General features: G+C 57.8%; 43 protein-coding genes and 1 tRNA gene (1 of these 44 only partly in view). 14 read left to right on the top strand and 30 right to left on the bottom strand.

Going from position 1 to position 57,671, the window contains the following annotated elements; genetic code table 11:
* Window positions 1-402, bottom strand: the beginning of a protein-coding gene (locus OZX73_RS08540) for a hypothetical protein (protein ID WP_277149399.1). It extends 588 nt beyond the left edge of the window; 402 of the gene's 990 nt are visible here — the first part of the coding sequence; the start codon lies at window positions 400-402; the stop codon falls past the left edge of the window.
* Window positions 403-724: 322 nt separating this feature from the next.
* On the opposite strand from OZX73_RS08540, the gene OZX73_RS08545 reads away from it, so the two are divergent.
* The 3 genes from OZX73_RS08545 (at window position 725) to OZX73_RS08555 (ending at window position 3,338) form a co-directional block, all read left to right on the top strand.
* A complete protein-coding gene (locus OZX73_RS08545) occupies window positions 725-1,693 on the top strand; it encodes a sugar-binding domain-containing protein (protein ID WP_277149401.1) in 969 nt (322 codons plus the stop codon).
* 92 nt (window positions 1,694-1,785) lie between these two features.
* Window positions 1,786-1,858, top strand: a tRNA-Ala gene (locus OZX73_RS08550).
* Between the two features lie 109 nt (window positions 1,859-1,967).
* The gene (locus tag OZX73_RS08555) at window positions 1,968-3,338 is read left to right on the top strand and encodes a site-specific integrase (RefSeq protein WP_277149403.1); all 1,371 of its coding nucleotides are present in this window, start codon (window positions 1,968-1,970) and stop codon (window positions 3,336-3,338) included.
* 3 nt (window positions 3,339-3,341) lie between these two features.
* Here the strand turns inward: OZX73_RS08555 and OZX73_RS08560 are convergent, their stop codons facing one another.
* The 4 genes from OZX73_RS08560 to OZX73_RS08575 form a co-directional block, all read right to left on the bottom strand.
* Entirely contained in the window at window positions 3,342-3,908 is a 567-nt protein-coding gene (locus OZX73_RS08560) for a hypothetical protein (protein WP_277149405.1), read from the bottom strand.
* Between the two features lie 73 nt (window positions 3,909-3,981).
* Entirely contained in the window at window positions 3,982-5,022 is a 1,041-nt protein-coding gene (locus tag OZX73_RS08565) for a hypothetical protein (RefSeq protein WP_277149407.1), read from the bottom strand.
* A gap of 462 nt (window positions 5,023-5,484) precedes the next feature.
* Entirely contained in the window at window positions 5,485-6,312 is an 828-nt protein-coding gene (locus OZX73_RS08570) for a hypothetical protein (RefSeq protein WP_277149409.1), read from the bottom strand.
* Window positions 6,312-6,674, bottom strand: a complete 363-nt coding sequence (locus OZX73_RS08575; RefSeq protein WP_277149411.1) for a hypothetical protein — start codon at window positions 6,672-6,674, stop codon at window positions 6,312-6,314. The genes OZX73_RS08570 and OZX73_RS08575 overlap by 1 nt, the downstream gene beginning before the upstream one ends.
* A 499-nt stretch (window positions 6,675-7,173) precedes the next feature.
* Here OZX73_RS08575 and OZX73_RS08580 point away from each other — a divergent pair, with 499 nt between their 5' ends.
* Window positions 7,174-7,491, top strand: coding sequence for a hypothetical protein (locus OZX73_RS08580; protein WP_277149413.1), 318 nt, complete (start codon window positions 7,174-7,176; stop codon window positions 7,489-7,491).
* Window positions 7,491-8,369, top strand: a complete 879-nt coding sequence (locus OZX73_RS08585) for a zeta toxin family protein (RefSeq protein ID WP_277149415.1) — start codon at window positions 7,491-7,493, stop codon at window positions 8,367-8,369. The genes OZX73_RS08580 and OZX73_RS08585 overlap by 1 nt, the downstream gene beginning before the upstream one ends.
* 139 nt (window positions 8,370-8,508) lie before the next feature.
* Here OZX73_RS08585 and OZX73_RS08590 read toward each other — a convergent pair whose 3' ends face one another.
* The 8 genes from OZX73_RS08590 to OZX73_RS08625 all read right to left on the bottom strand — a co-directional run bounded on the left by OZX73_RS08590 (window position 8,509) and on the right by OZX73_RS08625 (window position 17,104).
* Window positions 8,509-9,342: an HAD family phosphatase gene (locus tag OZX73_RS08590; protein WP_277149417.1), complete on the bottom strand. Its 834-nt coding sequence runs from the start codon at window positions 9,340-9,342 to the stop codon at window positions 8,509-8,511.
* A gap of 465 nt (window positions 9,343-9,807) precedes the next feature.
* Window positions 9,808-11,382 (bottom strand): FGGY family carbohydrate kinase, encoded by a 1,575-nt coding sequence (locus OZX73_RS08595; protein WP_277149419.1) that lies wholly within the window; start codon window positions 11,380-11,382, stop codon window positions 9,808-9,810.
* Window positions 11,383-11,475: 93 nt separating this feature from the next.
* Window positions 11,476-12,033 carry a 6-phospho-3-hexuloisomerase gene (hxlB, locus tag OZX73_RS08600; protein ID WP_277149421.1) on the bottom strand — a complete coding sequence of 186 codons (558 nt, stop codon included), beginning with the start codon at window positions 12,031-12,033 and terminating at the stop codon, window positions 11,476-11,478.
* 2 nt (window positions 12,034-12,035) lie between these two features.
* Entirely contained in the window at window positions 12,036-12,683 is a 648-nt protein-coding gene (gene hxlA, locus OZX73_RS08605) for a 3-hexulose-6-phosphate synthase (RefSeq protein WP_277149423.1), read from the bottom strand.
* Window positions 12,684-12,725: 42 nt separating this feature from the next.
* Window positions 12,726-13,382 (bottom strand): hypothetical protein, encoded by a 657-nt coding sequence (locus OZX73_RS08610; protein WP_277149425.1) that lies wholly within the window; start codon window positions 13,380-13,382, stop codon window positions 12,726-12,728.
* 59 nt (window positions 13,383-13,441) lie between these two features.
* Window positions 13,442-14,971: a sugar ABC transporter ATP-binding protein gene (locus tag OZX73_RS08615; RefSeq protein WP_277149426.1), complete on the bottom strand. Its 1,530-nt coding sequence runs from the start codon at window positions 14,969-14,971 to the stop codon at window positions 13,442-13,444.
* Between the two features lie 40 nt (window positions 14,972-15,011).
* Window positions 15,012-16,019 (bottom strand): substrate-binding domain-containing protein, encoded by a 1,008-nt coding sequence (locus tag OZX73_RS08620; protein WP_277149427.1) that lies wholly within the window; start codon window positions 16,017-16,019, stop codon window positions 15,012-15,014.
* Between the two features lie 62 nt (window positions 16,020-16,081).
* Window positions 16,082-17,104: an ABC transporter permease gene (locus OZX73_RS08625; RefSeq protein ID WP_277149428.1), complete on the bottom strand. Its 1,023-nt coding sequence runs from the start codon at window positions 17,102-17,104 to the stop codon at window positions 16,082-16,084.
* A gap of 184 nt (window positions 17,105-17,288) precedes the next feature.
* Between OZX73_RS08625 and OZX73_RS08630 the strand changes: the two genes are divergently transcribed.
* Complete coding sequence (locus OZX73_RS08630) at window positions 17,289-18,260, top strand: sugar-binding domain-containing protein (RefSeq protein WP_277149429.1); 972 nt, start codon at window positions 17,289-17,291, stop codon at window positions 18,258-18,260.
* Window positions 18,261-18,272: 12 nt separating this feature from the next.
* Here OZX73_RS08630 and OZX73_RS08635 read toward each other — a convergent pair whose 3' ends face one another.
* The 5 genes from OZX73_RS08635 to OZX73_RS08655 all read right to left on the bottom strand — a co-directional run bounded on the left by OZX73_RS08635 (window position 18,273) and on the right by OZX73_RS08655 (window position 24,357).
* Complete coding sequence (locus OZX73_RS08635; protein ID WP_277150975.1) at window positions 18,273-18,950, bottom strand: helix-turn-helix transcriptional regulator; 678 nt, start codon at window positions 18,948-18,950, stop codon at window positions 18,273-18,275.
* A gap of 162 nt (window positions 18,951-19,112) precedes the next feature.
* Window positions 19,113-20,165, bottom strand: a complete 1,053-nt coding sequence (locus OZX73_RS08640; RefSeq protein ID WP_277149430.1) for a DnaJ C-terminal domain-containing protein — start codon at window positions 20,163-20,165, stop codon at window positions 19,113-19,115.
* A gap of 125 nt (window positions 20,166-20,290) precedes the next feature.
* The gene (gene grpE / locus OZX73_RS08645; protein WP_277150976.1) at window positions 20,291-21,004 is read right to left on the bottom strand and encodes a nucleotide exchange factor GrpE; all 714 of its coding nucleotides are present in this window, start codon (window positions 21,002-21,004) and stop codon (window positions 20,291-20,293) included.
* A gap of 185 nt (window positions 21,005-21,189) precedes the next feature.
* Window positions 21,190-23,082: a molecular chaperone DnaK gene (gene dnaK / locus OZX73_RS08650; RefSeq protein WP_277149431.1), complete on the bottom strand. Its 1,893-nt coding sequence runs from the start codon at window positions 23,080-23,082 to the stop codon at window positions 21,190-21,192.
* Window positions 23,083-23,787: 705 nt separating this feature from the next.
* A complete protein-coding gene (locus tag OZX73_RS08655; protein WP_277149432.1) occupies window positions 23,788-24,357 on the bottom strand; it encodes a helix-turn-helix transcriptional regulator in 570 nt (189 codons plus the stop codon).
* A gap of 1,510 nt (window positions 24,358-25,867) precedes the next feature.
* On the opposite strand from OZX73_RS08655, the gene OZX73_RS08660 reads away from it, so the two are divergent.
* Window positions 25,868-28,984, top strand: a complete 3,117-nt coding sequence (locus OZX73_RS08660; protein WP_277149433.1) for a BspA family leucine-rich repeat surface protein — start codon at window positions 25,868-25,870, stop codon at window positions 28,982-28,984.
* Window positions 28,985-29,188: 204 nt separating this feature from the next.
* Here the strand turns inward: OZX73_RS08660 and OZX73_RS08665 are convergent, their stop codons facing one another.
* The 5 genes from OZX73_RS08665 to OZX73_RS08685 form a co-directional block, all read right to left on the bottom strand.
* Window positions 29,189-30,310, bottom strand: a complete 1,122-nt coding sequence (locus OZX73_RS08665; RefSeq protein WP_277149434.1) for a hypothetical protein — start codon at window positions 30,308-30,310, stop codon at window positions 29,189-29,191.
* Entirely contained in the window at window positions 30,307-30,915 is a 609-nt protein-coding gene (locus tag OZX73_RS08670) for an ABC transporter ATP-binding protein (protein ID WP_277150977.1), read from the bottom strand. Before OZX73_RS08670 ends, OZX73_RS08665 begins: the two co-directional genes overlap by 4 nt.
* 170 nt (window positions 30,916-31,085) lie before the next feature.
* Entirely contained in the window at window positions 31,086-32,300 is a 1,215-nt protein-coding gene (locus OZX73_RS08675) for a peptidoglycan-binding domain-containing protein (protein WP_277149435.1), read from the bottom strand.
* A gap of 31 nt (window positions 32,301-32,331) precedes the next feature.
* The gene (locus tag OZX73_RS08680; RefSeq protein WP_277149436.1) at window positions 32,332-33,024 is read right to left on the bottom strand and encodes a hypothetical protein; all 693 of its coding nucleotides are present in this window, start codon (window positions 33,022-33,024) and stop codon (window positions 32,332-32,334) included.
* A 347-nt stretch (window positions 33,025-33,371) separates the two neighbouring features.
* On the bottom strand, window positions 33,372-35,180 hold the full coding sequence (locus tag OZX73_RS08685) for an MFS transporter (RefSeq protein ID WP_277149437.1): 1,809 nt from the start codon (window positions 35,178-35,180) through the stop codon (window positions 33,372-33,374).
* 256 nt (window positions 35,181-35,436) lie between these two features.
* Between OZX73_RS08685 and OZX73_RS08690 the strand changes: the two genes are divergently transcribed.
* From OZX73_RS08690 to nrdE, 4 genes are all read left to right on the top strand, one after another.
* The gene (locus OZX73_RS08690) at window positions 35,437-36,126 is read left to right on the top strand and encodes a TetR/AcrR family transcriptional regulator (RefSeq protein WP_277149438.1); all 690 of its coding nucleotides are present in this window, start codon (window positions 35,437-35,439) and stop codon (window positions 36,124-36,126) included.
* A gap of 304 nt (window positions 36,127-36,430) precedes the next feature.
* Window positions 36,431-36,727: a glutaredoxin domain-containing protein gene (locus OZX73_RS08695; protein WP_277149439.1), complete on the top strand. Its 297-nt coding sequence runs from the start codon at window positions 36,431-36,433 to the stop codon at window positions 36,725-36,727.
* A gap of 278 nt (window positions 36,728-37,005) precedes the next feature.
* Window positions 37,006-37,512, top strand: a complete 507-nt coding sequence (nrdI, locus tag OZX73_RS08700; RefSeq protein ID WP_277150978.1) for a class Ib ribonucleoside-diphosphate reductase assembly flavoprotein NrdI — start codon at window positions 37,006-37,008, stop codon at window positions 37,510-37,512.
* A 156-nt stretch (window positions 37,513-37,668) separates the two neighbouring features.
* A complete protein-coding gene (gene nrdE / locus OZX73_RS08705; protein ID WP_277150979.1) occupies window positions 37,669-39,828 on the top strand; it encodes a class 1b ribonucleoside-diphosphate reductase subunit alpha in 2,160 nt (719 codons plus the stop codon).
* 306 nt (window positions 39,829-40,134) lie between these two features.
* On the opposite strand, the gene OZX73_RS08710 is transcribed toward nrdE, so the two are convergent.
* A complete protein-coding gene (locus tag OZX73_RS08710) occupies window positions 40,135-41,481 on the bottom strand; it encodes a putative ABC transporter permease (protein ID WP_277149440.1) in 1,347 nt (448 codons plus the stop codon).
* A gap of 312 nt (window positions 41,482-41,793) precedes the next feature.
* Between OZX73_RS08710 and OZX73_RS08715 the strand changes: the two genes are divergently transcribed.
* The 3 genes from OZX73_RS08715 to OZX73_RS08725 all read left to right on the top strand — a co-directional run bounded on the left by OZX73_RS08715 (window position 41,794) and on the right by OZX73_RS08725 (window position 48,553).
* Window positions 41,794-43,338: a BspA family leucine-rich repeat surface protein gene (locus OZX73_RS08715; protein ID WP_277149441.1), complete on the top strand. Its 1,545-nt coding sequence runs from the start codon at window positions 41,794-41,796 to the stop codon at window positions 43,336-43,338.
* A gap of 269 nt (window positions 43,339-43,607) precedes the next feature.
* On the top strand, window positions 43,608-46,208 hold the full coding sequence (locus tag OZX73_RS08720) for a YhgE/Pip domain-containing protein (RefSeq protein ID WP_277149442.1): 2,601 nt from the start codon (window positions 43,608-43,610) through the stop codon (window positions 46,206-46,208).
* Complete coding sequence (locus tag OZX73_RS08725; RefSeq protein WP_277149443.1) at window positions 46,205-48,553, top strand: YhgE/Pip domain-containing protein; 2,349 nt, start codon at window positions 46,205-46,207, stop codon at window positions 48,551-48,553. The genes OZX73_RS08720 and OZX73_RS08725 overlap by 4 nt, the downstream gene beginning before the upstream one ends.
* Window positions 48,554-48,796: 243 nt before the next feature.
* On the opposite strand, the gene OZX73_RS08730 is transcribed toward OZX73_RS08725, so the two are convergent.
* From OZX73_RS08730 to OZX73_RS08755, 6 genes are all read right to left on the bottom strand, one after another.
* The gene (locus OZX73_RS08730; RefSeq protein WP_277149444.1) at window positions 48,797-49,588 is read right to left on the bottom strand and encodes an ABC transporter ATP-binding protein; all 792 of its coding nucleotides are present in this window, start codon (window positions 49,586-49,588) and stop codon (window positions 48,797-48,799) included.
* A 136-nt stretch (window positions 49,589-49,724) separates the two neighbouring features.
* A complete protein-coding gene (locus tag OZX73_RS08735; protein WP_277149445.1) occupies window positions 49,725-51,329 on the bottom strand; it encodes an FtsX-like permease family protein in 1,605 nt (534 codons plus the stop codon).
* Between the two features lie 7 nt (window positions 51,330-51,336).
* A complete protein-coding gene (locus tag OZX73_RS08740; protein ID WP_277149446.1) occupies window positions 51,337-52,701 on the bottom strand; it encodes an FtsX-like permease family protein in 1,365 nt (454 codons plus the stop codon).
* A 16-nt stretch (window positions 52,702-52,717) separates the two neighbouring features.
* Window positions 52,718-53,992 carry a Fe-S-containing protein gene (locus OZX73_RS08745; RefSeq protein WP_277149447.1) on the bottom strand — a complete coding sequence of 425 codons (1,275 nt, stop codon included), beginning with the start codon at window positions 53,990-53,992 and terminating at the stop codon, window positions 52,718-52,720.
* Window positions 53,993-54,469: 477 nt separating this feature from the next.
* Complete coding sequence (locus OZX73_RS08750) at window positions 54,470-55,111, bottom strand: iron transporter (RefSeq protein WP_277149448.1); 642 nt, start codon at window positions 55,109-55,111, stop codon at window positions 54,470-54,472.
* A gap of 88 nt (window positions 55,112-55,199) precedes the next feature.
* Window positions 55,200-56,879 carry an FTR1 family protein gene (locus tag OZX73_RS08755; RefSeq protein ID WP_277149449.1) on the bottom strand — a complete coding sequence of 560 codons (1,680 nt, stop codon included), beginning with the start codon at window positions 56,877-56,879 and terminating at the stop codon, window positions 55,200-55,202.
* Between the last annotated feature and the right edge of the window lie 792 nt (window positions 56,880-57,671).

A 57,671-nucleotide genomic window follows, 5' to 3' on the forward strand; every position in this document is an offset into this window, starting at 1 on the left:
GCCCTCGCGGATGTCGGCGATGACCAGCTCGGTGATCTGGTCGACTGAATAGCGGTTGACCCAATGGGACTGGGTCTCCAGATAGACATGCTCACGGTGGAAGCCGGTGGCGCCGATGACCTTCAGGTCCTTGACGTTCTTGGCGACCTCGGCGAGCTTGGCCGGGTCACGGCCGCAGTTGATGGGGCACATATCGACGATGGTGCCGCCATATTTGCTCCACTTCTTCGAGGCTTGGGCGAAGCGCGTGGCTTCCTCTTCGGCCTTCTCGACGGAATCAAGCTGATGGTCGCCATCGATGTAGACCTCACCGGCGCCAACGCGGATGAGATGGTCGTGGGCGTCGACCACGCCGAGGGTGCTCGGGTCGACATCGCCCAGAATTGTACGTGCAAACGACATTGCTGCTCCTTATTTGATTCACAACTGTTAATTTGTGGCGTGCCTTCCGCCAGTCGCCAATCATGGAGGCCGGCCGTCGGTACTCGCAAACCCTTCACGTAATGAACTTGTCCGGATCACAGATTTCGCGCGCCGAAATCAATTCACGCACTTTGTAATCTCGTCCACTGCGTTTCAATTGCTACAGTATGCGATTGCGGAGGGAATGACCCGTATGACGATGAACAGATGTTCACCATAATGTATTACATATATTTCGCTGTGTATTGAAATTCTTATATATAACAGGATAAAATCTCTCGAATCGAGTTAAGATGAACACATGTTCAGCGACGATTCATTGGCGACAAGCTCATCGCGGCATCATATCGAGCTGATGCTGCATGTGGCGCGCTCCTACTATCTCGACGACAAGACGCAGGCCCAGATCGCCCGCGACATCGGCTATTCGCGGCCCACGGTCTCCCGGCTGCTCAAGGAATCCAGGGATTCGGGCATGGTCCATATCTCCATCGGCCATGAATTGGAGCGCATCCGCGAGCTCGAGCAGCAACTGGAGCGCAAATACGGCCTCAAGCACGTACGCGTGGCGGCGGTGCACGACAACGAAAGCTCCGTGCAAGTCGTGCCGAGATACGCGGCAGCGCTGTTCAGCGAGCTGTGCAAGCCGGATTCGCTGATCACCGTCTCCAACGGACGGGCCGTCGCGGCGACGGTGCACGAGATGCCGATCTGCGAATGGCCGAAAACCAACGTCGCGCAGATGATCGGCGCGCTGAGCCCGGACAACCCGATGATCGACTCCCCCGACATCTGCCGCATGCTCGCCAGCAGGCTCGGTGGCACCTTCACCTCCCTACCCGCGCCGATGATCCTCTCGAACGCGAAGATCGCGAACAGCATGCGCAAGGAGCCGCAGATCGCCACGGCGCTGGCGCTGGGAGGCGGGGCCGATATCGCCATCGTGGGCGTCGGTGCCGCGACCGATGACAGACTGGGACACATCTTCGATGAATACGTGGACCCGGCGACCGCGCGCACCCTGCATCAGCGCGGGGTCATCGGCCACATCTGCGGCCATCTCATCGACGCGGAGGGCAACCTCGTCCACTCCGATCTTTACGAGCGCACGATCTCCATCGACCTTGAGCGGCTCAGGAAAATCCCCATGGTCATCGGGGTGGCGTGGGGGCCGGTGAAGGTCAATGCCATCCACGCCTGCCTGGTCGGGCACCTCATCTCCGCGCTCGTCACCGACCAGAAAACCGCCGAGGCGTTGCTGGCAATATGAAATCCATTTATCGTCCAACCCGCCGAATTGTGCTTGGGATTGGGTTGTACTAGAATATGTAACGTTGTCTTGAGCGATGAACTCAAGGACATGGGGCTGTAGCTCAGTTGGTAGAGCGCTTCGTTCGCATCGAAGAGGTCGTGGTTTCGATTACCATCAGCTCCACTTCTAGGCCGGAAACGTTGAAATCTCAACATTCCCGGCCACTTTTTTTACCCGAAAAAGGGTGTAGAAAGGGTGTAGTTCCGGCGGGCGTGCGTGCTATGATGGCGGCATGACGGACGACATGACGAAGGCGCTTTACGGGGGCGACGGCGGGAGCATCTTTTGGTCTCCCACATACCACACATACGTCGCGCGATGGCCGAAAGGTCAATACAAGCACCGCATCGAAGGACGCGGCAACACGCCAAAGAAGGCTCTCCAAAACCGTGCGAAACACCTCGCCGCGTATCTCGCCGACCCCGACAGCAAGGAACGGGACATGACGGTGAGGACGGCACTTGAACGCTACCTCGCCGAAAAACGGGAGGGCAACGCAAGGGCGAACACCATCACGCGCAAGACCGAACGGCTCGGACGGTACCTCGCCCCGTACATGGGCATGAAGCTCACGGACGTCAACCGTGGCACGTGCATGGCCGTCATCACGACGGCGAAACATAACGCGAAGACCGATAACAGCCGCATCGGCCAACAGATGTACTCCGAACTCAACCAATGGTTGGAATGGTGTCTTTCCAACGATTACATCACCGACAACCCGGTGAAACGCATAAAACTCGATGACCGGCCACGATACGTGTCGAAGGCGCGTGAGGCGACGGAGGAATACATCGAGCAACGTATCACGATGGGCAAGTGGCTATTACGACATACGGTCGAGCACATGGCCGACTACGGCACGACCTACGGCATGGTCCTCGCCGCGTCCATGGGTCTACGAGCGGGCGAGATACGCGGGCTATGTTGGGACGTCTTCGACCATCTTTTCGATGATGATTTCGACCACACTCGGATACATGTCCGACGTCAATATGACCGTGATGCGCAGACCGGCGAATGGATTCTCCGAGACTATACGAAAGGCCGGAAGCGCACCATACCGGTTCCGAAGACATGGGCGGAGGATTGGATATCATACTACACTTGGCAATGCGAGAGGTACCATCTCACGAACTACCAAGGGTATTGCTTCATCGACGAAAAACAGCGACCGCTCACCGGCGGCAAACAGCAAAAGCTATGGAACGAGGTCAAGGAGGCGTACATACGAGACGGCGGCGGAGACCCCAAAATCGACGGGTCGATGAGGCTCCATGATATGCGGCACGTGTCGGCGTCGTTGATGGTGATGGGAGGCGCGACCGTCGAACAAGTACAAGTCATCCTCGGGCACATGTCCCCGAACATGACGGAGTATTACACGCACCTCTCCGAATCCTTCGAACGGAGCGCCATCAACCATCTCCCCGAACTCATGGAGCACGGCGACGAATACGATGCCATCATGTCCGAATCCATCGCGGCGGACGTCAACACGAACCCGCACACCGAACCGTCATACGCCGATACGACGGCCGACGAAAAGGAAATCCGAGAGGAGAACGGACGGTTCGGACTCCCCCCGGAGTTCTTCAAATGACCGTCATCCCTTCGGATTCGTAATATGGACGAACCCTTCCGGCACGTCGCCCATGCGGGCGTATTGGCGGTCATAATACGCTTCCTCAGCGGCGTAGTACGCTTCCTCGGCGGCTTCCGCGTCGGCCTTCTCCTTCGCGGCGGCGTTCGCCTCGGCTTCCGCACGGCGACACGTTTCGGACCATTCGTCGTATGACTTCCAGCCCCTATCACGCCACCAATCCCGAGGATGCCGACGCAACGTGTCATCGTCCTCGTCATCGCCGATGATGTAGTGGTCGGTGTCGGGCGGTTGCACCCGTTCCAACCATTCATCATGCGTCTCGTTGTTCCGGCGCGAACCCGCATCGTCCGTATCGTCGGCGGACGTGAAGGCGTCCTTGCCGTCGAACAAGCACGCGATGACGTCAGCCACGAGGTCAAGCGAGATACGCCACGTCTCGGGCGGACCGGGGCGACCGTCGTCATTGTGCCACGCCACGTATTCGCAAGCATCGACCACATCATCGAGCGGCACCCCCAGATTCTCGGCAAGGTTGCCGAGGGTTTCGGCGGGCATTCCATCACGCATACGACACTCCATAATGATTCTCCTTCTCTTAACCGCCGGCACCTTGTCGGCGGAAACGTCTACATGTGTGGACTCACGAGGTGAGTTCGAAATCCGAGGGCGACGGTTCGTCGAACGTGATGGCCGCGAGGTCCTCACGCGTTTCGACGTGAATCGTATGGGCACGGACACGGCGCATCCACGTCTCGTGTTCGGTTTCATCACCGCAATAGAAGCCGTCCGGCGGCCAGTTCGAAATGATGATGACGCGCGTATACGCCGCACGTGCGTCGTGGTACCTTGCGGGCAAGGACAGCGGGTACGGGTCGGTCCATTGATTGAGGTCGGTGAGGTTGATGCCCGCCCGAAACTCGTCTATCACGACGGTGGATTGGTCGGTATAACCGTCCCATTTCACACGGCCGGATACGGGTCTCGGCAACACGTAGAGGTCATCGGCGGCGACGATATGGTGGACCCACCACGATTTGCCGATGCCGGACGGACCCCACACGTAATACACCTTTAGAGGGCGGTCGGATTCCGTGAGTTCTTTAAGTTTTTCGCGGCGTACGGTGGCCTCCAGGTCGCGCGCCCATACCATGACGTGCGCGAGTTTCGGCCCGAGTTCGGGGTCAAGAAGAATGTCATCGACCGTCCGACCGCCTCGGATTTCGTCGGAGATGTCGCGAAGGTCGTTGCGTTTCCCGGATTGGTCGGCGACGTCGAGCGCCGTCAACCCGTGCGTGTCGGGGATGGATTCGACGCGCGTCTCCGGCTTGTGCACGTATTGCCACGTTTGCCTTTTGTCTTTCGGAGTGGCGGGTATCGCTTCGAAGAACACGTCGTTGCCGCCATGCTTCTTCAGACGGTTCTTCATCGTCGTCCATGCGAGGGGTGAATCGGTGTGGACGAACACTTGGTAATGCGGGTATCCGGTCGGATTCTTCGCCGTTGACTTCGACCCCTTCTCGCGTTGCCCGGCCCACTTCATGTCCTCCAACATCGCTTCAAGGTCGGCGACCGTCCGTTCATGCCCATCACCATCGGTGAGCGGAACGGTGAGCAACCACCACCGGCTTTTCTCGTTCTTCTTCATCTTCATCGTTTTCGTCTTCCCGTTCCCATCGTTCATGCGGTCATGGTAGCCGCGCAAACACGAATCCCCGCGAATCCCCGCGAATCCCCGATTTGCACAGAGGTGGATTGGTTGCACAGAGGTGGGGTGTGCAAAATCGACCCCTCGAAAACGGCGGAATACCAACGTTTTCGGGACATGTTGCACATTGCACGGAGGTGGCTAATAACATTAAGGCCGCTTCGCGGCCTAGCCACCTCCCGGGCGCCTCCGGCGCCCCGGTACCGGCGCCGAGGTCATCGTACGAGGCGGCACCCTCCGCACCATGGCACCGGCGCCTCTCCGGTCGGGTCGGCTTACGCGCCTCGCCTCGTCGCCTCCGCTCACGCGTCGGCTCCTTGGGTCGGTGCGGCGCCTCCCCGCCGTCGGGCACCCGAACCACGGCACTTGCGGGCACCGGCACGCACTACACCCCGACACCGGTACCGATAGGGCACCGCGACACCCGTACGGTCGGCATCACGCCAAATGGTCGAAATCCATCCGGTAATGCAAGTAGTCCTCCAACGATTCGTCATCCCGGCGGTCGCGAGGGACGCGCATCTCGCCCCGGCGTTCGTGCCACTCGGCGCGGTGCGTCGGGTCAATCAGGCCGTCGGGCGACCACGGCTCCTTGCCGGGTTTCGCCCCGATGTCGCGGTAATCTTCGATATCCGAGGCGTCGGTGTCGGGGGTGGGGTCGGTCAGATGACGAGTTCGCGCGTCGGTTTCCCGGGCTTCGGCGACCGGGGTTTCGCGGATTCCGGCGTCGCGGGTTCCGGGGTGCGCTTGGGATGTTGATAGCCGCCCGTCGCCCTCGGACCGCAATGGTCCTCCATCTTGTCGAGCGCCGCCATCGCCTCCGAGGTCATGTCCAGCCGCGACGCGCCCGACGAATCCAGCTCGGCCGGATGGACGAACGTCAACACGTAATCGCACATTATCACCTCCGCTACATGGGACATCGTTTCGTCCCTCAGCACCGCGAGTTCCTTCAGCGCGGCCTTGGTTCTCCGGTCGATGTAGATTTTCGTCGGCACGAACCTTTCCCTTGTCATCGTTCTCTCCTTCTCCTTCTTCGTCGTCATACAAGACGGCTATCTTGTCCAACATTTCCAACGCGAGGTTGCCTTGCGAGACCGCATGGGCGTACATGTGCTCCGCCGTGTCGTATGACGGCTCCAGCACGCGCACCCATGTTGGTACATGGTCAACTCCTTCGACATACCACCCGTTGATGGCCGTGTGGCCGTGGCCGGTAGGGTCAGGCCACACGCGGTGCGGATGTTTGTAATCCGGCCACGTCATCACTTCGCCGCCTTCTCGCCGTCATCCACGGCATGAACCGAATCCGCGACCACGCTATAGGCGATGCGGTGGTTGTTCGCGACGAACACCGTAGCCACGGGGTTGACGAGTTCGATGCGCTTCGGGGCGAACGGCGTCGCGATGATGGGCGCCGTCGGCTTGTTGCGGAGCTTCACGTACACGTTCACGGCGTATCCCTTTTCATCAGCGGCGAACACGCCACGGACGGGGAACACGGGCTTCCCGTCCACGAGCTTGGTTTCGTCCGAGCCGTAAACCTTCGCGGGCTCCATCTTTCCGGGGTCCAAGGTGTCCGTGATGCCGAGTTCGACAACGGTTTCAATCTTCAACGTGGTAGCCATGATGTCATTCCTTCCATCGATGCGATGCCTTTCATCGCAATCACCCGTCATCTAACAAGTCCCGGGCCCGGTTCCGGGCCTATAGACCCGTAATGTGATGCAGCTCACATTTTTATTACGCCGGGCGACCCAGCGCCCGGCTACCGGCGGAACATCACGGCGGAGAGGTTTTAGCAATGAGGGGATGGTAAAGCGTGCGTCCCGAGGCACCGAGACCGACATCAACCCCGTGGTCGCATCCGAAAAGGGTGTAGAAAAGGTGTAGTTTCAAGGACGAAAAGCATGGAAACCGGCAGAATCACGGGTATATCAACGATTCACAACGATGGGAATCGATTACCATCAGCTCCACTTCGTGGGTTTGGAAATTTTCCACGTTCTAGGGTGATTCAAACATTAATGAAGATGTGTCACTTTTATTTTCCTTGCGCTCAATTGGAACACAAGAGTGATAGCTTAGATTATAACGATTAGGCAACGGGTAACTGATGGAGGCGGAATGAGCACCGAAACATACGATCCCATGATTTACGACGCCATGCGTGAAACCGCAAACCGACTCGTCGGAAAGTACTCACGCAGACTCAAGCAATCTTCTGATGCGACTCAGCGCGAAGCCTTACTCAAAAACATCAGCGGGGTACGCCGCTGGGTCTCCAGCATCGACGCGAACGACAAACAGTCCGTACTCGACGCGACCAGTCAATTACGACAGTGGTGCGACGATCAATCTGTGTTGTTGCAGGTTGAGGAACTGGCGATGCGCCTTACTGGAAAGCACGATGATAAATCTGACCGACAAGCGGTATATGCCTGATGGCCAGGATTCTCTCTGGCGCAATCTTACAAGCTATTTTCAATACAGAAATAGCGCCCATTCTTGATGCTGAAATTGCAGGCAAAACCAGAACCGAACAACCTGTTTTGTTTATGGTCGGAGCCCAGCCCGGAGCCGGAAAAACCAAAGCCATCGCGAACATAGCCTCTCAGAACAACGCGATAGAGATAAACGGCGATGATCTAAGGACCCATCATCCCGATTACGACCAGCTAATGGATACCAATCCTTTGCTGATGCCCTCGGTCACGAGTCAGGCTTCAGGCGCTTGGGTTGGCATGTCCCTTGATTATCTCAGACACCGGCGCGTAAGCACCATTATCGAGACGACTTTCAACCATCCGGATTCCAACGTCAAGACACTGCGTGACTTTCATCAGGCAGGATTCCAGACTCGGCTCATCGCCCTTGCGGTTCCTCCGATGCTCTCCCTCACCAGTATCATCACACGTTATATACGGCAGGTTGAAACCAACGGAAGTGGGCGTTGGACCAATCCCGAGTACCACGACGAAGCCATGCAGCAGATTCCCCAAACCTTACGTCTGCTTTTGAAAACCGGTAACGTTGACATGGCAAGCATTGCGAATCGCGACGGCGACATACTCGAAACCATTGAAGCCAACACAGCCGAAGTGGACGACCAACTCATTGAAAAGTTACTGAACACATTCGCTAACTCCACGAGTACCGACACCATAAATTCTGGCCAAAAACAAATCTTCAAGGACAACCTTGAAGAGATTCAGACATTCCTTGAATCACATCCCGATGAATCCGCGTTGATTCAACCTGTATTTGAACGACTTCAACATATTGCCGATAAACCATCAAAAGAGCCGGAAAATACATTCTAGGTACACACACAGGTACACAAAAACCCAGTAAGGCCAGTAATCGTTGAAATATCAATAGATTATGCGATTACCTCAGCTCCACAAGCAAGGTTTCCAGCGTTTGCCGGAAACCTTTTCTATTCCCCGAACTTGCGCTGGCTCACGACTTCATTGTGGACAAGCGCTGTTCGGCGTAGCGCTCCAAGACCTCGGCGGTCAGGCCATCGTAGTTGTTGATCGAGGCGAACTGGGGGCCGGCGGAGGTGTCGGTTTTGATGAAACCGGTCTGGGCGATGGTCGTCGCGCCGGAGCCGACCGCGGACTGGATGCCGGTCATGGAGTCTTCAAGAGCGACGCACCTGGCCATCTCATGATAGAAACGGGCATGCGCCGAAGCGATATCCTCGTCATCGGGGGAAACATTTTTATCTGCTTGATCACCGTCATCTTGGCGATTTAACTGACCGAACGGCGAATCCGCCATGCCGTTGGCCACGGCGATGTCGTGCGGCAGCTCGACGCCGACGACTTCCGCGGCCGCGATGTACGGCGCGGGGTTGGGCTTCTTGGGCAAGTCATCCTCGCCACAAACGTAACCGACGAACGCGCCTTCGGGCGCCTGGCGCACCAGGTTCTCGGCCATGCGCCGCGGCGACGCCGTCACCAGAACCGACGGAATACCAGCGGAAACCAACGAACGCAAGACGTCCTCGACGCCGGCGATCCATGGCATGTGCTCGGCCTCCATGCGCGCGACGCCTTCGATCAAACGGCGCTGCACCTCCTGAGCCGGCAGTTTCGTGCCCTTCTCGATCATGAGTTCCGCGACTTTCGGCACGGGCTTGCCGGAACAAGTCCAGCCGATATCCTCGCTCCAATAGCCGCCGTGCTCGCGCGCGAGATTGACCTCAACCGTGTGCCAATAAGGCTCCGAATCAATCAACGTGCCGTCCATGTCCCAGAGCACAGCCCTCAACGTCCGGCCTTCATTCATTCCACTATCCTGCCGCTGCAAAACCAAAAAGAATCCCACCTCGCCATATTCTTCATGCCAGCTATTCGTATAATCGCTATGACACATTACGCCGGCATTGTTTCATATTCCCTACATCTCTATCATGCCATAAGCACCCGCTTAATGACTTTGACCAATATACAACCACGTAACCCGAGATGTAATACAATTTGTTATAAAGAACCGAACTTGCATATTTTTCTAGCATCAGCGAAAATTATGCGAGCAAATGACCGCTGCCCGCAACGTAACGAACCGCTTCCAGCATTCACCTTCGAATACGCCGGAAGCGGTCACTGAAGAATCTGCCGGCCTTGAACGAGCGAACTCTCTACCATATTCGTCCTGGCCGCGCCAAATGGACGAATGGCAAGATTCACCTACCGATCTCCAACCGATAAGACAGAAAGCTCTGACAAACGCGATTGCAGCCAGCGAGCGCCACTACATATCGCCCCTGACTTTCGCATAGTTCTCGTAGACTTCCGGGGTCGGAGTCCCCGTTTGGACGGCCTCGATCTTGAGCTTCCATTGCGGCGGTTCCTCTTCGCCGCTCAACACCCAAGCGGCCTGGCGCGCGGCCCCGATGGCAACATACTCGTCTTCGACCGGAATACTGACAGGCATCTCCAAAATCGCCGGCGCCAAAATCCGCACCGCCTTCGATTTAGCCCCTCCACCAATCAGAAGGATTCTGGTGATCCCGCCATCGAACTGCTTGATGAGCTCCAAACAATCGCGAACCGAACAGAGCAATGCCTCGACGAACGCCCTCGCCACGTTTTCAGGCGTCGTGTTGGAAAGGGTCATACCCGACAAAGCGGCGTTGGCATTGGGCCGAATCGGAATGTACTCGCCATCGAAATAGGGCAAAAGCGTCAAACCTTCCGCCCCCGGCACGCTGGAGAGCGCCAACGACGACAATTCCTCATAGCCAACCGACAACAGCTTGCAGCCAGCGTCAAGGACGCGAGAGCCGTTCAGCGTCCCGGCTTCGGGCAGATAATGCCCGGTGCACTCAGCGTATCCGGCAAGCATTCCAGTGGGATCATACACAGGTTCCGGAGCTATCGCCTCGGCGACGGCGGAAGTTCCCAGCGAAATGCTCGCGTCACCCGCCACCATGTTCAGGCCGAATGCGGCGATCTCGTTGTCCCCGCCTCCCGGGCCGATGAGGCAACCACCGTCGATGGCGGAGCCAGCCACCTCTGCCGATGCCTTGAACGGTGAGGCCTCCCTGGGCCCCAGCACCTTGGGCAGGATGACGTCATGCCTTCCCAGCGCCATATCGATAAAGTCATACAAATATTCATTATTCGCGGCATCGAAATATCCCGTGCCGGAAGCCTCGGAACGATCGGTGCACAGAGCGTCGAGATGCGCGTCCTCGCCGTCATCCACGGGGCCAAATCCCGCGATTCTCCAGCTGAGCCAATCGTGCGGCAAGCAGATGGCCGCGATGCGTTTGGCGTTCTCCGGCTCGTGCTCGGCCACCCAGGCAAGCTTCGGGATGGTGAAACAAGTAACGGGCGCCGACCCAATGGCATGGACCCAGCGCTGCTTGCCCCGTTTCATGATTTCGGAATCCTCAGGATTCCCGGAATCCTCGCTCGCGCCCATCGGAGTGCGCCAAGGACCTTTCGGAAGATGATTCAAGTCGTCGACGGCGCCAAAAAGCCGGATCATCTCATCCGATTGCGGCGTGCAACGTGTGTCATCCCATAGAATGGCGTCACGGATAACCCGTCCGTTCCGGTCAAGTAGCACAAGGCCATGTTGCTGGCCGCCAACGGAAATCGCCGAGACGTCATCAAGCCCGCCGGCTTCCTTGCAAGCCTTCAAAAACGCCTGCCACCAGTATTCCGGGTCGACGCTGGTGCCAACAGGGTGTTTCGCCTTGCCAAATCGGACAAGTTCACCGGTGGCGGCGTCAGTCACGCGCACTTTTGTCGATTGCGTCGAAGTATCGACTCCGGCGACCAGTTTCCTGCCTTGGCTGTCGGTTGAATTTCCTACCATGCTTCCTCGATTCCTGACTACGCCATCAGTTTCTGACTACGCCATCGTTGCGGCGATTTTCGCTTCCGCCTTCCAGCAAAACCGCCAACTCAATTATTCCAGATTCGCATGCCTGGCAAACATCGTTTCTGTCGTCTCCCCAAGCTGGGACATAAGGATGAGGACCAGGGCGTCAAAAGTAAGCCAGCAAAGCTGCTCAAAAAGCGTGCCCATGGGCTGCCGCGAATCTACTGTTCCATCACGAGAATCCGGGCGCTTGGCGCTTCCGGGGATCTTCACGACGATATCGGACAATTCGCCGATGGGCGCTTGCGGCGCCATCGTAAGAGTCGCCACCTCAACTCCAAGCTGCTTGCATTTCTGCGCCATCGCCAACGAAACCGTTGTCGTGCCGGAGCCTGAACAGATTATCAGCAAATCATTTTTTTGTATAGAGGGGGTAGTTGGCTCCCCGACAAAATACGCGATTTTCCCAAGGTGCATCAAGCGATTTGAAAACGCCTGGGCCGCAAACCCCGAACGCCCCGATCCCGCGACGAATACCCGCTTGGCGGCTACAATCGCGCGCGCCAAAGCCTTCAGGCTTTCGTCGTCTATCTGGACGTAGTACCTATTGATTTCTCCGACAATGAGTTCAAGTTCTTTGTTCATGGCTAGACTGCTTTCGGCCGATTCTGGTGAATCCGGTTGGCGAGCAATTCGGCTTCCACCGCCGGATCCTGCGCGTGGGCTATGCCACCTCCGACGATGATGACATCCGCTCCAGCGTCAATATAATCGTCGACGGTATGCAGGTTGATTCCTCCGGCCACCGCTATTTTGGAAGACCGGGAAATCGACTTCATCAATTTCAGATCATCAAGCGGGGTACGGCCCTGGGCCTGCAAATCCACGCCGGTATGAACCGCGATATTGCGCACGCCTATCTGCTCCAATTGCGGGATGCGGACAGCCGCATCGGGGACGCAAATCATGTCCACGACCACTTCGCCGCCATATTTTTCCGCGGCCTGAAGGCAACCCTTGATCGTACCCAGATCGGAAACGCCAAGCACGGTCACGTAGCGGGCTCCCGCACGAAACGCCAGTTCCGCCTCGTACTCACCCGCATCCATGATTTTGGTATCGGCGAGTATATCGATATCGTCGAATTTTTTCTTGAAGGTTTCGACCGGGTGCACCCCTTCAGCCATGACAAAAGGAGTGCCGATTTCAACGATGTCGACGTATTGATGCACTTTCGAGATGAGATCGACTCCCTGTTCGATATTCATCTCATCAAGAGCAATCTGTAATTTCATAACAACATTTCTTTCTGGATTAAATGAGGCAGGGACTGATACTCACGAATCCATATACTGGTTGACGTACCGCCATAAATCTCTTCCGATGATGGCTTCGCCGATTCCCACCTGCGCAATTTCCTGCAGCGATGAAAGCTTCACACCGCCATCAACCGTCCTCGGCTTTTCGATGGGAGCGATTCTCTTCAAAAGCCCGAAATCAGCGACGGTCCCCGCAGTGCCCGGATTACTCAGCATTTGCAGGACTCCATCAGCTTTGCCGACTAGCTCGGAGGCAGCAGCCGGCAAAGTCTGAGGAGCGAAACCAATCCACAGATCGACATTATTCGCATGCGCCAATTCCTGTGCCTTCTCAAATTCCGAAATCGACGCATCCAATGTAGGCGACAAATCCTCCACTTGGACAACAATCCGGCGAGGCCGATATTTCATCAGCTTCTCCACCCAGGCAAGCGGATTGCGAACCATGAGGTGGATCTCAACCTTGTCGTGTTCATTGTTCAGGTGGTCCAATATTTGCGGGGACACCGCTTTCCCTATCGGGTAGCTTTCGTCGACGATGTCGACGTGTATCCATGCCCCACATTGGTATAGAACCGTTGCGTAGGTCAAACGTTGGCTTTCCGGCGCAGCAAGAATGCTGCCGGATAGATTCAACGGAGCGTCGGATACCAGCGACGTTATGCGATCACTCATTTCTTTCCACTCCATGGCCTACGCAGCCGTCCATTGGTCATAATGCCGACCATCAATCATCATGCATTATCCTCGCTTTGACTCCATGCGAGCTTCCTCAGCTGTGATTGTGACGTCTTTCCCGCGGGGAACGGGCCGGCGAGGACCTTGCCTTCGCCGAGGACCAGAACCTCATCGGAAATGTCAAGGATCTCCTCCTCCTCGGAAGAAACCATGACGATGGTCATATCATTTTTCTGGGCTAGAGAACGGAGGATTACATGAATTTCCTCTTTGGCTCCGATATCGACACCCTTGCTCGGCTCGTCAAGCAGGAGTATATGCGGCCGCTGCGCAAGCGTGCGGGCCAGCAAAACCTTCTGCTGATTGCCTCCGGAAAGGGATTGGACCGGGTTTTCCGGCGCTCCTTTCAGCCCAAGCTGCTTCAGGATGTCTCCGGTATCCTGACGCATCGTGGACTTGTTGAGGAACCCCGACTTGGAATACCGTTTAAGCTCCGGGAGCCCGACGTTCTGGTAGCTGGACATCAGCGGGACGATACCGTCTTTTTTCCGTTCCTCAGTGAGGAACGCGATTCCACGCTGCATGGCGTCTTTGGGCACCTTGGGCGTAAACGGTTTCCCGTCGACCTCGATTGTCCCGCCCGTGGCTGGCGCGATACCCGCGATGGCGCGAAGCGTCTCGCTTTTACCAGCGCCACCCAAGCCGTAGATTCCGAGAATCTGGCCGGATTTCGCGGTGAAACTGATATCTTGCAGGATTCCTCCGTTAAGATGTTCCACCCGAAGCGTTGTCTTCCCATCACTATGCTTCTCCTGCTGGGTTTCGACGTCCAGATCCTGGGAAGCCTTCGCGTAATCGACACCGGCGATGGCGGTGACCACGGCGTTGCGATCAACGGTCGCGGTAGGCGCGTCAATGACAACCTCGCCGTTCATCAAGGCGACGATACGATCCGCCACCTGATAAAGTTCGTCGAGTTTGTGGTTGACGATGAGAATGCCAATGTTCTTGGTCGTCGCCAGCTGCTTCAGATAATCCATAAGGGAGGTTACCTGATCGCCCTCGAGCGAAGTCGTCGGCTCATCCAGCAGCAAGTAACGGGTGTTCTTGCTGCAGGCGATGGCGATTTCCAAAAGCTGACGGGTCGCAACCGAATACGAGCCCACCTGCTTTTCCACATCGACATCAAGACCGAAATCGCCAATCACTTTCTTGGCCTTCTCGATCATGTCCTTTTTGTCGAGCATGCGGCCGTGGTTACGTTCCTCACGGCCAAGCCACATGTTCTGGGCGACGGTCAGATTCGGCATGAGCGACAATTCCTGATACACAGTCGAGATACCTTGCGATATCGCTTCTGAAGGATCAGAGAATGAGACTTCCTCACCATCCAATCGCAGACTTCCACCGCTTTGTCGATGGGCCCCCGAAAGAACCCTCAATAAAGTCGATTTGCCTGCGCCGTTATGGCCGACGAGACCGACAATCTCACCAGGGTGAATTGTCAGTGAAACGCCTTTGAGCACAGGCACGCCGACATAGTCTTTTTCGATGGAAATCGCCTGATAGCACTTCTTACTGTTCATATCGTTCTTCCGTGCTTCAATCGAATTCTCTGTCATCGTCTCAGCCTACTTGTCCCTGACCAGGCTTCTGACCGGAAACAAATTCCTTAAGAGGACGCAGAATATTCGGCTTGACTTTTTGACCCTTGACGTACTTGACGATCTCTCGGACCACACGACGGCCATAGTCCTCAGGTTCCTGGGCGACGCAACCCATGTACTTGCCGCTGAGCGCGATGTCCGCAGCGCAGAAGCCGTACACCTTGACGTCCTTGCCGGAAGCGTTGACCGCTTCCAACGCGCCCTGGAGGTTAGGACCGGAGGAAGCGAAGATGGCGTTCAAATTGGGGTTGCCCTGAAGCATATCAGTGGTCACATCGAGAGCATCGGTAATCTTGACGTTTCCATCGACGCGGGCCGCGACCTTGGAATTCTTATCAGAGGCGATCTTGGCCTTGAAACCTTCATCACGAGCCATAGCGGCCGCTTCGTCAGGCTCGGTGACCAAACCGATATTGAGTTTGGCGTCCTTGCCCATGTCCTTCATCATCTGCGCGGCGCTCTGTGCGCCACCAGCCTCGTTATCAGCTCCGAGATACTGTTGCACGAACGCGCCCTGCGCCTTCATGGCCTTGGAGTCAACCATGATGTTGACGGTGAAGACAGGAATCTTCGCGTCATTGAATGTACGAACCGTCGCGGCGGCGGGCTCGGACTTCACAGGGTTGAGAGCGACCGCGCAAGGCTTGTTCTGCACCGCGGCCTCAGCCTGGGAAAGCTGCTTCGCATCGTCGTCTTCGGCGATCAGCACTTCCGCCTTCATGCCGTGGGCCTTGGCCTCGTCTTCAAAGCCATGCTTCATCGCGACGTAATACGGATTGGTCTGGTTAGGCAGCAGTACGGAGATCAGCGGGGTTCCGGATTTGCAGGATGCGGGGATCTGGAGTGCGGCACTGTCCTTCTTTGCATCCGCAACGCCACTATTGACGCCGGAGCAAGCCGTCAGGGAAAGACCGAGCACAGGGGCCAGGCAGATGGCGGCGACTTTCATCATTTTCTGTCGTTTCATAATTTTCACTTTCTTCTTAAACATCTATGTTTAACTACTAAATTTTTTAATAGGACGAAACTTTACTTTTTGGGCTCTTTACCTCCATCAGTTTCCGCGGCCTTTGTCACCAAATCAGCCGTCGCATCAATGTGCTTTTTCTTACCAAACGAGATACGGGACTTATTGGTGTCGAACAGAACGCCAACCAGAATGATGACGCCAATCACCAACGGCTGCCAATAGCTGTCAACGCCGATAACGTTCATACCATTGGAGACCTCGGCGATGAGGAGCGAACCGATGAACGCTCCGAGGATGGTGCCGACGCCACCGAACAGGCTGACGCCGCCGACGACGGCCGACGCGATGGAATAGAACTGTTCGTTGCCGGAGCCTGCTGTCGGGTAGCCCACCATGAGCCTGGAGGCCGTGATCACGCCAGCGAAGCCAGCGCAGATGCCCGAAACGACGTACACGAAAATAGTTGTCCGCGCGATATTGATACCGGCGAGGCGGGCAGTGTCCGCGTTGCCGCCAACGGCGTAGACGTGAACACCGGTGGCCGTATTGCTAAGCACCACACCGATGATGACCGCGGCGATAACCACCATGATGATCGGCATGGGGATGCCGAAAATGGCACCGCGTCCAAAGAACGCGAACATCGGATCCGAAACGGTGACAGACTTGGCCTGGGTCAGGATCTTAGGAATTGACGCGGAAATACCGAACGTTGCGAAGGTGACAATGAACGGCGGCATGTGGCCATAGTGAATGACCGCACCGTTGAACAAGCCCACCAGAATACCGGTGAAGACCGCAAGAAGCGCGGCCAGCCACCACGATATACCAGAGCGCATCGCCAACGCGGCAATCATGCCCGTCAATGCGATATTCGAACCCACGGAAAGATCGATACCGCCGGTCAGCAGCACGCAAGCTTGCCCGAGGGCCAAGAAAGTAACCACCGAGCCGTTGAGCAGCAGCACCTGAAGGTTGCTTGCCGTGCGGAACTCCGGCGAGAGGATTCCCATAAGAACTGCGACGAGCAACACCACTATCAGCACGCCGAGCTCTTGTGGCATCTTAAATTTTGACTTCATGTAAACTCCTTCGTTCATTCGCCAATATCTATGGTGTCTAGGCAATGGCCATTTTAAATGCACGCAATTGAGAATACAAGTCGTTTTTTACGCTCACTTGAGCAAAATTTATATAATTTCCCTTGTATTATGCGGAAAAGTACAGTGTATTATAAAGAAAATTATCAAATGAGCGTTATGATTAATGCACTGCATAAAACAAGGGTGGAATATGAAAAAACAAGACGATAACAGACAATTGGGTGAAATAGCCAGACGTTTTTATATTCTGAACGAAAGCAAGTCGGAAATCGCCACCTCGTTGAACATTTCCCGTTTCAAAGTCGCTCGAATGCTCACGGAAGCCAGGGAAAAAGGCGTCGTCACCATCGAAATACACGACTCCGCGCCAGTCTCCCCCGCCCTGACACAAAAGCTGCAGAAATTCCTCGGCGTCGCGGAAGTCATCATCGTGCCCAGCTCACGCGACATTTCGGTCGAGCGGGATCTGCTCGGCGAAGCCGGCGGAAAATATTTGATGAGCCATATCAGACACGGATCCATCGTAGGGTTTTCATCCGGCAGGACGCTTCTGCCCATTGCCCACCACGTTTCCGGACTTCCCAGCGCGACATACGTGCAACTGACCGGCGTGGTCGGCAACGACCCGACCATTTCCCCCATCACCCTTCTCAGCCAGATAAGCAGCGGGTCCGATTCAACCGCAAAAGCCCTGTTCTCGCCCCTCTTTTCCGCGACCACGACATCGGCGATGGTGGCCAGGATGGAGCCGGCCGCAGCGGAAACCCTTTCCTATTATTCCAAGCTGGACATGGCTTTTCTTTCCGTGGGCTCTTGGAACCCACGACTCTCGCGGCTGACTTCGTTGGTGCCGATTGAGGAGGCGCAAAACCTCGATAAGATAGGCGCCGTGGCGGAATGCGGCGGAATGTTTTTTGACAAAGACGGAAATTACGTTCACTCGCCCATCAACGAACGACGAATTTCCATCAATCTCGATGAACTCAGGAATACTCCGACCGTCGTATTCGTGGCCGGAGGCAAAGAAAAAGCCAAGGCGATTCAGGCCGTGTGCAAATCCGGATTGGCGACATGCCTCATCACCACGGATGAAGTCGCCGAGATTCTTCTCAATTCGCGCACCGATGCAGGCTGAACCCGACGTACGTCAGTCGAAATAGTGGCCCCAGACGACCAGCGAACGGGGGTCGACGAACGGGTCGGATTGGTTGTCGCCACTGGGTTTCGCCGCGTGACGAGGCTTGTGAGCGTTTTCTTGGGACGAGTCGCCTCCGTCCGCTTTCGTTTTCGATGCGTACGGATTGGCGGCATCGTTGGCGTAGTACGGGCGTCCAGGAAGCTCACGGGTATGGGCCTGAACGTCGTGCCGCCAGCGACGGGCCTGACGCGAGCGCTGGATCTCGGTGATGTCTCCGTCGGAATCGGCCGCGAAAACACTGGAGCCACGCGGGCGTTCGAGACGCCTCACCTCACGCCGCAACTGGCGGTTCTCCTCCTGCAGGTCGAGGATGCGCGAGATGCCGGCAAGATTGATGCCGTCCTCCTGGCTCATCTGCTGGGCCTCGGCGAGTTTGCGCACGTCACGAAGGGAGTAGCGGCGGGCACCACCTTCCGTGCGCTGCGGGACGATAAGCCCCTGACGGTCATATTGACGAAGGGTCTGAGGATGGATGTTGGCCAGCTGCGCGGCACGGCCGACGCTGAACACCGGCAGGTCGATATCGAAACCGACGTCGTCGGCACCGTCCAAATCGGCGCGTTGCTCGACCAACGCGACGGCGCACAATCCATATAGCGCCTGCACTTCACGAGAAATCCGAGCCATCATTCACCTCCGCTCGTCATTGCCTGTCACTTCATTCATAACGTATGACGTTGATCTCTTTATCCACCAATGTCATACAAACTGCCTAGCTGACCTACAACCGGTTGATTGGTCCATCCATAATCTTTCCCGACTACAGATAGACCAATCAGACCACGCGAATCACTCGCGCTCTTTGGCCACCTCGTCGACGAACTCGCTGGAGTTCTTGTCGAATTCCTTGGCATCGTGCTTCTGCGCCATGCTGGGCCTGCTCGGCACGCGAATCTCAACGCGTCCGACCAAATCACCATCACGGCCAGGAACACCCTTGCCGCCGACACGGACCTCGGTGCCGCTCGACGTGCCGGCCGGCACGCGGAACGTGACCTCGTTGCCGTCGAAGTCGAGCGCCTTCACGCGGGCACCCGCCACCGCCTCGCCGATAGTGACCGGCAACGGCATCACGATGTTGTTGCCGTCGAGGCTGAACTTCGTGTCGTTCTTGACGTGGATCTGCAGGTACATGTCGCCTGCGCGCCCGCCATTGGAACCGAGCTTGCCCTTGCCGGGAAGTCGGATCTTCTGCCCGTCCTTCACGCCGGCCGGGATGTGGGTCTTGAACTTGCGTCCGCCCGCCTTCAGGGAGACGGTCGCGCCCTTCACGGCCTGGCGGAACGTCAGCGTGATCTTCGAGTTACGGTCCTCGCCGCGCACCGGTTCCTGCGGTTCGCGGTAAGTACTCGACCCGCCGCCGAAACCGGAACCGTAAGGCGAGCCAGCGCCCGCACCCGCGTAGCCACCGGCGCCCTGGCCAGCCGCGTTGCCAAACATCGAGAAGATGTCGTTCAAGTTGGTCGGACCGCCGCCGGAGGTCGAGAAGTGGATGTTGCCAGGGCCACCCGCGCCTCCGCCGAACATCGAACCGAAGATGTCGGAGAAGTCGGAAGCGCCGTAGCCGGAGCCGCCCTGTCCGGAGCCGCCGGCGAACCTTGCGCCACCGCCCGCGAACTGGCGGATCGCGTCGTACTTGCGGCGCTGCTCCTCGTTGTTCAGCACATCGTAGGCTTCCGAGATGTCCTTGAACTTCTCCTCGGCCTCTTTGGTCTTGTTGAGATCCGGATGATACTTACGCGCGAGTTTGCGGTAAGCCTTGGTGATCTCCGCGCTCGTCGCGTCCTTGGAGACGCCGAGCACCTTGTAAAAATCTTTATCTAGCCATTCATTCTCAGCCATATCACTGCCCTCCTTCTCGGGCCCTAAGCCGGTACATTTCCTGCAACGACTCTACAAACGATAAGTGCGACCCTCCGGCCACGCGGGGAATCGCACTTTACGTATTACGTCATTGCGGATACCCGCTAGGCCTTGGGGGAAGCCACCACCACACGGGCGGCCCGGATTACCCGGTCGCCGATGCGATAGCCCGCCTCTACGACGGTGTCCACAGTTTCTTCGGTCGCGTTGGGATCCGGCTTGTGAAGTATCGCCTCGTGCTTCGTCGGGTCGAAGACTTCACCCTTCTTGCCGAACTTCTCCACGCCGAACTTCTCGAACGCCTTGTCGATCTTGTTGGCCACAGCGGCGAACGAATCGTCCAGATCACTGTGCTCACGGATACGATCGATGTCGTCAAGAGCCGGGAGCAACGCGGTCAGCACATCGATGATGCCGTGCTGGCGGAACGTCTCCTGCTCTTTCTTGGAGCGGTTGCGGAAGTTGACGAACTCGGCACGCTCGCGTTGGAGCGCATCGAGATAGTCCGCGGCTTCTTTTTTCGCCTGCCCGAGCGGTGTCAGCGTGTTCTCGCCGTCCTTGCCATCGGCAGCACCGGCAGCATCCGCCTTGCTTGCGTCGCCCGTTGCCTTGTCACCGCTAGCATTAGCGGCGGCTGCGGCACCGGCAGCATTGGCTTGACTATCGCCAGCCTGGCTGTCGTTGGCACCCGCTTGTGCGGAACCGTTGTCTGCGTTCACGTTCGTTTTGTCGTTATTGTTGGCAGCTGAAGCGGCGGCACCCTGTGGGTTCTGCTTCGCTTCGTCGTCGGCCTTGTCATTCGACTGTTCGGAGCTCATTGTTTCACCCGCCTTTTCGCCGGTTGCGCCGGCGCTAGTCTGCTCGGGTTCTGCGGAACCGGCTCCATCCTGGGACCCGCCGAATCCCGCACCCGGCGCATTGAACCCAGCCATCGAGTTGAGCCATGCGTCGTCGGGATCCGGCAGATCCTTCAGATAGTCGTCCTTATCGAACCCGGACATGATTACTTGTTGTCCTTCTTGTCATCGTCGTCGTCAACGACCTCGGCGTCAACCACGTCGTCGTCATCGGACGAGGACGAGCTGGAGCCTGCCGCGCCGGCAGCACCGGCACCCGCGGCGCCAGCGGCACCTTCGGCACCCTGCTGCGCATAGAGCGCCTGACCGATCTTCTGCGAGGAAGTGGTCAGCTTCTCCTGGGCGGACTTGATCTTGTCGATGTCGTCGCCCTTCAGGGCTTCCTTCAGGTCGTTGACATCGGCCGTGACTTCCTTGACGACATCATCGGAGAGCTTGTCCTTGTTGTCGTTGACCATCTTCTCCATCTGATAGGCGAAGGATTCAGCGGTGTTGCGGGTCTCGGCGTCTTCCTTGCGCTTCTTGTCGTCGGCCTCGTGGGCTTCGGCTTCCTTGACCATGCGGTCGATCTCGTCCTTTGGCAGGGCGGATCCGCCGGTGATGGTCATGGACTGTTCCTTGCCGGTGCCCTTGTCCTTGGCGGAGACGTGCACGATGCCGTTCGCGTCGATGTCGAATGTGACCTCGATCTGCGGGACGCCACGAGGAGCCGGAGCGATGCCGGTCAGCTCGAAGGTACCCAAAGGCTTGTTGTCGCGGGCGAACTCGCGCTCACCCTGATAGACCTGAATCAGCACGGAGGGCTGGTTGTCCTCAGCGGTCGAGAAGACCTCGCTGCGCTTGGTCGGAATCGCGGTGTTGCGGTCGATGAGCTTGGTCATGATGCCGCCCTTGGTCTCGATGCCGAGGGAAAGCGGGGTGACGTCGATCAGCAGGACATCCTTGCGGTCGCCCTTGATGACGCCGGACTGCACCGCGGCGCCGATCGCCACGACCTCATCCGGGTTGACAGACTGGTTCGCGGCCTTGCCGCCGGTGAGTTCCTTGACGAGCTCCTTGACGGCAGGCATACGGGTCGAGCCGCCGACGAGGACCACGTGGTCAATCTCGGAGACCGAGATGTTCGCGTCGTGCAGCACGTTGTTGAACGGCGTGCGGCAACGGCCGAGCAGGTCGGAAGTCATTTCCTCGAAGTGTGCGCGGGTCAGCGTCTCGTCGAGGTGGACAGGCGTTCCGTCGGGAGTCATGGCCAGATACTGCATCGAGATGTTGGTCTCAGTGGAGCTGGAGAGCTCCTTCTTGGCCTGTTCCGCGGCTTCCTTCAAGCGCTGCAGAGCGATCTTGTCCTTGGACAGATCGACGCCGTACTTGTTCTTGACCTCGCTGACGAGCCAATCGATGATCTTCTGATCCCAATCGTCGCCGCCGAGCTTGTTGTCGCCGTTCGTGGCCTGCACCTGAATGGTGGCGAAGCCGTCGTCGTCCTTGCCGATCTCCAGCAGGGACACATCGAAGGTGCCGCCGCCGAGGTCGAAGACCAGGATGCGTTCGTCTTCCTTGCCCTTTTCAAGGCCATAAGCCAGTGCCGCAGCCGTCGGCTCGTTGATGATACGCAGCACGTTGAGGCCTGCGATCTTGCCGGCGTCCTTGGTCGCCTGACGCTGTGCGTCGTTGAAGTATGCAGGGCAGGTGATGACCGCGTCGGTCACCGGCTCGCCCAGGTACGCCTCGGCGTCCCTCTTCAACTTCATAAGAATCTGTGCGGAAATCTCCTGCGGAGTCCACTTCTTGCCGTCGATGTCCACCGACCAGTCAGTGCCCATGTGGCGCTTGACCGAGCTGATGGTGCGGTCGACGTTGGTCACGGCCTGACGCTTGGCGACCTCGCCGACGAGAATCTCGCCGGACTTGCTGAACGCGACCACCGACGGGGTGGTGCGAGCGCCCTCGGCGTTCACGATGACCGTGGGTTCGCCGCCTTCGAGCGTTGCGATGCAAGAGTTTGTGGTACCCAAATCAATACCTACTGCACGTCCCATATTCGTTTCTCCTTATTCGTTACGTTTCACATCTGTTCGCTCGGGTCCGGAAGCTGCGCCGAGGCTTTGTTTCTCGTTCGCGGCCCGCATCCAGGTTCGCACCTGATTGATGTTCCAAAACCTGAGCCTACTTCACTCAACTTTGTATTGTCAAATTATATTCCCGAATTTGCGAAAAAACTTGAGTCTTTTTGGCTCAAGTTTTTGAAAAAAGGGATTTTTCGGCCAAGAAACGTTGAAATTCAAAGGATTCAACATACAAATTAGAAAATTCAAATAATGACAGAAATCCGAAACCCGCATTCAAACCGTAACTCTAAACACTATTCGCCGCACAAGTACCGTATACTTTATACTTGTATCCGCAAGGCCCCGTGAAAGTCACTCATGCGAAACATCATGAAACTCCGGGGTCAATTCATTGAAAAAGTACGAGATTCCCCAAATCGAACATCGGTAATGTTATGTTTGGAAACGAAGAAACCAAAATACGTTTGAATTTAGCGAGTATCACTAAAACGTTGCAATACATACTATCCGATTCTCGAACTATACAATTTTCATAAAAGCTACTGATCAATTTGCATAAGTTCAATTAGTCAATCTGCATAACTTTTCCTGTTAGATATAACAAATCAGATTGTTCAATGAAAGTTTCCCAGCCATGATGAACCCAAATACAGTGATTACATGACAGTCGCCTTTTCACCAGCTCAGCCAGATATAGACTCCGATGAAAAGTACGACTATCAACACACCTGCAACGATGGACACAATATTGTTGCGATGGGTACGATCCACCGGTTTGCCGGAAACGTAGGCCAACAACTCCCTGAACGTTATGACATCGAGCTTTTTCTGCAATTTGTCGCAATGAACGGCCGAACCGACAGCGGCGAAAGCCATGGGAATAACGATAAGGCTCCACCAATTGTTCCAATATCGTCCGCGCGTATAAGCATCAACAAAGGCGTACACGACGCAAAATGTGAACAAGACCCACATCACAATCGTCCAGAATAGGATTTTCCGCCTGTTGCGCTTGATTTCCTCGTTCATTTTCTCGACGTCTCCTTTGACCAGTTCGTCCAGGGTGATGCCGAAAAGATTGCCCAGCAGCAGGAGGTTCTGCACATCGGGATAGGTGCGGCCGGTCTCCCAGTTCGAGACCGTCTGGCGCGAGACGAAGATCTTGCCCGCGAGGCCATCCTGAGACAAACCCATTGCCTCGCGATGGTCACGGATCTGACCACCCAACTGCATCTCGACCGCCATCGTCGTACCTTTCCGTCTCTCCCGTTCAACAACCGCCTCGCTGCCATCCGCTTGTTCAAGGGTACTTCAAATCAGTGCCGCTTTCGCAATCCCGAACGAACACCCTTTCACAATCCATCAGCAACCGTTCCGACAATCCCAACGTAACCCAACACGCCCGGACACTCCAAGCCAGAACGCGAAAATCCCCTGCCAAAAGTCTTTGACATGGCGGAATTCCAACGATTTCGAGCATTATGCCCTCTATGTTTTATCTGGCATGAGTCATCCCATCAAGCTCTAGCAACCACGCTAATTGCTTATTCCCCCAGTGCAGGAACCATTACATCCACGAAGTACTATATTGTTTTACATATAAGTCAAAAAGGAATATGGGATATACGCTAATATTTCGGTTCCTACTTGTGGGGCAGCGTCATTCGTGGCGGATGCCCCACAAGTTTATCCGCGGAGAAAACGGAGGCAACGATGTCTTTAGAGTTATAGGCCCTAAAGCGAACAACAGCGATGTTATGTTTTTATAGACACAAAGTCGAGGATTCTGCGAATGCGGCGATAATTGCTGAACCCTTGCAATATATGTTATCCGGCCTCCGAACTATACAATTGTCATAAAAGCTATTGATCAAATTGCATAAGTTCAATTAGTCAATCTGCATAAATTTCCTTGTTACATATAACAAATCAGACGAGCTGAGAATCATCATGGCCATAGACGGTTTTAACTCTGACATTGCATGACGGGTTGCCCTAGCAACCAAGCAAAATATGAAACCACGAAAAGCGCGGTCACCGGCTCACCCGCGAGAACGACTCGGCCATCAGCTCGTCTTCAACAACGCCGAACGCGTCATTTATTACATCCAAACTCAATATGTTACAAAATGCGACACGCCGTAGCACTCGGTTTTGGGACGCATTTCAGACGGTCGTCTCTTTCAACATCAAAACTTCCACGAACCTTGTCAAAAGAGTTGGCATTGTTGGGTTGCAAACCTTTTAAGCTTATCCACCATATTGTCGCGTGACGCGGTTTCCACGCGACCGTGGACGGTTGTTTTTGTACCGGAAAGCCGTTAAGGTGTGGATTCATCGGAACGGCGGAACCGTATACGATAATGTATTACACCGCCGGAATTCGATTTAGTCCTAAAAAGGTCGGTGTTCAATATGGGTGTCATCCGCACGTTGGTCTCGGTGCTGGTTTGTATTGCAACGATGTCAACGCTAACCCCCCCGCAATTCTGATCTAAACGAAACTTTCCCATCACTTCCGGATACCACCCAATCCCAATCCTCATCCTCGCCCCACGATATTTCCCGATCATCTTTTCCTTCTGAGCTTTCTGATTCCGCACGTCTTTCCAACCCATCGCGGCCCGTACACTCTTCCAAGTCCCCCGAATCCCATGAAGCAGAACTGCTTCATGGCTACTCCGTTTCTCCTACTATTCGCTCCGTCTCGCATATTGTCGAGGGCCGGGCCCCATCTTCTTCCACCTCGTCGTTGATGCGTGGCGAGCCGGCCGTGGGCCCACAGTCCAGTTGCTCTACACGGCACGGCACATGGAACACAGCCACCTGGGACTTCGACGCGGACTGCGTGCTGGCCATCCACGGCGGTGACACCGGCTCCACCCCGAGCACCACGCCCTTCGGCTCCGGCTCGACTGCCGGCACGATCGCCAACACCGCGGCCAGCGTGACCATCGACGGCAGTGTGATCATCAGCACCGGCAACGCGTTCGCCGGCTGGACCTCTCTGCAACTTTTCACCATGGGCAACGGCGCGAGCCTCACCCTCAGCGGCCAAGGCGCCTATCGCCTCTTCGCCAGCGACACCGCCCTGGCCACCGTGGACACGACCGGCTGGGACACCAGCCAAGCCACCACCATGTACAGCATGTTCTATCAATGCCGGACCCTCTTCAACCTCAACCTGTCTGGCTTCGATACCGCTCGAGCAGCCACCATGCAATACATGCTCGGCGGCTGCGCCCAACTGACAAGCCTGGACCTGTCCGGCTGGAACCTCACCGGCCTCAACGCCACCACCAACATGGACAACATATTCGACGGTGACACAGGTCTCACCACGATCGACGCACACGGCTGGCACGTCAACAACACCGTCGCCACCGCCCTTGCCGATTCCACGAGCGGCACCAGCAAGTTCGCCGACGCAACTAACCTAAAGACACTGAACGTTTCTGATTGGATTCTCACTGGCGCCACTAAGACCACCTATTTGTTCGCCCATTGCGCACATTTGACCGACATAAATGTGTCCGGCTGGACTGGCATGAGCAATGTCGCCGCAATGAACGGTACATTCGCTTCCAATACCAAACTCACAGCCATTACCGGCCTACCCGACTGGGATAGCAGCCACGTCACCGATATGCGAGAGATGTTTGCGAACGACCGGAATTTGATGGAACTCGATCTGTCCGGCTGGGACGTTAGCCATATTGACATCAACGGCATGTCTAAAATATTCTTTTTAAACACCTCCTTGCCCGTCATTAACACGTCGCGCTGGCGCATCGGAAACACCAGCGTTGCGCTGGATATCGCGTTCAAGCAAGGTCCATCCACAATTATCGTAAATGATTGGGATCTGTCCGCCACTACCAGTCTGTCCGGCTTGTTCAAGGACTGCACGAATCTGACCGGTATCATCGGCATGGGCACCTGGGACACTAGCACCATCACCAACATGAGCAACATGTTCTACAAATGTGGCAAGCTCGCCAGCGCCGACGTTTCCCACTTCGACACCAGCCACGTGTCCACCATCGACTACATGTTCTACAACTGCTCGAGCCTGGTGGTCCTCGACGTCACCGGCTGGCGCACCCCACAACTCACCAGCATGATCGGCGCGTTCCACGGCTGCGCCAAGCTCACCGTGTTCGACCCGTCCCGCTTCGACACCAGCCACATCACCGGCTTCAATAGCCTGTTCACGGACGATGCGGGTCTGAAGCTGCTGGACCTGCGTGGCTGGGACACCAGCGCCGGCACCGGCGCCTGGGGCGTGTTCGACGGCATGCTTCCCAGCGGCCTGCGCATGCTCGCCCTCGGGCCCAACACCAGGCTCAAGGACAGCGCCTATGGCAAGCCCTTCGACAGCGTCAACCAGAACATCAACTGGATGCAGATGCAAAGCTTCGACGCGGGCGCCGCGCCGACGGGCTGGACCGGACGCACGCCCGCCCTGGACGCCAAGGCCAACACCAACCCCGCCGGCTTCTACGTCGACAGCACGTACGTGGGCGCGACCTTGGTCGTCGACGCCAACGGCGGGGCCGGCTCCTACTACACGGACACCGACACCACCACCGCGGGCGCGGCCATCGACGCGCCAGCAGCCACCGTGCTCAACGGCCACCGGCCCCACGCCGTGTTCGACGGGTGGAACACCAAACGCGACGGCACCGGCCACGCCTACCAGCCCGGCCAGAGGATCGCCAGCCTGGCCAGGGGCGAGTACTTCCCCCACCAGACCATCATCCTCTACGCCCAATGGCGCGCCGTCAACGCGCCCGGCAGCCTCACCACCACCTACCACCACACCGGCGACAAGGTGCGAGTCGCCGGCACCGTCGGCCACGCCGGCACCGTCCAGGCCTGCCTCGCCCCCGGCCAATGCCAGACGACACAGACCACGGGCGGCGCGTGGACGATCGACCTCGCCGCCGCCACGTTCACCGCCGCCTACCCCATGGGCGCGCAGTACACGCTCACCACCAGCATCACCGACAGCGTCGCCGACGCGGTCACCGGCCAACCCGTCACCAGCCCCGAGACCAAACTCACCGGCACCCTGCCATGGACAAGCGTCACCCTCACCAAAGACGGCGCGGACACACCCGTCGGCACCGTGCCCACCGTCGCCCCCGTGTACACCGACACCAGCGACAACAAGGCGTATGCCAGCCTGCCCAGGCTCGCCGCTTCCGGCGGCATCAGCGTGGCCGGCGGCTACCTCACCGGATGGAACCACCAAGCCAGCCAGCCCACACCGGAATACGCCACACCTGGGGCGACCACGATACCCACCACGGACGGCACCACCGACGGCAACGGACACACCACCGTCACCCTGCACCCCGTATGGAACATCCTCAACGCCCCCACCGGCACCGGCCAGCGCTCACCCACCGGCAACGGCGTCAGGTTCACCGCCACCGGCAAGCCATGGACCAACACCGACACCATCACCCTGTGCGTCAAACCACACACCCAACCCGCCTACACCGACTGCACCACACCAACCACCACCAGCGGCTGGACCAACGGCGACTACACCATCAACAAGGACTACACCCGAACACAAATGCCCCAAGGCGGCCAATACGACATCAAGACCACCCTGACCACACCCGGCACCACCGACACCTGGCGCGGCGACGGCACCACCCCAACCGGGCCTCTCACCAAAACCAACGAGACGACAGTACGCATCAGCAACACCTACCAGGGCAGCCTGCCCCTCACCGGCGGGCGGCCGCAACGGCTCGCCGCGCTCCTCGCCGCCGGACTCGCCCTGGCGCTCCTACTGCTCGCCGCCGCGGATTGGCTGCGCCACCAACGCCAGGCCAATGCCCGCCACAGCAAGTGAGGTAGCCACACGGGCGATGAGGCCCACACGACGAATCAAAGACTTCCCGCCAAGCCAACCAACACCCCGGCCCGGCGGGAACCCAACCGGGTGCCGGCACGGCAACCAACAACCCAAACCAACCACCGCGCCGACACCCACCCCAACCCTTTAATCACAAACCAACATCAATTTGTGAACTCAAAACATCTGTAGCGCCCAGCCCTATCGCCGATTCTTGAAGAAGGCGAAAAGCTGGGTGCTACGGATGGAGGTCAGGCCGACTGCGATGCCCAGTTGCGCGGTCAGAAGGGCAGCGATTAGCGGCGGGAGCTGGACGAGCGTGAAGGTGACGGCTTTGGCCCGGCCGGACATGGCGGTTGCGGCGAACATGGACGCAGCAACGCATAGCAGCACCGCCGGAACGCTCCACGCAAGGATTTCCAGGGCGAAAATGGCATGGAGACCACGCCGCGGCAAGCCCATGTGCAAGTCGTCGGCAATTTCGACCTTGCGCATACGTATGGCGAAAAGCGCGATGACGAACGCCAACAACGGAGTGAGGGCCAGCATGAAACGGCTCGACCGCGCATTGTATTGCGCATTGAGATCAGCGGAAGTGCCCTGCGAGACGTTAGCCTGACGAATCTGCGAGCTGGGTATACCGCCGGGATAGGCGAACCACGCGGTGTTGATCAGGTCTTTGGCGCTGGGATTGCTGGGGCTGACGCTCGCCCAGCACTCGTCCCACGGTTCGTCCCAGCTTGTGGAAGTCGGGGTGATGATGGAGTAAGCGATGCGTTGGTCGCGGCCGTCCTCGGGCCACGGGAATATTCCGGCAATATGCACGACACCTTGGTCGCTGGGCAGGCTGTCGCCCTGGCGGACTTTGAGCGTATTGGCCAGCTGGTCGGATATCCACACGCCGGACGAAGCCGAAGTATTTTTCGAAAGTCTGACACCGAGCACATCCGCCATCGACGGCGTTACGTCCCATTGGTCAAGCGGCGCGCTTGGCATGGCGTCGAGCGTGACATCCTCGTCTTCGCGCAGGGCACCGGCCGACTGGATGGGATGGGTGCGTTTGCTGTTCGCACCTTTGCCCGTCGCTTTGGTAAGCGCACCACAGGAAACGGGGTTAATCTCCTGTTCCTGCGCGAGGATGTGAATGGACGAGCCACTCGAAACCCATTGTCGGGCCTGATGCTGCAGGCCAACCACGGTGTTGAGGTCGAACATGGTCACCACGATGGCGAGCACGGCCAGAATCGCAAGGCAACTGATGGTGCGCGAGGTACCGGAGGTGATGTCGCGCCAGGCCTCCGAGAAAATGCTGGAACGTTTCATGCCTGCTCCTCAGGTTCCTCGCGGTTCTCATGCCACGCGAGGTCGATGACCCTGCTGCAGGCCGCGCGGGTATTGGGATCGTGGGTGGCGATGACGACGATGGTATCGCCGGTCGCCAAGCCGGTCAGCGTCGCGTCGACGTCGCTGGCGGTGCGCTGGTCAAGTTGGGCGGTGGGTTCGTCGACCAGCAGCAGCCCAGGTTTGCTGGCGACGGCACGGGCAAGCATAAGACGTTGGGCCTCGCCTCCGGAGAGTTCGCGGAATTGGCGGTCGGCCAAGTCGGCAAGATGGAACGTGGTCATGATGTCCATCGCCTCATCGACGGCCTGCTCACGTTCGTATCCCCGCCCAAGCAATGGTTGAACAACGTGATCGAGCGCGGTTCGGCGAGGCATGCCGTGCGGGTTCTGGAACACCCATCGAACGCTGCTGATATTGCGGCGTTCGACCTGCCCTTCGGCCGGTTTCGCGAATCCAGCGACAATCGAAAGCAACGTGGATTTTCCAGAGCCGGAAGGTCCGCACAACCCGACCGCCTCCCCCGGTTTCAGCGTGAAATCAAGGTCTCTGAACAGCCAAGGCCCGTCGCCGAAGCGATGTCCCAAATGCTCCCCGACAACCGCAAGCTCATCGGCATCATGGGCAACATCAGCGTCCAAAGAAGAATTCGCGATTCCATCAATGTCACCAATCACGCCTGTAACTTCACCGAAGTTCTCAGTATCGTTTGCAATCACAGACTCATCGGACAATGACCGCGCGGAATCGCCGGCCATTATTCCGTATCCTTTTGCTCACCCTGCACGTCGGTTTTCCCGCCTTGCAGGCCGGCCGAAGCGGAGCCGTCCTTCAAATCGCTCATATCACCCTGCTTGTCGACACCGTTGCCGCTACCGCCGGACTTGGCGCCTTTATCCGCTTTGCCAGCGGTGCATTTCACGCCATCAAGGCGATGGCCGAGCACAACCTTGCCGATCGGCGTCTTGCCGTCGAAAGGCTGGACGAGTGTGGCTCCCAGCGCGGAACCGATGACATTGACCGGAACGGCTTTCTTGCCATCGGGCGAGACGCAAGCGGTTTCGCCGTCCTGGCCGGTGATGGCCGACGGCGGCACTTTCATGGTCTCGATGGGTTTTTCAAGGGCCAGCAGACCGTTCGGTTTCTTGTCCTTGTTGCCCAAGCTGTCTTGGTATTCTTGGCTGGCAGAGATTTTCTTGAGGAAGGCCGCATCCGTAATACGTCCGTTCACTTTGTCAAGTGCTATCGTGACGTCAAACAACGAGAACGTACGCCGCCCTGGTCGCAGTCCGGTCGGGGGCCGGAAGGTAACGGCGGTCAGCTGGCCACCGACTTTCATGACTTCGGTGTCCGGCGAAAGCGCTGTGTTCAAATCCGCGGAACATTGCGTGGGAACGACCGTGGATTCGGGGATCCACACCACATCCTCAGGCCCGATCGATCCGCTGGCATTGGAAATTCCGGCATGTTTGAGCAGCTGGGAAACGCCCTTGGCGGTCGATTTGCCGTAGACGCCATTGCCGTCCGCCGGATAGCCCAGCGACGAAAGCTCGCGCTGCAACGCGGCGACATCCGTACCGGAGACGCCCGCCGAAACCGACCTGTACAGCGGCGTATCAGTATGCAACGCGATAATCGGCTTGCCGTCGACCGACATCAGTTTGTCGCCGGAATGAACCGCCTGGCCGGGCTTGCACGATGATTCGCTGACTGTTCCTGAGGTTTTCGTGGTGATCGCGCGCACGGGGCTGGTCTCAAACGTTACTGCGGGCACCGTGATCTTGTCTTCATACGTCTGCCGCGTGGCTTTGACCATATCCGGCGCGGCGGCAACGTCGAGGCCTTGCGGCGTGGGCGTGGGGACGAGCAGCGAGCCGACGATCACACCGACGGCCAGCGCCGCCAGTCCGGTAATCACCAGAGGAATCCCCATCTTACGCAGGGATGCGTGCTTTTCCGATTGTTCCATCATCAAAGTTCCTTGATATTCGATTCGGGATCACTCATATATCTATGCCCATACCGTTGCCGACCAAGCAGTTCTGCGCGGCATCCGTGGACGTATCAAAAGGAAGCTTCTTTCTCAGCTCACCGCCGCCTTCCAACGCATCCTTGAGCTTTTTGGCGGTATAGCTCTTATCGACGACCTTGCTTCTTTGCAGGCAGGTGACAGCGGCTTCATACGTGTCAGAGAACAGATCCGGATTGGTCTGCTGAGTTTCATACAGTATCTCGATATCCGAGGAATCCACCGAGCAAGCCTTGTTGGCATTTGCCATCTTATCCACCTCGGCCTCACTGTGCGGAACCGGATCGGTGCCATTGTTCGCGTAAATGCCGCTCGGCAGTTTCTTTTCGAGCATTTTCCAGCCCTTGCTGGCCATGCACGAGACCTCTTTGGCGTGCGCGGCCTCGTAATCCTCCGCACTGACCTTGCCGTTCTTCTTGGATCGCGTGATCACCTCGCGCTCATAACTGCTCAGCTTCTTTTTCGCCAGATATTGGTCGAACAGGGCATCCATGCTTGACGCTAGCTTCGCACCTTTCTTCGTCTCACTCGAACCGGAACCGGAGCCCGAACCCGATGGCTCTTGCGCTTCGTGTTTCCATGGGGCGGAGCACGCGGTCAGCGAGGCGAGCAGGCCGACGCACGACAGAGCGGCGAGCAGACGACAGGATGCATCCTTGCGATGCACGTTCTTGTTTCTACCATTACGTTTGTTGGATTCGTTTTTCCTTGACGGATTTCGATGCAGGTTATCAAACAGCATTGTTGTCCACATCAGCAATCGCCTCCTCAGTGAGCCATTAACTAGTGACGAATACCACATTACTTGGCCGATTTTGATATACCTGAGAGCAATGTCCGATAACGCTGTGAAAAATATTAGACAAACCTTAAAGTTCTTTGAAAACCGTCTGGACAACATGGACAGCGCACGAGGACATGAAAAAGCCCCGCCAAAAGTCTCTGGCAGGGCGTGATTTCAACGATTACAAGATTTCAATGATTACAGGATTGAAATATTCATCAAACGCGAAGTCATTCGACCTCGTCGCGCTTGGCGGCGCGGGCGACCCAAATCGAGGCGATGAGGCCGACGGCGAGCATCACGATCGCGACGACCAGCGTCCACTGGCTGGCGCGGGTGAAGGCGGAGGACATGGCGTCGACCACCTGCGGGCCGAGGGCACCGAGCTTGCCGTGGGTGCCTTGGGCGCGGATGCCGACGATGACCGAGCCGGCCGAAGCGTCAAGTGACTTGGTGAGGCCACTTACCAGTTGCGAGGGCAGTCCCTTCACGCCCCCAAGCGCGGAAGGCGCGATATTGGCGACCATGACCGAAAGCACCAGGCCGGCCACAGCCGCGCCGACGCCGGTGCCGAGCTGACGGATGGTGGATTGCGTCGCGGAGCCTTCTCCGGACTGGGCCACCGGCACCTCGGAAAGCACGAGGCTGGTGAGCTGGGCGGCGGCGAAACCGAGGCCGAAGCCGTAAAGCACGAACGGAATCAACATCCAGGCGACCGGCAGCTTGGGGCGCATCATCACCATCAGAATGACGACGCTCAGCATCTCGACGATCAGGCCGAACTGGACGGTGTGCGGGGCGCCGATTTTCGCGGTGACCGGGCGGGCCAGGCCGCCGGAAACGATGGCGCCGAGGCCCATGGTCGCCAAAAGCGCGCCCGTGGGAATCATGTTGAGGCCACGCACATTAATAAGGTAAAGCGGCAGGACGAACATGATGACGAATTCGCCGGCCTGGATGGCTCCGGCGGCGATGTTGCCCATCGCGAAGGTCGGGATGCGGAACAGCGTCAGGTCGAGCATCACCGGACGCGCTCGGCGGGCGCGGCTGTTTTCGGCGTGGATGAACAGCGCGAAGAAGACGATGCCAAGCACGATGCAGATCGGGATGACCGAAATCGGCCAGCTCGCGCCCCACTTGAAGCCACCGATGCCGAAGTCGCCCTTGGGCTTGAGCCAGCCGTAGGTCTGGCCCTCGATCAGCCCGAAGATAAGGAACGCCGAGCCGAGCGCGGAGAGGACAATACCGAGCGGATCGAAGCCCTCCGGCTTGGCCGCGGATTTGGCGGAATTGGCAGAGGCCAATTGCTGCGCGGCGGCACCCATTGCGGACGCCCCGGCTTTGCCGCCGGTTTTCGGCACAAAGAATATGGATGAAATAAAGACGATGACGCCCAACGGCACGTTGACCAGGAAAATCCAGCGCCAGCCGATGGTCTGGGTGAAGAGGCCACCGAGGAATGGGCCGATGGCCGCGGCCGCGCTCATCACCGAGCCCCAGACGCCGAACGCGATGGCACGGTTCTTGCCACGGAACGAAGCGGAGACGATGGAAAGCGTCGACGGCATCACCAGCGCGCCACCGATGGCCTGCACCGCGCGGGCGCTGAGCAACAACGTGGCACCGTTGGAGGAAGCGGCGAGAATCGAACCGGCGACGAAGACGACCACACCAACTTGCAGTGTCATCTTGCGGCCCTTGAGGTCGCCGAGCTTGCCGAACGGCAACAGCAGCGCCGCGAGGATGATGTTGTATAGCGAAGTGACCCACTGCGCGTCGGTCAGGTTCAGGCCGATCTCGCGGATCATCACCGGAATCGAGACGTTGACGATGGAACCGTCGAGCACGATCATCGCGAGCGCCAGCGCCAAAACCCACAGCGCGTTCCACGGCGGCTTCACAGCCGACCCGGGAGCGGAACCTGGGTTCACATCCGCTTTGGGCGCCACGTTGGCAGCAGATGAGGTCGCTGCCATGGAGTCGGCCGAGACCGCGGCTCCATCACGCCGACGAACCTGTCCATTCTGTTGTTGGTTCATAAGTGTTCTTTCTTGATCTGATAGCGATAACCACAAACCGCGGAAACCTTAATGAGGCAAGGCGGCAACAAGTGTATATTTTTGCGACATCGAGTCGCAAACCTCGAGCGACTATACGCCGTTACCGTACAGCGCGCAAACCTGTGGCCCGCTTTAGCCAGAAGCACAGAAGGCGCGGCAACAGGACACAGACAAGACGAACGGATACCATGGAAGGCAGCGGCCGCCAGCAACCACGCCAGAAACAGAGGACGATATGCCACGCATCAATGAGGCCAATCTCGAGGAACATCGCCGTCACACGATGAACGCGCTGCTCGATTCGGCGGAGAAAATCATGCGTGAGCAGGGCGGCGACGCGCTCACCCCGGCCAACGTCAGCAAGGGCGCCGGCATCGCACGCAACTCGATCTACCGCTATGTCAAGGATATGAAGGACCTGCGGCGGCAACTCATGGCGCGGCACATGCCCAAGTGGATCGACGCGCTCGAGGAAGGGCTTGGCGGCGTCACCGATCCGGCGGAAATCGTGGTGCAGTGGGTGAGAATCAACCTCGAGCAATCCGTATTGCAGGGCCACGATTGGATGACGCAGATACCGCTGAGCGACGCCCAGACCTACAGGGACGACAAAGTCCTTTGGCCGAAACCTGAAAACACGGCGAGCGACGGCGACAAAGCCGATGACACTTCACCAAACGACCAGCCGCTCGAACCGACCCAACCTAGCCTGCACGAACGGGTCAACGCGCCCATCGTGGCGGCCTGGGGCAAATTGTGCCCCGAAAATCCGCAAGTCGGCATCGCATTGACCGAAGGCCTCGTCTCCAGCGGCATGCGCCTGCTGAGCGGCAAGGAGCAGACCGAGGGAACCCGGACCGTGGCCATCAATGACATCGAACGCGCGAGCCGCGCCATCGTCGGTGAACTACGCGAAGACGAGTGACATCGGCCTTTCGAATCCATATTGAGAGCCTGACCATCCACCACAGCTTCCACGTTCATCCACATCAGTCCACTTGTCTATTTTCCCAAACCGGGTTCTTTTGTGAGATAAAACACAACCGTCATTTCGACTGTATTACAGTGCGTATCCGGCACCCCTTGAGCCGTCTGCCTTTACAAGGCATAAGCACTATATCTAGTGGTTGGAAAGCCGACACGCTACTAGAAGTTGGGGTTTAGTTTGGAACTACAACCATGTAGTCTGAATTTCTGAAAGCTCATAAGACATCAATTCGGAGGTTACGATGACCGTTACTGTTTTCACCAAGCAGCATTGCCCGCAATGCATGGCAACAGAACGCCAGCTCAAGCGCCAGAACGTCACGTTCGAGACGGTGGACCTGACCGATAACCCCTCCACCGTGCAGCAGCTGATCGACGCCGGATTCAAGCAGACGCCGGTGGTCATCACGCCGGATTCCTCGTGGAGCGGCTACCGTCCCGACCTCATCAAGGCGCTGGGCACAGGCGAGGTCGCGAAAGCCGCGGAGACCACGGCGGCCGCGGCATCGGCTCCAGCGAACAGCCACGTGGCGGCGTGACCCGCCCACCTCATTTCGCGGAATCAGCGACACACGGAACGATACATACCCGGCAGTTCACTCAAAGAGACACGAACCGTTACGAACACACGAACAAGAGATACATGAAGTCAACAACGACAAGCGATTCATTGAATCCGGACGGGGCCCCCGAACCGGCGGCGGGGCAGGATGAAACAACCATTCAGCGCGCGGAAGCCACATCCCCGACAGCCAGCGCAGGGCAGAATGGGGTTGACGGCCAAGGCGCGACGGCCGCCCAAACCACCTCGCAGCCGGTGGACGAGCAGGATCTGCTCGCTGCCAGCGAACCGGAAGCCAAGGCCAACGGCGAACACATCGGGGCCGTGGTCTATTTCTCTTCGGTCTCCAACAACACCGCACGCTTCATCGAAAGCTGCGGCTTCCCAGACGAGGGCATCAACGTCTACCGCATTCCGCTACGCCCGAAAGACACGCCTCTTGAGGTACGCGAACCTTACGTCCTCATCGTGCCAACCTACGGCGGCGGCAATGTCGCGAAAGCGCTGCTGCCACAGATCCGCAAATTCCTGAACGGGCACAAGAACCGCAGCTTCATCCGCGGGGTCATTTCCTCGGGCAACAGGAACTTCGCCACGGCCTTCTGCGCCGCAGGCGACATCATCTCCAAGAAATGCCACGTCCCGTTCATGTACAATTTCGAGCTCCTCGGCACCCCGGACGACCAACGTCAGGTGCGCGAAGGCGTCCGCGACTTCTTCCTCGACGCCCGCCAGAATGATGCGAAACATCTTTCGTCATAAATTTTACGCACGCCCAAAAGGGGGTATTTAAAAACCGTTCGGCGGAATTCCGCCCTTTTTATTTTAAATGCCCCGCTTTGGGTGTGTGGCTTTTAATCATCACAAGCAATTCCTGAAAGGAACCAACAAATGGCTCTCAACGATACAGCGCTGAGCATGGACAACACCGTCGAAGACACCGGCTTCGACCCGGAGCACGACTATCATTCGCTCAACGCGATGCTCAATCTCTACGACGAGAACGGCGACATCCAGTTCGACGCCGACAAGGAGGCCGAGCGCGCCTACATGACCACACACGTGGCCCGCAACACCAAGAAGTTCGCCTCCACCGCCGAGAGGCTCAAGTACCTGGAAGATAACCTGTATTACGATAAGGCCGTTTTCGACCAGTACACCCCCGAGTTCCTCGATTCCTTCTACCAGCACGTCGAGGACTTCGGCTTCGAGTTCGAGACCTTCCTCGGCGCTTTCAAGTTCTACCGTTCCTACGCGCTGAAGACTTTCGACGGCAAGGAATATCTCGAGGACTTCCCGCAGCGTTGCGCTGCCGTGGCACTCGAGCTGGCCGCCGGGGACGAGAAGCTCGCCGTCAAGTACGTCGACGAAATCCTTTCTGGACGCTTCCAGCCCGCCACCCCGACCTTCCTGAACCTGGGCAAGGCCCAGCGCGGCGAGCCTGTCTCCTGCTTCCTTGTGCGCATCGAGGACAACATGGAGTCCATCGCCCGCGGCATCAACTCCGCCCTGCAGCTTTCCAAGCGCGGCGGTGGTGTGGCCCTGCTGCTCACCAACCTGCGTGAGCAGGGCGCTCCAATCAAGCACATCGAGCACCAGTCCAGCGGCGTCGTGCCAGTGATGAAGCTTCTCGAGGACTCCTTCTCCTACGCCAACCAGCTCGGTGCACGTCAGGGCGCGGGCGCGGTCTACCTGAACGCGCACCACCCCGACATCCTGCGCTTCCTCGATACCAAGCGCGAGAACGCCGACGAAAAGACGCGAATCAAGTCGCTGTCGCTCGGCGTGGTTATCCCCGACATCACCTTCGAGCTCGCCAAGCGCAAGGAGAAGATGGCCCTCTTCTCCCCCTACGACGTCGAGCGCGTCTACGGCAAGCCGTTCGCGGATATTTCCGTCACCGAAAAGTATGACGAAATGCTTAACGACGACCGCATCCACAAGACCTACATCGATGCCCGCGAGTTCTTCATGACCTTGGGCGAGGTGCAGTTCGAGTCCGGCTACCCCTACATCCTCTTCGAGGACACCGTCAACAAGGCCAACCCGATCGACGGCCGCGTCACGATGTCGAACCTCTGCTCCGAAATCCTGCAAGTGCAGGAAGCGTCCACCTATAACGACGACCTGAGCTACAAGCACGTCGGCAAGGACATCTCCTGCAACCTCGGCTCGCTCAACATCGCCAAGGCGATGGACGGCGGCCTGGCCGACCCGGTGGAGACCGCGATTCGCGCGCTCACTTCCGTTTCCGAGCAAACCCACATCGACTCGGTGCCGTCCATCAAGCGCGGCAACGAAGAGGGCCACTCCATCGGCCTAGGACAGATGAACCTGCACGGCTTCCTCGCCCGCGAGCACATGTATTACGGTTCCGAAGAGGCGCTGGACTTCACCGACATGTACTTCATGACCGTGGCCTACCACGCCTACAAGGCCTCCCACAAGCTGGCCGTCGAGCGCGGCCATGCCTTCGCGACCTTCGACAAGTCCGATTACGCCAAACCGGCGGGCCAAGGCAACTACTTCGACAAGTACACCGACGGCCGCCGCTCGCTGGAGCCCAAGACCCATACGGTCAAGGACCTCTTCGAGCGCTTCGGCATCCACATCCCCACCGTCTCCGACTGGGAGGCGCTGCGCGACGAAATCCTGAAGGACGGCATTTACAACGAGTACCTGCAGGCCGTGCCGCCGACCGGCTCGATCTCCTACATCAACCACTCCACCTCCTCGATCCACCCGATCGCCTCGAAGATCGAGATCCGCAAGGAAGGCAAGGTCGGCCGCGTCTACTACCCGGCGCCGTACATGACCAACGACAACCTCGAGTACTTCGAGGACGCCTACGAAATCGGCTGGAAGAAGATTGTGGACACCTACGCCGAGGCCACCCAGCACGTCGATCAGGGCCTTTCGCTGACCCTCTTCTTCCCCGCTGGCGTCACCACGCGTGAGCTCAACAAGGCGCAGATCTATGCCTGGCGCAAGGGCATCAAGACCCTCTACTACATCCGCATCCGCCAGCAGGCGCTTGAGGGCACCGAAGTCGAGGGCTGCGTCAGCTGCATGCTCTAAATAACCTTGCCTCTTGAATGAGGCAAATCAACGATCAATGGCGTCGGGCCCCCGTTTACTCGGGGGCCCGACGCTAACCGACGCTATGATTTAAGAAAGGATTGGCCATATTCCCAAGAAGATGCGGTGATGGCTGAACAGCTCGATATTGACGATCGGCCACGATTGGGATTCCTGATTCTTCATGCCAAAATGTGCGGTAGTTAATCGCAGCAAAACTTTTCATAGTATAAGTTGAACAGTCATCAATTCAATGGACTTTTCTAGTTATACTATGAAAAGTCGAGGTTCCAAAACCCAGCACCTTTACCCGCGGCCGGACCACTTGGGGTTGATGCTCATCGTCTGGAAACGCTGCTGCATCACGGCGTTGCCGAAATGCTCGCCGAAGAAACGGGCGACCGGCGATGTCTGCGGCAGGCCGGCGATGCGGCCGTACCAGCAATCGAACGCCATCAGAGTGACCACGATGTCAATCAGCATCAGCACCAACGCGACGGCGGTCAAGGCGTAGCGCCACTTCCACGGGATGAGGTTGATGAATTTCAGGATGCGCGGCAACAGTTCACGCAGCCAGATGAGCCCCGCCAAGCCCCAGAAAACCATGTACTTGCCGCTGGTCTTTCCGCCGAAAAGCGGCAGCCAATCGTTGGAATAATTCCAAGCGATGATGCCGAACGCCACCTGCATGAACCACGCGACAAAGGCCTCGAAACAGCCGCCGATAATCGCGCTGGCGAAGAAGACCAGAATCGCGTTGGCGTGCCACAGCCGGTTCAGGCACATCGTGAGCACCACGACGCCGAACCCATAAATCGGCGAGAACGGACCCCAGATGAGCCCCGCACGGTCCTGCCATTCGTTGAAGAAGATGAGATGGTAGATCTCCTCGACAATCAGCCCGCCGACGCAGCCGATGACGAAAAGCCAGAACACGTTGAAAACATTGAGCTCGACGTAACCTTTGCCGCTTGGATCGCGGCCGAGCATGCCCGCGCCCTTCGCCTCGATGTACTCGTCATGCTCATCCATCCGCTTCAGCTTGCGCTGCACGGCACGTTCGCCAATGAGCGCCGGGTCGAGGGCGATGGCGAGCGCCACCAGAATCGCGATCTGGATCACGGAAAGCCCGACACCCGGCCCAAGCCCTTGCAATGCCAGCGAAAGCATGCCCTGGGCCACCGTCACCGCCATCAGTCCGTATGACCACCGGGCCGCGTGCTTGCGCATGTCACGCAACAGCATCACGCCGAACACGATCAAAGACACCGCATTGACGAACGCGACCAAGGTCTGCGCGCAAGTCAGCAGGAACGTCAGGTCGAGCGGATCGACGCGCAGGCGGCCGATGAAGAATTCATGGATGCCATTGACGATCGAGTAACCGACATACGGCACACCCACCAGCCCAACCAGCAAAACCAGCACGCCATACACTCGGCCGATGACGGTCAGGTTCCGGGCGGCGTGGTCGGCGAGGTTTCGTGAGGCGTCAGTGACTCCAACGGCGGCACGGACGGCCGAATGCACGACCGCGTCGGCGGCGGAGCTCGCGGCCTTGCCTAGAGCGCTCGTCGACGGTTTCGCGGTTGTTTCCGTATCGCCTGTAGCGAACGACCCCGTCTGGTCTTCCGTATCGGGAGCAGTCCCCATAGCCTCACTCCTCTTCACTTCGGCCCCGCAATTCCACACATTCCTTCAAGGCTACCCGCCACGATGGCCGTCATCAAATTCGGTTTCAAGCAAAGGAATATAATTCAGCATTTTCATAAATCTTGTCCCATAAAACCGATACGTTTGAATTGGGGATATTTCATATATCACACCAAAGATGGCGTGACGTCATCGCGCATAACCAAAAACCGCGATCGTCGGGATCGCAGCCTACGCGAACAAATGAAAACCAAAATTAGACAACTACATAGGAACAACCACTGTCCGACTAACGAACAATCAGGAAAATCAATGAAGACACGAAACGTAATAGCCACTGTGGCCGCCTCTCTGGCCGCTCTCGCCCTTGCCATAGTGCCGCAAACCGCGATGGCCGGCGAGCATCAGCCATTATTAGACACCGAGCAGATGCCAACCGCCCAGGTCTACTGTGACGCGAGCAAACGCTCATTCGGCACCGACGCCTACTGGCAGTTGAGTTCGGACTGCTCGCAACTGCATCTTGGAAGCAGATACGAAGGGCGTATCGGCACCTTGCCCAACACGCGCCCGTGGTATTCCGTGAGATACTCGATCAAACAGGTAACGGTGGATACGCCGCTCAAAGCCCATGCCGACTCGACCAAGATGTTCTTCGACATGCCCTATCTGACCAGCATCGACCTCACCGGTTTAGACACCAGCGATGCGACCAACATGAATCAGATGTTCTATAAGAACCCGTCACTTGGCAGCATCGTTCTTGGCGATCAATTCGACACCAGCAACGTCACCGACATGAGCTATATGTTCGCTTCGGACTCCACACTCCAGAATCTTGATTTGGGGCAAAAATTCAACACCTCGAACGTCACGAACATGAACCACATGTTCGGAGGAATGAAAAGCTTGGCATCAATCAACATGGGTCCCTCGTTCACAACGGGCAACGCGTTCACGATGGCCTCCATGTTCCAAGGCGACTCCGCATTGAAACGACTCGACCTTTCCGGCTTCGATACAGGCAAAATCACCAGCGACGACAGAATAGACAATATGTTTGAAGGGTGCACCAATCTGCGCTTCGTCCGAGTCGGAGCCAACGCGGCATTCAGAAGCGCGGCCAACACGCCTTCCGCAAACTGGAAAAGCCAGGACGGTAATTGGACAGGTGATCCAGCCCTTGGTTTCGGGCAGGATTCGCCCAGCACCACTTGGTACGGCAAGGCTGGGGTTTCCGTGAGTTTCAGCGCCAATGGGGCGCAGGGCAACGTCCCTGCGACGATGACACGCGACGCTTGGCCGGGCACCTCCGCAGAATTCGAGATGCCGGGCCAGGGTGAAATGACCAAGGAAAACCATACCTGGGCGGGTTGGGCACACGACGAGGGCGCCAACGAACCGCATTATCTCGCCGGTTCCATACTCTCCCTGGACGATGATGACGACTCCAACAACGACACGACGATGCACGCGATCTGGCAACGTACAGGCGGTGAGAATGGGACCACCGAACCTGGCGAAGGCGGGACGGAGCCGGGCGAGGGAGAAACCGAAGGTGGCGAAGGCGAAACCGACACGGATGAGGACGCACTTGAACCGGAGGATGAGGAATTGGAACCGATCGTCGCCGAGGGACTACGGCCCGGAACCCCTGGTCTGCCCGCATCCGCGGTCTTTCTGCAAGAGCGCGGGGCAACAGCCGCTGCTGGCCAGCAACAAGCGGAAGACGCGCAGCGACAAGGCGACTTGGCTCGCACTGGCTCGTCTGCTCTGAACCTAGCCATCGTCGCGGCCACTATGGCTCTTGCCGGCTTGGCTATATTCCTGCGTCGATCCTCAATTCGCATCAAATGATCTAAGAAGCCATCACATTAAAAATGCGCGCGACACGGCGGGATACGGCAATGACCGTATTCCGCCGTGTTCATATTCCACGGACGCCTCGCGCCCGCCACGAAATGATCCAATCCGTTAAACCATCAAATATATTCGCTTTGAACAGAACATTTAAGGCATCAAATATGGTGTTACAGCGGGGATAATAATGAATGCAAGCGGAAAAACCACAGGCCGGTCGGACGTTTTGGTTTTCATCCGACAACACAAGCTTTAAGGAGCCCATTATGAGCAATGTGATGGCCATCGTGCGACGCGACATCGTGCGGCTGTTGCGCGTGCCCGCGGCCTGGGTCGTCCTGTTCGGGCTCGTGTTCATCCCGCCGCTTTACGCGTGGTTCAACATCGCGGGTTTCTGGAACCCGTACGGCAACACGAACGGCATCGAAGTAATCGTGGTCAACAACGACCGCGGCACCGATTCCAAAACCATCGGCAAGATGAACATGGGCGAGCAGATTGTGCGCCAGCTCAAAGGCAACGACAAGCTTGGCTGGAAATTCGCTGACCAGGACGCGGCCATGCAACGCGTCGAATCCGGAGCAAGCTACGCCTCCATCATCATTCCAAAGGATTTCAGCGACCGTGTGGCGGGAGTGATCGAGGGGCATAGCAAACGCCCGACGCTCGAGTATTACGTCAATGAAAAGGCGAACGCGCTGGCCAGCCGCATGACGGACACCGGCGCCTCGACGGTCGACAGCCAGGTCAACGAGACCTTCGTCTCCACGGTGAGCAAGGTCGTTTCCGGCATCGTCAACAAAACCGACGACGACATCAACACCAAAGCCGACACCGCCACGGCCGACACCCTCGCCGACCTTAACAAAGCAGAGCAGTCCGTCGCCGATATCCGCGGCGACATCGCGGACCTGACGGCGACGCTCAACGGTGTTCCCGACAAAACCAAAGCCGCACGGGGCACGCTTGACAAAACGCAAAAAGCCGGAGCGCGGGCATACAAGCAGCTAAACGACGCCTCAACGGCGATCACGAACACACAAAGCACCCTCAACGACTTCACCAACAACGCCAGCGGTACGCTCGACCAAATCGCGAACCTGCTCTCGCAGGCAAGCTCGCAATCCAATGTCGCCATCAACTCCATCGCCGCCGGACTGACCAAAGCCAACGGAGACGTGGGCTCGGGACTTTCAACAGCCCAGCAGATCAACACGGACACCAGCAGCCTCATCAGCCGCCTGGAGGCGGCGGGCATCCCCGGCAGTTCCGGCGCCATCAATGACCTCAAAACGCAGAACCAGCGTCTTGGCGACTCGATCACGGCCCTGAATGACCTCAATTCCAGCAAGAACCTTGGTTCGACGGTTTCCAGCACCGTTTCGGCGGCCAACGGCATCAACACTTCCACGCAAACCGCGCTCGGCAACGCCGCGAGCGCGCGGAAATCCATCACCACAGGCGCGCTTCCGCAACTCAACAACGGTTTGAACGGCCTTTCAACGGTGGCCGCGACATCCTCGGCCAACCTCGTCTCGCAAGGCTCGCTGGTCACGCAATCCACCCTCGTCTTGAACCAGCTGGACCAGGCTTCCGCCACCGCCGCCAAAGCGCTCGTAGGCACCGACAAAGGCCTGGCGAATCTGCAAAACCATCTGGCGACGCTCACCACCGACATCACCGCGCTTTCCAGCTCATCGGCTCTCGGCAGCTCAGGCATACTGGCGAAATCCGTGGGTGGCAACGGCAAGCTTGATGCGGCGAAAATCGCGGATTTCATGCTCTCGCCCACCGTCCTCGACACGAAAGTCGTCTATCCGGTGAGCACCTACGGCTCCGGCATGGCGCCACTGTTCACCAACCTGACGCTCTGGGTCGGCGCGTTCATGCTGGTCGTCCTGATGAAGCTGGAGGTGGACGACGAGGGGCTGGAAACCGAGCCGACACCCGGGCAGCGTTACTGGGGACGATGGATCGTTTTCGCGCTGATCGCCTCTCTGCAGGCCATCGTCACTGTGCTGGGCGAGCTGGTTATCGGCGTGCAATGTCACAATGTGCCAATTTTCATCATTACCACAATACTGGCCTCAATGGTCTACGTGAGCATCACCTACGCGCTGTCGGCCTCGTTCCTGCACGTCGGCAAGGCGCTGTGCGTCGCGCTGGTCATCATCCAAATCCCGGGCTCGTCTGGCCTCTACCCCATCGAGATGATGCCGAAATTCTTCCGTGACATGTACCCCTTCTTCCCGTTCACCTACTCCATCAACGCGTTGCGCGAGACCATCGCCGGCTTCTACCATGCGGATTGGTTCGTCAACATGGGCAGGCTCATGGTTTTCGCGGTCCTGTTCTTTATCCTGGGGTTGGTGGTCAAACCGCGCATGGGCAACCTGCAGCGCTTGGTCGACCGCCAGCTCAAGGCCAGCGACATCATCTCCAGCGAACCGGCGCTGCACAAAACCCGCGAATACCCGATCTCGCAAGCTTTGAACATGCTGGCCGACAAAGAGGAATACCGTGCCGGCATCGAGGAACGCGCACGGAGATTCGCCCTGCTCTATCCGAAACTGATGCGCGGCGCGCTGGCTTTCGGCATCGCCGTCCCTGCCATCATGGCCATCACGTTCTCGCTGACCACCGGCACCAAGGTCATCGCGTTGGCGGCATGGGTCATCTGGTTCCTCGCCATCATCATTTTCCTGGTCACCGTCGAGTCCATCCGCGACAGCCTCGCCCGGCAAGTGCGCCTTGGCAATCTTGAGGACGACGTGGTACGCACCTTGCTATACGAACGTCAACGACCACGCAAAAAGGCGAAGACCAAGATACCGCAAACCGACACGGAAGGAGGCGACCAGCAATGAGAACGATATGGAGGCTTTTCACCGGCGACGTGCGGCGCATCACCAGCAACATCATCTCGATCATCATTTTGATGGGTCTGGTCGTCATCCCCGCGTTGTTCACCTGGTTCAACGTCACCGCAAGCTGGGACCCGTTCGGCAACACCAAGAACCTGAAATTCGCGGTGGCGAGCGTCGATGAGGGCTATTCCAGCGACCTCATGCCGGTGAAAATGAAACTCGGCGACCAGGTCATCGGCCAGTTGCGCGCCAACAGCCAGCTCGACTGGACCTTCACCACCAAAGACAAGGCCATCGAAGGCACCAAGTCCGGCACCTACTACGCCGCGGTCATCATTCCGAAGGATTTCAGCCGCAACATGATGACGTTCTTCTCCTCTAACGCCAAGCACGCCACGCTTGAGTATTACACCAACGAAAAGAAGAATGCCGTCGCCCCGAAGGTCACCGGGCAGGGCGCCGATCAGATCTCCAAAGAGGTCAACGAGATGTTCGCGAAGACCATCACGAGCACCGCGCTGAGCGTGGCGAACGGGCTTTCCAAGCAGCTTGATTCCTCCGACGCCCGCGAACGCTTGACCACGTTCAACGGCAATATCAACAATCTGGCCAGCCAGCTCAACGACTCAGCAACCAATGTAGATGCCTACGCCAGCCTCATCGACGTCTCCCAAACCCTGCTTTCCAGCTCCTCGGCCCTGCTCGACAACGCTTCGCACGATACCGGCAAATCACTGAAACAGCTCAACAAAGCTGGAGGCGGCGTCAAAGACGTTTCAGGCGCGCTCAATACCGCCACTTCGACGCTTTCGCAAGCGCTCACAACCAGTAGCGCGGGCAATGCGGCCATCGGCACGGATATCGGCAACGCCTTTGACAGCGCCGGAAAATCCTCGTCCGACGTCTCGGCGACGCTGCGCAAACAGGCGGGACTCATCGGCGACCAAGCCACGCAATACCAAAGAATCCGAGACACGTTGGCGGGCTTGCCCCTACCTCCTTCCGACGCGCTCACCACGCTTGACGACATCATCGCCCGGCAAAAAGCCCTACAAACCGCGCTGAACACCTCGGCCAATGACCTTGACACGAAAACCGGCAACGCAACACAGCAGCGCGAGCAGATCGTCAGCCTCGCCAACCAATCAAAAACGGCGATCGACGGACTCAACACCAATCTTTCCGCCATGTTGAAGCCACAGATCGCCAGCATCACCACGTCTCTTTCCTCGGTTTCCGGAACGTTGAATACCGGAGCCGCCGATCTCGACAACAGCGTGACGTCGCTTAACGGCACCGCCAACCAGGCCAGCGACAAGCTCAAGCAGGCACGGGCCACGTTGGGCGACACCTCAGCCACGCTTTCGCAAGCCAGCGGCAAGCTGACCGCCTTCAGCCAGCAACTGACCGACGCGCTCAACAGCGGCGACATGGCCAAGGTCAAGAAACTGCTTTCCGGCGATCCAGACAAACTCGCCGCCACCCTCGCCGCGCCCGTCGCGCTCAAACGCAACGCGGTGTTCCCAGTCGAGAATTTCGGCACCTCGCTGACCCCGTTCTACACGTTCATCCCGCTTTGGGTCGGTTCGTTGCTGATCGCGCTGACCATCAAAACCGACGTCTCACGCTGGTCGCGGCGCAAGCTTGCCGAGGCCGGCTACCACAGGAGCCGGATCGGCAAAAGCTGGTTCGAGTTCAGGCACAAGACCAAGAAAACCCATAAGGCCAGCGGCCATTCCGCAAACGCGGACGCCGACGCTTCAGACACTTCGAGCGAGGAGGACACGCTGGATCTCGGCAATCCGCTCGATCGCACAAACGACACCAACCGTTCCTTAACCGAACCAAAGCCCTACCAGCTTTTCCTCGGCCGTTTCGGTATCTTCGCCTTCATCTCGCTGTTGCAAAGCACATTCTCCTGCGCCGGCACGCTGCTGTTCCTGCGGGTCCACGCCGTCCACCCGATGCTGTTCATGCTCGCGGGTTGGGTTTCCGGCCTGGTTTATGCGTTTGTGATTTACACACTGGTGGCCTGCTTCGGCACCATCGGCAAGGCGCTGACGGTGATCGTCCTGGTGATGCAGATTTCAGGATCTTCCGGGACCTACCCATTGCAGGTGTTGCCGAAATTCGTGCAGGTCATCAACCCGTTCCTGCCGGCCACCCACTCGATCCAAGCCGCCCGCGCCGCCATCGCCGGCATCTATCAGAACGATTTCTGGATCCAGATGGGCATCGTCCTGATCTACGCGGCCATCATGCTTGTCATCGGCCTGATCATGCCGAAACCTTCGAAGTTCAACACCTGGTTCTCCGGCCAAATGGAACGCACCAAGCTGATTTAGGGCGCAGCCTGCAAGCAATCAACCCCGAGACTATTCAAAAGTCGGAAACCGTCCATGACTTCGTATTCAAGTATTACACCTTGTAAGCCGTAGACAGTATCGTCTCGCCCTTCGGTTCGACTCGGTTGGGCAACCTTACTAACGATTTGCCCGACTAGCAAGCTTTCATGCGGCAGCACATGACATTCCCGATCAAACCAATCGATACACAGACTGTTATATGCTGCCATCACCTCTATTCCGTTATCCTTGGACTTTGGCGGCCTTCGTCGGGTTGGCGAACGAAATGGGGGCATCGCCCTGCTGGGCGCCTTCGACCTGCGCACCGGTGGAAGCCGGCTTGCCGCCCGCAGCCTCGTAAGCCTCGCGCGCTTTGTCGTCGTTCCATTGCTCGCCGACCAGCACACCATGGTTCAGCATGATCTCGCGCTGCGCACACGAGGCCACCAACGCGTCGTGCGTCACCACGATGATGGTCGTGCCCTGCTCGTGGAGCTCACGGAAGAGGTCAAGCACGATCTTCTCGTTCTTCTCGTCCAGGTTGCCGGTGGGCTCATCGGCCAGAATCAGCTTGGGATGGTTGATCAGCGCACGGGCAATGCACACACGCTGCTGCTCGCCACCGGAAAGCTCGCTGGGCAAATGCTTCGCACGGTCCTTCAGCCCCACATGGTCAAGCGCCTCAAGCGCCTCCTTCTCATCGACCACGGAATGGTAATACTGCGCGACCATCACATTCTCGACGGCGGTGAGATGCGGCACAAGATAGAACTTCTGGAACACCAGGCCGATGATGTTCTTGCGCACGTCGGCCAGCTGAGTGGCATTCAGGTCGTTGAGTTCGCGGCCTTCGAGCGTCACCGAGCCCTTGGACGGCGAATCCATGCAGCCGATGATGTTCATCAGCGTGGTCTTGCCGGAACCGGACGAGCCGACGACCGCGAGCCACTGCCCCGCCGGCACGGTGAGGCTGAGGTCGTCCACCGCGTGAAGGTCGCCGTAGATCTTCGAAATATGATCAAGTTCGAGCAGCATAGCCACTCCTTTCATTCATTATCAAAATTTGTTCGTTCGTGCCGGTAAACGGACTCCGACGTTCCCTAAAAGTCCGTTTACCAGCGCTACCGTCAGTTTTCACAATCGACTTTTGTTCTCTCATTCGCATCCACGCTCATTCCTCCTGCAATACGACAGCCGGGTCGATCCGCACCGCGTTACGTACCGGCGGCAGTGATGCGAGCATCGCGACCAACAAGCTTACGACCACAGACGCGAGCGCGAGCGGCCAGTTAAGCGAGAGTTGTTGTCCGAAGACGGAAGCGCTGAGCGCGTGGGCAAGCACATAGCCGATGGCCGTGCCGAGTAACCCGCCAAGCAAGCCATAAAGCGCGGCTTCCACGGTGAATTCCACGGCGATATCACGCGAAGAGGCACCGAGCGCCTTGCGCAGGCCAATCTCATTGCGACGCTGCGAGACGATGGACGAAATCGTGGTCCCCACACCGACAAGCGTCAACACGAGCACGACCACGGTGACGATCCAGAAGAGCGTCTGCAGCATCGTGATGATGCGGACGTTGGACGAGGTGATCTTCGTGACCTTCTGCGCCTTCGCGTTGAGCGAGGCTTTTTTGTTGACGTGATTGACAAGGCTGCTCAAGCCCGCATCGGAGGCGTCAACGGAGAACTCGACCACATCCGCGCCACGCTCGAATCCGGTGAGTTTGTCGACATCAAGGTTGTTGGCGTAGACCATGTCGTCCTCGCTGCCGCCGGTGTCGACGATGCCGTCCACCCGGAATTCCATCCCGCCCGCGTTGGGAGCGGTAGGCTTCCACTCGGCGAGTTTGACGGAACCGGAATGGTTATCATGGTTCTCAACGCTCGTCGGTTCCGACGATTCCCATTCCGCAAGTTTCACGGAACCGGAACTCGTGGCCGACATCTTCATGCCCTTCATGTCCGGCGCCTTGGCCTCCGCCGACATACCGTCCAGCGCCTTGCCCAGCTTGTCCTTCACCGTCGCGTCGGCCATACCTTGCTGAACGTTATCGGCATGCGTCGAATCGGACATCTTCATGCCCTTCATGTTGGACATGTCGTGTCCCGACGAATTCCCGTTCGCCGAGCCAGACGAGCTGCCACCCGATCCGCTGGTTGCGGAGCCCTGTGAGCCAGAGCTTTCACTTCCCGAACCAGAACTACTGGAACCACCCGTTCCGCTGGTCGCCGCGGCCACGCTTTTGCCGGGGCTGTATTTGATGGTGATGGTCGAGCCGATCTTGGCATCGAGTTTGGTCGCCGCGTCGCGTCCGAGCATCACCCCGCCATCCGACGGCCATTTGCCCTCGACGCTCCAATGGTGGTTGAGCGCCTTCACGTCCTGCGGATCGATGCCCGCCACCACAAACGGCAGCGAGTTGATCCGCGTGTTTTCGTACCGGTACGCGGCCGAGCGTTCGGAACCTGCGTTTTTGACCGTCGCATCCAGCGCCGCCACGGTTTTCTGGTCAAACCCGGAGTCAGCGACGTTTGCGCCGTCAGAACCTTCGACGGCCTTACCGCCCACGGTCCGTTGGGTCGGCGTGACGATGAGATTGGCGCCATAAGCCCGCATCTCCTCGTTCATCTGTTGTGGCACCGCCACGCAGATCGCCGCGAGGCAGAAGAGCGTCGCCGCACCCACCAAGGACGCGACCACGGCCATCATCGCCCGCGAGCGCCGTCGGAACACCGCGCTGAAGAGCATACGGAAGAACATCTGTCGGTTTGTCATTGAATGTTTACCTTCCATGGAGCACCTCCGCCGGACGCAGGTGCAGAATCGAACGAATCGAGGAGAACGAGGCGATCAAGATGGTCACAGCCAGCAAGACGAACACCAGCACAAACACCATCGGCCGCATCGCCACTCCCGATCCGAAGACGACATGCCCAATGACCTGCGCGAGCAACGATCCGAGCCCTGCGCCAACCAGTCCACCTATCAGAGAAATCACTGCGGTTTCGGTGAGCATCAGCCTTGAGACCGCACCATCAGTCGCCCCGATGGCCTTGAGCAACGCCAGTTCCGAACCACGCTCACCAATCGACGATGCCATCAGATTGGCCACGGCGATGGCCGCCGCGATCAGGCTCAGCGCGGTCATCAGTATCATCACGGCCTGCGTCTTGTGCAACACATCGCCCTGCAACGCCGCCACCTGCCGCACCTGCTTGGCCACGGCCCCCGGCATGACCTCCTCGATCTGGTAGGCGATCGAGGATGGATAGGCCGTGCAATACCAGGTCTCCCATTCCTCCTGGCTCAGCGCGGCGGGGTCCTTCTCGGCCTTACGGGCCAAATCGTTTTCGGGGGTCGTCAGCGCCTTGACCTCGATTTTGTCGATGGAATCCGGCAGATCGGCCAGCCGCTGCGCCGACCACGAGGGAATGTAGATGCCATTGGCATCATTGTCTCCGGAATCGAAAATCCCGACGATCCGCACGCGCTGGCTGCGGTGTTGCCCGTCAGCCGCCTCCTTGGAAATCGTGACGGTCTGCCCGACTTTGGTATGGGTGGCGTTCGCCAGGTCCTTGCCCATCATGCCCTGAGCGACAGCGGTTTTGTCGGTATCCGCAACAGACACGACTTTGCCGGTGCCTGAAGCTCCCGAACCGTCCTTGGCCCAGGCTCCGCCTACCTTCCACCACGAACGCATGCCCTTGACCCCGGCCACCACGCTCTCGCCGGTCGCCAGCGGCACTTTCTTGTTGAACCATGTCCCGGTCACCGGCACGTTGCGCCCGTCGATGGTGGCGTTCACGTTGAGTTCAGGCGCGAAATCGGTGATGTTGAACGCCCAGAACGTCGTCTTGATGCTGGGCACGTCCGATTCCTTGAGGAACGAGGTCGGATCCTCGGCTTCGTCACCGTTGCCCGCGTCCGCGGTGTTGTACAAATCCGACACCACCGCGTCGGCCTTGGGCTTGACCACGATATTCGAGCCATACGTCGACAGTTCGGCGTTGAGTTTGTCGCCCACGTCGAAGACGACGCCGAGCATCGCCACGCAGATCGTGGCCGACAGGCACACGGTCACCGCGATCAGCAGTCGCCGCTTGAGTTGCCGCGAAAACGAGCGGAACACCATTCGTAACAGGAACATTGTTTGCCTCTATTCCTTATTCCTTGAAATGCGACGACAGCGCGTCGAGGTCGGAGGTGTGGATGGTGATCTTGCCGTGCGACGCCTCGAACGGGAACGGTATCGGGTTGCAGCCGCCCTTGAAGCCGATGGTGGCGACGTTCATCTCCACCTCGCAACGTTTGCAGATGATCTTGCCGTCCTTTTCGTAGTAGCCCGCATCGCCGCATGTCATACACGCGTCGAGGCCGACACCGAAGGAGCCGCCGTTCTTCTTGATGATGATGAAGCGCATCACCGTGCCGTCCTTGGCCTTGTATTGGAAACGGTGCAGATGGCCGTCATCCACCTTGTTGAAGGCGATGGTCGCGATGCCGTTGTGCTGCGAGTACCCTTCCGGTGGTGAAAGCGTGGGTTGCTCGTGTACTTTGGCGACACCCGCAGTCAGCGCAAACGTCACCACAACCATGGCGATCAGGCTCCACGCGCCAGCCGCTTTCGCGCGGCGCCGGAACGCTTTATGCTCACGTACCACGGCATCGTTGGCACCAGCCAGCGGCGTGCGGAATCCGGCGACAATCGAAGCGACGGCAGGGATGATGAAGACCAGCACCGAGGCGATGACCAGTTTCATATCATTGTTCGCCGCGACAATCAGCACGTTGAACGCCGTCCCGTCGAATTCGACGAACATCATCGACATCAGCAGCGAGCACAGCTGCGTCAGATGGCGCGCCAACAAGATAAACAGCATGAGCATCGAGGCCGCAAGGAAGCAACCCCGCACCGCCGTGGTGCGCATGGTACGGAAAATGGCTGCCACCACGACAGCCGTCGCGATACCGAGCGCAAAGCCGAGCGCACGCAGCAGCATCTTGGACGTGAACGGGGATTCGCCGGTCTCCACGAAGCTGGTCAGTTGCATGAAGACGTCCTGCGAAGCGAAGAATGTGGTCAGGGCGATGCCAATAGCGGAAATCGCATTGGCGACGTGCAGCCGAACCGGATGCTCGTGCCAGTCTCGAACAAGCCCTTTGGAGCAGGCCATGATCGCCAAAATGAGCACATCGCAAACCACGCACCCGACAAGCACCGGCAGATTGACCCCGGAACGCCGGTCGACAATGACCAGCACACGCAGCACGGTGAACACGAGTGCCGCGCCAATCCCGATGAGCAGCCCATACAGCCGCCACCGCCGGCTCACCGGCACATCACGCCCCTCGCCGACCCCAAGCAGCACGCTCAGCGTCATCACCAGCAGCGCCGGCGCCACCATCCCCGGCAGCGCCCCCACAAATTCCTCGAGCATTTTCTCGAATCCTTATCCTTGCCAATCGCAATTAACTGGCTTTTACCTCATTACCAAGGAATCAACTGACGCAGTTGTCTGGGAATATACTTGCTTCGACACCCTCCAGGCCGGTAGGCCAAGCTTTATGTCTCAGCAAGCATATTCCCAGACAACTACTCAACCAACGAATCATTATCATTAACGAATAGTTCAATGAAATAGCAACACAAAATAAACCTAAACCGCTAAAATCTTCGTAAGCTAAGCGTTACGTAAGTTAAAAACATTCGCAACTACATGAAAAAACTATTTTTTATCCGCTCCAGTCGCTTTGCATCATGGTGAACACTCATCTTGGAGCGAGTTACATCCGTTGAGTGGTGGAGGAAGGGGACATGCTTGCTGAGGAGTAAAGCTCGGCCTACCGGCCTTGAGGGTTCCGAAGCAAGTATGTCCCCTTCCTCCGCCGCGTCAGTTGTTTTCTTGCTTCACGAGTCACCACTGATGCACGACGTAATTCCAATCGAAGCTCGCGACGATCGGCTTCGTCCAGAAGCGTCCCTTGACGCCGGTGTCCGGGTCGACGTGCAGCGTCCAGCCGTTGGTTTCAGGGCTGTAGATGGTGTACGTGAGCTTATACTGCCCGGCCTTGTCGAGCTTGATGTTGGCGCCGTAGTGCGGGCCGTCGTCCGCGTTCATCTCCATGAACGTTCCGTCCTGCTTGTTGTTCGGGTCGTTCTTGTCCTGGATCTGGTACTTGACGGTGAGCTTCGGGATGAAGTCACCGGTGCCGTAGCCGAGGTTGTTGTCCTTGAGCGCGTGGATGTCGGCCTCGAGGTGGAGGTTGGATTCGGCCGCCGAAAGCCCCATTCCCTGCGGGTACATGTCGACCGGCTGGAAGTAGACGGTCGCGATGTTGAGCGGGAAGATCTGCTGGTCGTGCCCGATCGGAATCTCCTCGAACTTCGCGCCGTTGCTGTTCGCCTTCTTATCAGACTTCTGAGAGGACGACGAGCTTGACTTGCCCTTGTCGCCGGAAGCGGAGTTCGAACCATTCGACCCGCACGCTGCAAGTGAGAACGCGAGCGCCCCTGCGACCACTGCGGCCAGCAGGCCGGTCAGTTTGCTTTTCTTCATTGTTTTCTCCTGTTATTTTTGGATGTTAATTATCAAATTTCAATGAAACGAGACGCCGAACGGCTTCACCGTTCTCTCCCTACCACGTCTATGCCGCGGTTCCAGCACAATGAGCCGATTCCGCAGCCTTCACCACCTTTTCATGATGCCTGCGGATACCAAAAACAACGAACAATCCGATAATCACCACAGCCGCGATGACCTGCGCGACGATGGTTTCGGTATACGGATACAGTCCCAGCCATTCATTGGTCGGCATGCTCGCCAGATAGGTTCCGCCAATCGCATCGCCTTCGATGAGCGAGTGCACGCCGCCACCGGCAAACGTGACAGCTAAAACCGCGAGCAATGCCGAGGTGATAAGGAAGAACGGATGAAGCGGGATATGCACGGAAGTGAAGCGGATCAGCACAAAGACAAGGACCAGCACAACCGCAGCCGCCAACCCACCTATCCACATGCCCCTCGAATCTTTCGTCATCGAGTAAACGCTCTGATAGAACATCACCGTCTCGGCACCCTCGCGGAACACAGCCAGGAAACTCAACATGGCAAGGGAGACAACACCTGCAAACGTCAGCGAATCCGCTGCGGTCACGCCCGAAACGGCCTTTTTCGTCTTGTTGCCGATATAGCTTTGCCACGCTTCGACATCGGATTTCGAGAGCATCCAGTCGCTGGTGTAGATGAGCATGCACATCGCGATCAACGCGACCACGCCCTCCATGATCTCCTGCTGTGGCCCGTTGCCATTGAAGAAGACCGCGAAGAGCACCGCCATCAGCCCCGAGCCGATCAGCCCGACGACCACGCCGAGATAAATCCAACGCACGAGTTTCTTGTTGTCGCTTTTGAGCATGTAGGCGATGATGGCCGCGACCACGAGCAACGCCTCAAGCCCCTCGCGCACCAGAATCAGGAACGATTGGCCGATGGAGCTTGTGGCGAATTTCGTGGCGCCATTGACCTGGTCCTCGGCTCCGCCATCGAGTTTTTTGGCGTCGACGTTGAGGTTGGCCTTGAGCTCGTCTGCCTGTTTCTTGATGCCGGCGGGCGCATCCCCGCGCACCATGGCCTTGCGCAGCTCCTTGAAACAGCTTTCCATATACGAGACACGCGAACCGGAAATCGCGTTCATCACGTTCTTCTCGAAGCCCAGCTTTTCGTAGTACTGGTAATAGGCCTCATTGACCTTGTCGGCGCCTTTTTCACCGTCACCGGCTTTCGCCGCGGCGACGCCCTGATCGATGACCTTACCCATTTGCCCGGCGACCTCAAGCCAGGTGCGGTTCCCCTTGCCGTAGAACTTGGTCTTCTTGTTCTTCTGCAGCACCTTGCGCTGCTCCTTGACCGTCTTCTCAATCTGGGCTGCGTACGCCTTGGGCTTGGCGAGATTCGGGCTGGCATCGAGCTGCGTTGCAGCGCTGTCAAGTTCGTTGGAAAGCGCGGCAACCTGAGAGTTCAGATCAGCACCATGCCCATCGCTATACGTCAGTTGCTGCACGGACTGGAACTGGTTCATCTCGCTCTGCTGACGGTCGGCGCCAAGAGTTTCCTGCACAGCCCTGCTGAAATTGGAAGCCGTGTACCTGGCCGAAACCGCGCTCATCTGCGAGGCGGCCGTGGCCCTGTCCCCCGAAGCATAGGTGCCGTTGACCTGCGCAAGCCCGCTACCCAAATCCTTGGCCACCCCGGTCCAGGTGTCATCTTCCGCTGTAACGGTATCCGCCGAAGCCCGTACCGAATAACCTTGATTTACCTCATTCATGCCGGCCTGGACACCATTAGTTTTTGCTGCCGGGCCATAAGATAGCGTTTGCACACCAGGCAGTACTCCATCATTAACATACGCACGCCCGTCAGTTATTTGCCCGCTTTGCGATAGTTGATTCGTCTTAGACTGATTGACTGATTCATACGAAACGTTTTCGTTTACTACGTCCGAAGATTCTTGGTTCGCTGCGATTGCAGGACCCTGCGGCACCAGCAACGACGCGATCATCGCCACTACCGCCAACAGTGGCAACAATGCCACAAGTTTGGTCAGCCTCGTCTTCGCACGCATTGGCGCTCCGCTTCACTCTATTCCGCGACAGTCTTGTGCCGTGGTGTCTTAAAACAGGGTAAAGGAAAACAACAAAGAAAAAAAGACTTGTTTTTTAAATTTTTTTATGGTATAAACTTCAGAATTTCAACCTTTTGCAATATTTTATCCAATTTATAATCTCAATTCATGTGTCAGCACGAATGAAAATATCGCTACCAATAGGCTAAAATTCAGTCTCCGTTTTGCGTATTTTTTAATTTCCCGGAAACGTCGATTCACTTTCTTACAGGAACCAGAATTTAACCTTTTGCAGAGTCGAAAGCCACACCTGCTTCCAGCTCCTTTCCAATCAAAACATGACATTCTTATATGCCCTGCACTTAGAGCCCTGTTAAATCAAAAATATAACGGTTAGATTTATGGAAGGGCCAGATTGCCACGATAGCAAACGCGATATTTTATTTAGCTGACGCTTAAATTAAGATTTGAGTTACCTTCCAATGCTGACAGTGA

Origin of the sequence: Bifidobacterium sp. ESL0775 (assembly GCF_029395475.1) — a bacterium.
Classification (GTDB): Bacteria; Actinomycetota; Actinomycetes; order Actinomycetales; family Bifidobacteriaceae; genus Bifidobacterium.

What these genes read in the sequence shown, in the direction of transcription:
- OZX73_RS08545 (WP_277149401.1), top strand. Translation starts at nt 725, where the DNA reads ATGTTCAGCGACGATTCATTGGCGACAAGCTCATCGCGGCATCATATC.
- OZX73_RS08555 (WP_277149403.1), top strand. Translation starts at nt 1,968, where the DNA reads ATGACGGACGACATGACGAAGGCGCTTTACGGGGGCGACGGCGGGAGC.
- OZX73_RS08560 (WP_277149405.1), bottom strand. Translation starts at nt 3,908, where the DNA reads ATGCGTGATGGAATGCCCGCCGAAACCCTCGGCAACCTTGCCGAGAAT.
- OZX73_RS08565 (WP_277149407.1), bottom strand. Translation starts at nt 5,022, where the DNA reads ATGAACGATGGGAACGGGAAGACGAAAACGATGAAGATGAAGAAGAAC.
- OZX73_RS08570 (WP_277149409.1), bottom strand. Translation starts at nt 6,312, where the DNA reads ATGACGTGGCCGGATTACAAACATCCGCACCGCGTGTGGCCTGACCCT.
- OZX73_RS08575 (WP_277149411.1), bottom strand. Translation starts at nt 6,674, where the DNA reads ATGGCTACCACGTTGAAGATTGAAACCGTTGTCGAACTCGGCATCACG.
- OZX73_RS08580 (WP_277149413.1), top strand. Translation starts at nt 7,174, where the DNA reads ATGAGCACCGAAACATACGATCCCATGATTTACGACGCCATGCGTGAA.
- OZX73_RS08585 (WP_277149415.1), top strand. Translation starts at nt 7,491, where the DNA reads ATGGCCAGGATTCTCTCTGGCGCAATCTTACAAGCTATTTTCAATACA.
- OZX73_RS08590 (WP_277149417.1), bottom strand. Translation starts at nt 9,342, where the DNA reads ATGAATGAAGGCCGGACGTTGAGGGCTGTGCTCTGGGACATGGACGGC.
- OZX73_RS08595 (WP_277149419.1), bottom strand. Translation starts at nt 11,382, where the DNA reads ATGGTAGGAAATTCAACCGACAGCCAAGGCAGGAAACTGGTCGCCGGA.
- hxlB (WP_277149421.1), bottom strand. Translation starts at nt 12,033, where the DNA reads ATGAACAAAGAACTTGAACTCATTGTCGGAGAAATCAATAGGTACTAC.
- hxlA (WP_277149423.1), bottom strand. Translation starts at nt 12,683, where the DNA reads ATGAAATTACAGATTGCTCTTGATGAGATGAATATCGAACAGGGAGTC.
- OZX73_RS08610 (WP_277149425.1), bottom strand. Translation starts at nt 13,382, where the DNA reads ATGAGTGATCGCATAACGTCGCTGGTATCCGACGCTCCGTTGAATCTA.
- OZX73_RS08615 (WP_277149426.1), bottom strand. Translation starts at nt 14,971, where the DNA reads ATGAACAGTAAGAAGTGCTATCAGGCGATTTCCATCGAAAAAGACTAT.
- OZX73_RS08620 (WP_277149427.1), bottom strand. Translation starts at nt 16,019, where the DNA reads ATGAAACGACAGAAAATGATGAAAGTCGCCGCCATCTGCCTGGCCCCT.
- OZX73_RS08625 (WP_277149428.1), bottom strand. Translation starts at nt 17,104, where the DNA reads ATGAAGTCAAAATTTAAGATGCCACAAGAGCTCGGCGTGCTGATAGTG.
- OZX73_RS08630 (WP_277149429.1), top strand. Translation starts at nt 17,289, where the DNA reads ATGCACTGCATAAAACAAGGGTGGAATATGAAAAAACAAGACGATAAC.
- OZX73_RS08635 (WP_277150975.1), bottom strand. Translation starts at nt 18,950, where the DNA reads ATGGCTCGGATTTCTCGTGAAGTGCAGGCGCTATATGGATTGTGCGCC.
- OZX73_RS08640 (WP_277149430.1), bottom strand. Translation starts at nt 20,165, where the DNA reads ATGGCTGAGAATGAATGGCTAGATAAAGATTTTTACAAGGTGCTCGGC.
- grpE (WP_277150976.1), bottom strand. Translation starts at nt 21,004, where the DNA reads ATGAGCTCCGAACAGTCGAATGACAAGGCCGACGACGAAGCGAAGCAG.
- dnaK (WP_277149431.1), bottom strand. Translation starts at nt 23,082, where the DNA reads ATGGGACGTGCAGTAGGTATTGATTTGGGTACCACAAACTCTTGCATC.
- OZX73_RS08655 (WP_277149432.1), bottom strand. Translation starts at nt 24,357, where the DNA reads ATGGCGGTCGAGATGCAGTTGGGTGGTCAGATCCGTGACCATCGCGAG.
- OZX73_RS08660 (WP_277149433.1), top strand. Translation starts at nt 25,868, where the DNA reads ATGCGTGGCGAGCCGGCCGTGGGCCCACAGTCCAGTTGCTCTACACGG.
- OZX73_RS08665 (WP_277149434.1), bottom strand. Translation starts at nt 30,310, where the DNA reads ATGAAACGTTCCAGCATTTTCTCGGAGGCCTGGCGCGACATCACCTCC.
- OZX73_RS08675 (WP_277149435.1), bottom strand. Translation starts at nt 32,300, where the DNA reads ATGATGGAACAATCGGAAAAGCACGCATCCCTGCGTAAGATGGGGATT.
- OZX73_RS08685 (WP_277149437.1), bottom strand. Translation starts at nt 35,180, where the DNA reads ATGAACCAACAACAGAATGGACAGGTTCGTCGGCGTGATGGAGCCGCG.
- OZX73_RS08690 (WP_277149438.1), top strand. Translation starts at nt 35,437, where the DNA reads ATGCCACGCATCAATGAGGCCAATCTCGAGGAACATCGCCGTCACACG.
- OZX73_RS08695 (WP_277149439.1), top strand. Translation starts at nt 36,431, where the DNA reads ATGACCGTTACTGTTTTCACCAAGCAGCATTGCCCGCAATGCATGGCA.
- nrdE (WP_277150979.1), top strand. Translation starts at nt 37,669, where the DNA reads ATGGACAACACCGTCGAAGACACCGGCTTCGACCCGGAGCACGACTAT.
- OZX73_RS08710 (WP_277149440.1), bottom strand. Translation starts at nt 41,481, where the DNA reads ATGGGGACTGCTCCCGATACGGAAGACCAGACGGGGTCGTTCGCTACA.
- OZX73_RS08715 (WP_277149441.1), top strand. Translation starts at nt 41,794, where the DNA reads ATGAAGACACGAAACGTAATAGCCACTGTGGCCGCCTCTCTGGCCGCT.
- OZX73_RS08720 (WP_277149442.1), top strand. Translation starts at nt 43,608, where the DNA reads ATGAGCAATGTGATGGCCATCGTGCGACGCGACATCGTGCGGCTGTTG.
- OZX73_RS08725 (WP_277149443.1), top strand. Translation starts at nt 46,205, where the DNA reads ATGAGAACGATATGGAGGCTTTTCACCGGCGACGTGCGGCGCATCACC.
- OZX73_RS08730 (WP_277149444.1), bottom strand. Translation starts at nt 49,588, where the DNA reads ATGCTGCTCGAACTTGATCATATTTCGAAGATCTACGGCGACCTTCAC.
- OZX73_RS08735 (WP_277149445.1), bottom strand. Translation starts at nt 51,329, where the DNA reads ATGACAAACCGACAGATGTTCTTCCGTATGCTCTTCAGCGCGGTGTTC.
- OZX73_RS08740 (WP_277149446.1), bottom strand. Translation starts at nt 52,701, where the DNA reads ATGTTCCTGTTACGAATGGTGTTCCGCTCGTTTTCGCGGCAACTCAAG.
- OZX73_RS08745 (WP_277149447.1), bottom strand. Translation starts at nt 53,992, where the DNA reads ATGCTCGAGGAATTTGTGGGGGCGCTGCCGGGGATGGTGGCGCCGGCG.
- OZX73_RS08750 (WP_277149448.1), bottom strand. Translation starts at nt 55,111, where the DNA reads ATGAAGAAAAGCAAACTGACCGGCCTGCTGGCCGCAGTGGTCGCAGGG.
- OZX73_RS08755 (WP_277149449.1), bottom strand. Translation starts at nt 56,879, where the DNA reads ATGAATGAGGTAAATCAAGGTTATTCGGTACGGGCTTCGGCGGATACC.